Here is a 57671-nt window from a genome sequence, read left to right as displayed (position 1 = left end):
ATCCCAGCGTGAAAGGCAGATATTTTTACGTCCCTACATCGAGCAGTAAAACATCCGATGCCAATGGTTGCAGATGTGTGAAAGATCCGTTATATGTGGTGAATGGCTATGATTTTCCTACGCAATATTTAAATGCCAATGTAGAATATACAGAAGGTTTAAGTAATCCAAACACGTATCAGGTCGTAAAAAGCACTGCTTTGTCAACAGTGGAAATTCCGGTTTCTAAGGCATTTTCTGCTCAGAGTCAATTATTAAATAATCCTGCGATTCTTAATCCTGCAAGTTTTAATGATTTAAAAGCAAATGTTTTATGGACAACCAATACAGGTTTAATTAATACGGTTACAGTGAGTAATCCTTCGCCTAGCTCAACTTCAGGCTTGGTTAATTCTAAAATTTTAGTCACACTAAATCCTAATCAGAGCGGTAATGCAGTAGTTACTTTGCACAACGGAAGCATTGCTAATCCTGTTTATTGGTCTTGGCATGTCTGGGTTACAGATACGGCAATTGGTTCTTACAATTACACCACAGAAACACCTAATGCTGCAGCAACTAATTATGTAAATTATGTTCCGAAAGGAGATGTTTTAAAAACCGAATTTATGGATAGGAACCTTGGGGCAACTGATGCGTTCCCGATTGTGGCTAATCCTTTAACTCCTACAGCTGCTGAGTATGCAAAAATAAGAGCTTCTACAGGTTTACAGTATCAGTGGGGAAGAAAAGATCCTATTCCGTCATTTCAACATGCGGATACTAGAGCTTCTTACAATGTATTTTTAGGAAACGTCAATGCAAACGGTGGTGTTGCTTATACTACGCTTACTTTGGGAGCTTATAACAGTCTTCCCGGTAATTATATTGTTCCTTACGACACCTACACGAATACTTCAAATGCAAATATTTTAGCAACTGATAAAACTTCAGATAAAATAGCAAAAGTGCTGTCTTATTCAGTTAAAAATCCTTTGGTGTACATGATTCCGAGTGCATTTGCTCCCTACAACAGTGCTGTTCCAAATTATACAAACGGAACCGACTGGCTTTTGAATGAACCCAACGTTGCTGCAGACCGATGGGGAAGAGGCGGTGAAAAATCTCCATTTGACCCTTGTCCGGAAGGCTGGAGAATTCCTGATCTTACGGGTGTAGCAATCTTGGCAAACCGTGATTACGGAATTTCACCTTGGTATAAAATAGATAAAAAAGTAGCGACGGCATACAGTGTAATTAATGATTATGCAGGGGTAAGAGTGAGAAATACGACCACAACCACAATCGGTTATATGTTCAATAATGCAAGTTATTCGGTGGGGAATTATCCCAATTCAGGATCGCGTGGTTTCAGAAGTGTGACGGCTAATCAGTCTGCAGCAGGAACTTTTACGGTAAATAATTTCCAATATCCGGGAGTATGGACGGCTGCTTTGAATTCAAATTACATCGGAAGACCAATCAACATACTTTTCGATGCAGCTTCATCAGCCAACCGTTTGATTGCTTTTCATGACAATAACGATCCTTATTTCGGAATGAATTGCCGCTGTGTGAAAGTCAATTATGATCAAAACGGAAACGAAGCTGGACCTATTCCTGCAATTCCGGTTACTGCTGGAGCTTCAGTGAAAGCTTCCAATGTTTTCAGTAAAAATGAAATTGCCGAAATCACCAGAGAAAACAAAATCACATTATTCCCGAATCCTGTGAAAGATGTTTTGTATATCAAGGCAACAGACAACAAAGATTATCACTATCAGATTTACAACGCTTCCGGTCAAATGGTAAAGTCCGGCAAGTTTGAAAACACCAAGACCGATGTTTCTTCGCTTGTGCAGGGAGTTTATCTGGTGAGAATCAATAATTCTGAAACTGTAGTAAAGATTGTGAAAAAATAAAAGGTTAAAAGAATTTTTCTTTAAATTTTATAGTAAAGAGAAACAAAATAGTGCTTAGCTATTTGTAAATCCCTATTTTTGATTTTACAAAATTAACGGATTTATATAATAATTTAAGAGCTGTTTTGCTTCTCTTTTTTGTTGAAATAAATCTGAGAAACTTATGATGATACGCAAGAAAATTTTATCTTTTTTTAATATTAAGATCTTTATTTATGTTCTTATTGCCGCAACAGCCTTGTTTGCGATTACATTTACCTATCTCCATAATGTAAAATCAGACGGATATATTTTAGGAGATTGGCTGATCAATTATCAGGATGGTGGTTTCAAAAGAAGAGGGCTTTCCGGAAGTTTCTTTTTTCTGCTGCAGGACATTTCAGGTTTAAAATTAAATTTATTAGTCTACTTTTTTCAGGTAATGATCATTTCAGGCTTTTTTTATTTTTATTTTAAATTGATTCAATACAAAGAAGCAACCTTTCTTTATCTCTCACTTTTGCTTTCATCCATCGGGTTTGTAGGACTTTTTAACTGTGTAGATTATGTTGGTAAAAAAGAATTTATTGTGTTCTTTTTGTTTGCGTATTTCGTTTATCATTTAAATAAGAATTCACTCACAAAATCAAAAGAATATTGCATTTGTGGCGGACTTTTTATTGCGATGTTTTTCCACGAAATAACCTTGTTTTTTATTCCTTATTTTCTGATCGCATTATATTTGAAAACTGGAAAAGTTGAATTAAAAAGATATTTAAAATACATCTTCGCAGTTTTTGTTCCGGCAGTTTTCATCGCTCTTTTAGGGAAAAATATCAATGAAGGACAATCCTTACAAATCCTTCAGCAACGAGGAGTGATCCTTACAAAAGGTATTTTCTTTTGGGATATCAATGAGAGAGAGTACATCATCGAACATATTAAAGAATACCGATTATACGTCATAAGTTTTTTAATATCAGTTTTTCACATTGGATTTTATTTAAAATATCAAACTCATCGAAAGGCGACATCTATTTTATTAATAGGTGCATTTCTTTTCTCATTACCGCTGTTTTACTTGGCTATTGATTGGGGAAGATGGATGTACATTCACATGATATTTCTGATTGTGCTTTTCGCCATGCAGTTGAAGGATAGCACTGGTTCTATAGGTTCTGAAGTTTTAAAATTAAATCTGAAATTCTACGTTACCTTATTCATTATTATTTTATCGTTGACGTATCGTGTAGAAATGTCCGGAAGAGGCTTTACTTTTGAAGGTTTTTTCTACAGAATCTTCATTGCGCCGATAGAATTATTGCATAAAATGGTCTGACGGAAAATCTATATAATAAAAAAGCTTTACTTTTGCAAAAATTTAGAGGATGTCGAAAAATTTAGTAATCGTCGAGTCTCCGGCAAAAGCAAAAACTATTCAGAAATATTTAGGGAAGGATTTCGAAGTCAAATCGAGCTTCGGGCACATCCGTGACCTTCCAAAAAAAGGAATGGGAATTGACCTTGCCACCTTCAGTCCGGATTACGAAGTTTCCGCCGATAAAAAGAAATTGGTCACAGAATTAAAGTCTGCCGTAAAGAAAGCCGAAATGGTTTGGCTCGCTTCCGATGAGGATCGCGAGGGTGAAGCGATCGCCTGGCATTTGGCAGATGAATTAAAACTAAAACCGGAAAACAGAAAAAGAATCGTCTTTCACGAGATTACCAAAAATGCAATATTAAAAGCAATTGAGAATCCGAGAGATATTGATCAGAACTTAGTCAACGCTCAACAGGCGAGAAGAGTTCTAGACAGAATCGTAGGTTTCGAAATGTCTCCCGTACTTTGGAAAAAAGTAAAACCGGGATTGTCTGCAGGAAGAGTGCAGTCGGTAGCTGTAAGATTGGTGGTAGAAAGAGAAAAAGAAATTCGTCAGTTTACTCCAAAAGCAAGTTTCAAGCTTGATGGAGTTTTCTTAAATAAAGCAGAACAGGAAATCGCTGCAAAACTTAAAAAAGATTTCGATAAAGAAGAAGACGCAGAGAAATTCTTAGAATTAGCAAGAACGACAGAATTCAAAGTTCTGAATGTGGAAACCAAACCTGGAACACGTTCTGCTTCTGCACCCTTTACGACTTCTACGCTTCAGCAGGAAGCTTCTTCAAGATTAGGTTATAATGTAACCAACACCATGCGTCTGGCTCAGAGATTATATGAAGAAGGATTCATTACTTATATGAGAACCGACTCCGTAAACCTTTCTCAGGAAGCCATTGAAGGTGCAAAAAATCAAATTACTTCAGAATATGGAGCAGAGTATTCTGCACCAAGAAAATATACCACCAAATCTGCTTCAGCGCAGGAAGCTCACGAGGCAATCCGGCCTACAGATTTTTCTGTAAAATCGATCGGTGATGTTCAGTTGAGCAAATTATACCAATTAATTTACAGAAGAACATTGGCTTCTCAGATGGCAAATGCCAAAATTGAGAAAACTGTGATCGAAATTGGTAATGCAAAACTTCCGCAGCATTTTGAAGCGCAGGGTGAGGTCATCATTTTCGACGGTTTCCTAAAGGTTTACGGAATCGTAAAAACTGAAGACGAAGACGAAGAAAACAACGAAAAACTATTGCCAAAAGTTACCCTAGGTGAAGTTTTAGATTATAAAAAAATTACCGCTACAGAAAAATTCACAAGACCGGCAGCAAGATTTACCGAAGCTATGTTGGTGAAAAAACTGGAAGAATTGGGAATTGGCCGTCCGTCAACGTATGCGCCAACCATTCAGACTATTCAAAACCGTGAATATGTAGACAAAAGAGAATTGGAACCGCAGACTCGTGAAGTGGTGAAAATATCTTTGGCAAAAGATAAAATCAAAAAAGAAGTTCTTGAAGATAAATTCGGGGGCGATAAGAATAAATTTATTCCTACCGATATTGGTGAGGTTGTAAATGATTTCCTAACGAACAATTTCGCTGAAATTCTTGATTACGGTTTTACAGCAAGAGTTGAAGAAAGCTTTGACGAAATTGCAAACGGCGAACAGAAGTGGAAAGAAATGATGACCGATTTCTACTCAAAATTCCATCCGAGAATTGAAGATGTAGAAGAAAATGCCGACCGTGCCAACGGAGAACGTCTTTTAGGAGTTGATCCAAAATCCGGAAAGAACATTTATGCAAGAATCGGAAGATTCGGACCGATGATTCAGATTGGGGAACAGGACGATGAAGAAAAACCAATTTTCGCATCATTGATGGCCGGACAAAATATTGCAACCATCGCTTTAGAAGATGCTTTGGAGTTGTTTAAATTACCATTTGAATTAAATGATTTCGAAGATCAGTCGGTAACGATCGGTGTAGGAAGGTTTGGGCCTTATGTGAAATGGGGCGAAACATATATCAGTATTCCGAAAGGTGAAGATCCACTTTCTATAGATCAAAACCGTGCAGAAGAAATTATTGCTGAAAAGAAATTAGCCGATGCGCCTATCGCCAACTTCAAAGGTGAACCTATCACAAAAGGGACGGGAAGATTCGGGCCTTTCATCAAATATCAGAGCATTTTTATCAATGTGCCGAAACGATATGATTTTGATAACCTTTCTCAAAGTGACATCAACGAATTGGTAGAAGCTAAATTAGAGAAAGAAGCCAACCGATACATCCAACAGTGGGAAAAAGAAAAAATCTCTCTTGAAAACGGAAGATGGGGACCTTTCATTAAATTTGGAAAAGCCATGTTCAAAATTCCAAAGAAAAAAGATGACACCAAGTATGAAGCTGATGACTTGAAAGAAGTTTCTCTTGATGAGGTTAAAAAGTGGATTACCGCACAGGATCCTAAAGCTTTTGCAGAAAAGAAAAAACCTGCAGCGAAAAAGCCAGCTGCAAAAAAGGCAACAACAGCTAAAAAAGCTCCGGCTAAGAAACCAGCCGCTAGAAATAATAAGTTTTAAATTTAATAAAATCCCCCTTTTGAATCATCACAAGAGGGCTTTCAGCTTCTTATAAAGAAATTAAAACCAATTGACCACCGAAATTGAAACTTCTGGTATTTACTGGGGGGCTCAGTTAGATGATAAGTCACCAGAAATTCATTATAGCTTTTGTTAAAGATCAGAACGAATAGAGCAAAAAACGCCCTATGTTAAAGGACGTTTTTATTACTGCTTCGTAAAAACCATCTCCAATGAAAAATTATGACCTCAATATAAAGGTTATAGCAAATAAATATTTTTTTTCTTTAGAAAACAAATGCCTTAGTTACAATTGCATATTTTTCTTTTTTCCTGTAATATGGCGTTACTAAATTGGGTTTAGAATAATGTTTTATATTATAAAATGTGTCGTCTGTTATAATTTTAACTCTTTCTGATCTTCTTAATTTCTCAGGAAATAATTTCTCATAATTAATAAAAGGGTAAGTATCTTTATAAGGCAAAATCCATCGATGGTTTTCTGTTGGATATACTTTCTCTGCAAAAGACTGAAACCATTTGCCACCTAACCAATATATGCCAATTAATGCATATTTACTTTTATTTGCTTGCTGGCTTTCAAAAATAGGAAGTTCCTCATGATACTTTATACTTATATACTCAACAGTATCTTTATCGTATTTGCCCTTGAGTAATTTTATGATTTTATAAGTAGTGTACGATTCTGTTCCAATCCTAAAATTATTACTTTTGGTGACGTCAGGATAACAATTGTCATCTTTATCAATTTCGCAATCTTTGCGGCTTGATTGATAAAGCTTATAGCTTCTTTTTATTTCTAAGTGTCTAGTTTTAATCCTTTCACCTATAAAAAAAATCTGATCATATTTCTCATACTTTTGTGAGTACAAATATGTATATTGAAAAATAAAAATAAAAACAAATGATTTCATATTCATTACTGCTTTGTAAAAGTCATCTCTAACGGAAAACTATACCCACCATGAATAATTTTCGGTATTTTGCTTGGCATAATGCTGTACTGCCCCATCTTACCATTAAACTTTATCTGAGTAGGTGATAATTTTTCAAGCTTTACTTCGTAATCTTTGTTCTTAGGTATATCCGTAAAAAAAACAGTATGTACATTATCAGAATTATTACAGTATATCTGAAAATTGACTGTAATTCCAAAATCTTTTTGTAAGTTATCATTAGACGTATCTATTAGTGTCACCCCATTTTCTTTGTATATGTAATAACCAACCAACCTATCCTCATAATAATTATCATTACCTGTATCATTGTAATTGTGCTTAGTCTGCTTTATCAAAACCAAAGTCATTTCCCGATTACCTTCAGTCCATTTCCAGGTACCTATAAAGGGTTGGTACACATTGCTTATGTCTTTTAGATATACACTTCCGTTTGTATAATTATGATTGTTGTCATTACATTCATTAACAATATCGATGATGGTTGATTGTGCTTTGCAACTTAAAGCTGATATGAAAATGATGAGTATAAGTATGTTTTTCATTTTTGTTAAAATTTTAATTAAAAGTACAATTTTCTTTATTGATGATGCCATCAGCATCGCAGGATAGTTTTCCCCAATTATTGCCGTCTTTCCTGTAAATATGTATGCCGTTGCCACCGCCCATCTCTGGGCTATTAAGTACGTCAATCAGCAATTCTTCTGCCCTAATTTGAGTATAGGGATTCTCATCTTCTCCATACCTTTTAAATAATTTTTTCATTTTTTCTTTTGCCACTTTTTCCTGTTCAGTATTATCCAAATCAAGCCCTGCAAAAAGTGTATTCAAAAACGATGGATCATTGAATTTTATAGCATACGTGGTACCATTTTCACTGGTCACATAAGAAACATATATTGGTTTCCTTGATGCAACAAGATACTGATAACCTTGATAATAAGCTACAATATCGCCAAAAGAAAACATGGGCAGATAATCTTTCACGTGATTGTGCATTTGTGCAATATCATAAGGTGAAAGATCAAGTTTCACAGACATTGTACCGCTAAAACCTATATCTACCGGTGTTGCACTTACTTTATAGCTTATGTTTTTGGTTTTCTTTACAGTGATGCTTGTTTCGTGTTTATCGTTATATGTCGTTACTCTGTTTTTAAGACTATCCAATTTTCCTTGAAATACAGGATCTGCAGAATTATCTCTTAATACCTCGCATGGTGTTCTATTATCCTGATTAGGATCATTCGGCTGTGTTGGCGCTCCCGGGCTACACCCATTAGAATCGATGATGCCAACCTGGCCGGGGCCACTGGCAACACTCGTACAAGGATCGTGGCCATTGCCTCCTGCACCTCCTCCGGGTCCCGAGCCTCCATCTACTGGTGCTATATGCTCAGGTAATTCCCCCATATTGCAACCTCCTGTTATTACGGTGTATACACTTGGCTTTACATCGGCCTTACATAGATACCATTCACTCACATTAGATTGATTGTGCATTGATACACCATTGACTACATGACTACAACCCTGCCAAATGGTTTCCTCAGTCCAATTGCAGGTCATCTTTGCCAACTGTCCGCCACTATTGAAACTTCCTTTTGCAAGCTCCGTAATAGTTGTTTTTCCTTCCGTATTCACAGGCTCTCCGTTTCTTACTTTCTCTCTTTCCTGCAACGTAAGGTTGTAAGTCACCAAAAACTCTTTGTAGCTTCCGTCGGTTTCAGGTATCAGCAAAAGGTTTTCCAGCGGTGCGGTTTCGGGAGCGTTTGCTCTTTTAATATTAAAGGTGTACGTGTGAAAATTGGCTCCGTTTTCTATGTAGATCACATTATCGGTGTCTATGGAAACTCCGTTGGCATAATTCACAATTTTGCCTTGTGCATTGTTTTTGGCAAAAGCTTTAAACTTAGCTTCAGCGTTCTCAATTTCAGGGAAAAGCTGTGCTTTGTGTTTAGATTCGTTAAGGGAAACTCTTTTAGAAGTGAGCTGAAATGCGCTACTGTTGTTGTACGTTTCCTTTTCCGGAAGAAGATCCTGTCGGCAGGAGTTGAAAGACAGTACGACGACTATTAGGCAGAGCCTGAGAAATAATTTGTTTTTCATAAAGTGTGTTAATTTTTAGTTGTTAAATATATAAATAATTCACCATACAAAAGTGAAAATTATTTTTTGTGAGGCAAAACCTGTTTTTGCATAAAGCTACCCGATATTCGGGTAAACCATTGTAAGAGAATTTATTTTTATATTTGTTTGAAAATAAAATGACATGACCAACAACGTTGCAGAAAAAATAAAAAGACTGAGAAAATCTAAAGGCTTTTCTCAGGAAGATATGGCAGATAAACTACATATTTCCCAATCTGCTTATGCAAGAATAGAAACAGGGGAGAGTCATTCTTGGGCAGCTCATATTGAAAAGCTCAGCGAAATTTTTGAAGTAAAGCCCGAAGATTTTTTAATTGATGAAACAAATAACTTTAGCAGTTTAGATCAATTAGGTGGTTTTGCTTTTCAAAATGTTGGAACTATAACTACGATAAATTCATTCTTATCTGAAAAACTTGTAGAACAGTACGAAGAGCGCATCAAAGAATTAAAAGAACAGGTAGAGTACTGGAAAAACAAGTCTGAGGGTAACAACTAGCTTTCCCTGTTTCCGGAAAGCTTCTCACACCCTCGCAACATACTTTCCGGAAGCAGGGAAAGATTATTGCACCCCTGCAACAAGCTTTCCGGTAATCGGGAAACCCTGTTGCAACCCTGCGATAAAGTTTCCGGTAAATGATACGAAACAAAACATTTTAAAAATATGAACGCAATTGAATTAAAATTACTTCGTAATGCAGAATATTTGCAATACGTAAAAGACTACTTAGGAATAATCAATCTGAATACTCCGGAACAGTTAGGGATTGAAGCAAAACTTGCAGTTCTGACAACTAAAACAACAGAGCTGGAAGCGCTCTACAAAAAAGCATTGGCTAGTGAAAAAACACAGGAACTTCTAACATTGGATGAAAGAAGAGATAATGCCATCAACGGGATTTATTATTTCCTTCTTGGCTATAGCTACCATTACGATGCAGATCTGCAACAGAAGGCACAGTCACTTCTTGCCAATATGGCACTCTATGGTAGCGGTATTGCCCGCCTCAATTATCAGGCAGAAACCGCCACGCTCAACAACCTTCTCCGTGATTGGGAAAACAAACCAGAGCTTATAGATGCCATCAGCTCATTCAATATTTTTGCATGGGTCAATGAAATGAAGGTTGCCAATGAAGAATTTAATAACAAATATCTTTCTCGTACTCAGGAATATGGTGACGCCAATCCGGAAACCATTAAAACAAAAAGAGAAGAAACCAATACTGCCTATTATGCGTTGCGAGACAGGATTGATGCGCTTCACTTATTGATAGAAACTCCGCCATCACCTTACGCTACGGTAATCAATCAGCTGAATGCATTGACCGATCAGTACAACAATCTGCTTATCAACAGAACTGATAATTCCTCGTTGGAAACTCCTGAAACTCCTGATAAATCCTAAACAGTTGAAGCCACCGGATATGGTGGTTTTTTTATGCTAAATATCCCGCTTTTTGAGATGCTATATTTGCTGTTATTACTTTTTTGCTATCATTATTTTTATATTTTTCATCCATCTTATAGCTTCATTCATAGGCTCTTCGGATTTTGAGAACGCCGTATTATGCCCTAATTCCGGAAATAATCTATACTCATAGCGTTTGCCTTTGGACTTTAAGGTGTTGAGGTGTTCAATGGATAGATTCACGGGTACTTGAATATCTTTTCCTCCAAAAATCCATAGTCCAGGAATTGATAATTTGGAAAGAACATCTTGAGGATCAGTATCTGTAAATTCGTATTTGTCCGGGTCGGTCATGGTGTGTTTGCGGGCATCTTCTTCTGTATGCGTATCCCAAAATTTTGAGTTTCCGTTGGTGTAAAACTGAAACCTAAGTTGCTCTTTCACCGTTATCAATGCACCACTGAAAATCGCCATAAATTTGACTTTCTTATTCTTCTCTGCAGTCAACGGAATGATCCATCCAGCCTGGCTTGCACCGGTTAAGCCTATTGGGATTTGCTTGTTTGATAAATAGTTGGAGAAGACCTCCACTGCAGCACTCGCATCCATAGATAGAAGATTAAGATTGGCGGCGTCCACATTATTGGTTCCTACTTCCGGTCCGGCATAGATACCGCCAGATTCTCCGACACCACGTTTGTCGTAAGTTAAAACAGCAATCCCATTTTTAGCCAGTAGTGTTGCAAACTTTGTCATCCTTTTTTCTTGTCCGGATCCGTGAATAAGTACAACAGCTGCAGAAATATGATCAGGCTTATAAATAGTTCCTGCAAGCGAGTCTCCTTCGCTTAGAAATTTTATATTTTTGGTGGTAAAGTCTGGCGGAACTGCCATCACGTGAGTAGCAGTGACCAAAAGAAATAATACCAAAAGAAGATTTCTGCAAAATTGTTTTCTACTTACGATCTTTTTACAAACAGTCGGTTTATTTATAGTTTTCATTTTCATTTTTGGTTTAGTCGGTCTCTATTAGTAATGAAGTCTTGGGGTGGTGTTAGCTGTTTTTTTCTATTATTAATCAGTCAAATATAACGATTTTCCCACTCCAAAAATCTTTACTAGTCAATCTTCTTACCTCAATTTCTATCCTTTTAGACTGAATAGTTTAGATTTAAAAAATTGAATAATTTAAAAACATTTAAAACAATATTATTTAAAAACGTAAACCCGAAACCGCAGGACACTATTTGAATAGCTTTCTTCTACATTAGCTGAAAATCAAATACAATGAGCCAGTCAAAATACACCCGCAGAGATTTTTTGCAAACTTCAGCTTTAGGAATTGCAGCAGTATTCTTCAGTTCATCATTTAGCCGTGCATTTGATTTTTCAGACAAGCCTTATTTTAATTTAAAACCCATCGGAAGATCATTAGAACTGGATGGCTACTATATCTGGTGTTCATCTCCGATTTGGGGCGAAGACGGTAAAGTGCATCTTTTCTACTCCCGCTGGAAAAAAGAAAAAGGAATGGGCGGCTGGCTCAACGGTTCTGAGATCTGCCGTGCAGAAGCCAACTCGCCTTTTGAAGAATTTCAGCACAAGCAGATTGTTCTTGCTCCTAGAGGCGGCGAGTTTTGGGATGCAACAACGTGTCACAATCCATTAATTAAAAAAGTAGATGATCAGTATTATCTGTTCTTTATGGGGACTTCCAACGGAAAGACGAATACTAAAAGGATAGGATTAGCAACTTCAAAAAGTTTGGATGGAGATTGGACAAGACCTGAACGACCATTGCTTCTTCCCGGAGAAAAAGGTGCGTGGGACGATCATTGTACCACCAATCCAGCATTTGTAAAAGGAAACGACGGAAAATACTGGCTCTTCTACAAATCCTGGAACACCGAAGAATATGAAACTCAAAAAGGAGCTGTGCGAGGAAACCGAAAATATGGATTGGCAAAAGCAGATTATCCAGCCGGACCTTACACAAAAGTCTCTGAAAATCCGGTGATTGATTTTTCTTCTTTGCCCAACAATGCTCAGTTAGAAGATGCGTTTATCTGGAAACAAAATGGAAAATTTCACATGGTTGCCCGGGATATGGGATTTTTCAACCATGAATACGGTTTGCATTTAACAACAAAAGACGGCGTCAAATGGAAAAAACCCGAAATTGCCTATCTCAATATGCAGCATTACATCAAAGAAACAGCTCCGCCGAAACATCTAAAAAGATTTGGGAGGTTGGAAAGACCGATGATTTTGATGAGTAAAGACGGGAAAAGACCTCAGTTTTTATTCGGAGCCACGCAGGGCGGGAAGTTTGAGACCTCTACAACGTTTGTGTTTGAGATTTTGAAGGGCTAAAATTAATTAGGTGCGTTAAAACCTTGTCAAAGTTCAAAACTTTGACAAGGTTGGTTTCACAGCAAATTCTCATTAAAGTAAATTCTGAATCTTTTCCTGCTAGCGAACATCGTTGAGTGGAAAGCTCTTGTCAATCGAATAATATTTTCAATTAATTAACAAGCTTTTTCGAGCATAGCGTTTGAAAACGGTTTAAAAGAAACGATCTTGATGACAAAGAATGACTTCCACATCTAAAAATCTGATTTCTAAACTCTGCTTCCTCATTTAATTTTAATATTTTTGAGCTTTAATAAGTATTTAAGCACATGGATTTTGAAGATTTTATCATTTCACCCAGAAATTTCAGGACAGAAAACTGGCAAATCGGAAATAAAATTACCAAGGATATAAAAGAAGACAGCATTGTTTTGCTTTTTGTTTCTGATTACAGAGGTGCAAATGGCGATGCAGAAGTGCAGGATTTTACAGCGGTTAGAAAAGAATTTTATAAGCTTTCACAGCTTGATTTTGAAATTCCGATTGTGGATCTGGGAGATTTAGTTTCAGGGAAATCGGTGCAGGATTCTCATTACATTTTGCAGGAAGTTTTGTCGGCTTGCCATTCTAAAAGAGCCATTCCGGTGATTATTGGCGGCTCAAATGACTTTGCTTTTTCTTTGTTTTCAGGATTAAATTACCATCAGCAAAATATTAATTATACTCAAATCAGCAATATTATTTCGCTAAAACAAGGTGAAACGATTGATGAGCATACTTTTTTAAGCAAAATTTTAGGTTCAAAAAATTTCTCAATTAAAAATTATCATCATTTAGGCTATCAAAAACATCTGAACGAGCAGGATTCTGTGAAGCTCATCAAAGAAGTTGAGTTCGACATTATTCGCCTTGCTGAAATGATGAATTCTACGGAAAAAACCGAACCGTTTTTCAGAAAAGCAGATTTGGTAACGGTAAATTGTGATGCGATTGAAAGTTTCAGTGATGCTTTTTCGATGAATCCACAAGTAAATGGTTTAAATAGAAGAGAAATTTGTGCCTATATGAAAGAAATCGGACTTAGTGAAAATCTAAAGTCTGTAGGAATATTTAACTATAATATTTATTCTGAAAATCAATTGAATCATCAGCTTTTGGCGCAAATGATCTGGTATCTGATTGAAGGAATCAATATCCAGCAGTCGCACCCGAAAGAAAGACAATACGAAATGTTTTATGTTTTGATCGAGGACAGACAATATGCTTTCAAGCGCGATACGTTCAGTAATCTTTGGTATTTCGGAGATGATGAAAATATTGAAAACTGTATTCCGTGTTCGAGGAAAGATTTCGATGAAGCAAAAAAAGGCTGGCTGAGCGCAAGATTTACAAAAAGCTAAACGATGACAAACGTTCCCTCTTTAATTTCTATCATCGTTCCGGTTTATAATGTCGAAAATTATTTGGCTAAATGTCTTGATTCTTTGATGAATCAAACCTATCAGAATATTGAAGTTTTGGTAGTAAATGACGGAAGTAAAGATTCTTCTGAAAGAATAATCCAAGATTACGCTCAAAGATTTCCCGAAAAAATTAAGGCTTTTAATAAAGAAAACGGAGGTTTAAGTGACGCCAGAAATTTTGGGATAGATCATGCAACCGGAGATTATATGGGATTTGTTGACAGTGATGATTACGTGACGGAAACGATGTTTGAAGAAATGCTGAATTTAGCATTAAAACATCAGGCTGAAATGGTAATTTGCAACATTCAAAAAGTGGATGAGCATGGAAATGTGACTCAAAAGCTGACGCAGGTTCCCAATATGCCGGAGAAGATTGATTTGGAAAGTAACTTTTCTGTCTTTTCTGATCTAAGCTATTTTGCCTGTAATAAATTGTTTAAAAAAGAACTTTTTAAAAATAAAAGGTTTAAAAAAGGAGTTCACTATGAAGATATTCAGTTGATTCCGCAGCTTTTATTGGCGTGTACAACATTGGCGCAAACACAGAATTTTCATTATCAATATCTGGAACGTACCGATTCCATATCAAAAACGCATACAGAAAAAGGTTTGGATATTTTGAAGGCAGTAAAAGATGTGGAAGTTTTTTTTCAAAAATCTCAGTATTGTACCAAAGTAAAAGAGCTGAAGGATTTCCAGATTTTGGAAGGCGTTTACACCTTTTTGGCGTATTTGGCATTTGTGAAAGATGAAGATGTTTTCTATAAAATGTCGCATCAATTAGAGGTTTTCATACAAGAACGGAATATTAATTTTAAAGATATATTGAATTACAGTCGTTTTGATACGAATTATCTTTTATCTTTGCCCCTGAAAAAAAAGATATTTTATCTGCTTTTTTTTGCAGGACAAAAAAAACTGATAAGAAAATTAATGTAAACACAAGTGATAAGAAATTTGTCAGAATAACAAATGACTGACAAATATTTCACTAAGACTTTTCGGTCAACTAAGCCCGAAAGGTACTTAATAGAAAAAAAATGAAGAATTTTGAATTGCTCTTATATAGCTCTGGAATTTCTATTTTTTATGTAAAAATAGGTCTGGGCTTTCTATTCTCTTTTTTAATCACATTTTTCTCAATTCCCACCATCATTAAAATTTCCAGAAGAAAAAATCTGATGGATGAACCAGGCGTGAGAAGCTCACACCTTAGAAAAATCCCCAATCTTGGCGGAATTGCCATGTTTTATTCAATCGGTATCTGTACTTCGGTTTTTGCTTATGAGCTTTTTGATTTATATAAATTTCTCTTTGCCTCGCTCGTTGTTCTGCTTTATGTAGGCGTGATGGATGATATTGTGGTGATGAGAGCATACAAAAAGTTAGTAGCTCAGATTGTTGTTTCTGCATTTATCGTCATAGGTTCTGATATAAGAATCAGAAATCTTTTCGGGATCTGCGGAATTTATCAAATTAATTACCTGATAAGTGTAATTGTTACCATTGTTACTTTTGTTATATTGATCAATGCTTTCAACTTAATTGATGGAATTGACGGTTTGGCTGGCGGTTACTCAGTAATATGCTGTGCTCTTTTTGGCATTAGCTATTATCGTTTAGGGGAATATAACTATCCTTTAGTTGTACTTTCTGTGGTTATTATTGGCTCGGTGCTGGCGTTTCTATATTACAATTTGTCAAATTACCGGGCAACCAAAATATTCATGGGAGACACGGGATCTATGCTTTTAGGATTTTTACTGGCATTTACCTGTATTTGTTTTATTGATATTTTTATAGATAAAAAACTTCCGAATATCCCGCGGTATCATCTAAAATCAGCTCCGGTAATTGCTGTTGCCATCTTGATTTTACCCATTGTTGATACCCTTAACGTTATTTTAGTCAGGCTTTGGAATAAAAAATCTCCTTTCGAGGCAGACAAAAATCATATTCACCATAAACTATTAAAGCTTGATTTAACGCACAGAAGATCCAGCTTTTATATTATAACGTATTATCTTTTTATTGTTGCAGTAGCTTATTTTATGAGACACAGTAATGTGAATCTTCTGCTGATTTTAGTTTTAGCATTGGGTTTCCTGGGAGCTTATCTTCCGGATGTCTTTTATTTGATGAGAAATAACAATAATTTAAAAAAATAATAATTAAATTTCTATTTTTGCAAACTACATTTAATTATGATGAAAATCTTTAAGTATATTTTATTTTTAATTCTACCGTTCCTTTTATCATCTTGCATCACTTCAAAAGATGTGAAATATTTGCAGCCAAGCGAAAGTCTGGTGATTAATGAAGAAGGTCTGATTCCTTACAACATTCCCGTGTATAGAATTACTAAAAATGATATGTTGACTCTTGATATTGTTACGACTCCTAAGGGAGATGCCGCTCAGTTTTATTCAACGTTAAATGCCTCAGGGTCTAATGGAGGAGTTAATGTAGGAGTAGCTGGTGGAACTGGAACTGGTGGTAATGCTTTGATTTACATGAAAGGTTTGCGGGTTGATTCAAAAGGTGATATTAATGTTTTTGGAATAGGCTACATTAAAGCAGAAGGCAGAACAATAGAAGAAATAAGTCAGGAGATTCAGGAGAAGGTCAATGAAAATTTTCAAGATGGAAAATCTGAAGTAAGACTTAATACGGATGGTATTACCTATTATGTTTTAGGAGATATTGAAACGACAGGGATTACCGGAGAAAAAAAGGTTTATAAAAATACGTTGACTTTATCAGAGGCAATATCTATCAATGGTGGCTTAAACAGAACAATAGATCGTAAGAATATTGTAGTTTACAGAAAGCTGCCGGAAGGTATCAAAAAAGCAAAAATTGATCTTACTAGAGAAGATGTAATGAATTCTCCATATTATTATGTGCAAAATGGTGACGAAATATTCCTTACCACCCAGAGAAGAGCACTTAATGGTTTCGGAAAAGATCCTATACAAACTATTATTAGTGGAGTTTCTGTGATTACTACTGCATTATCAATTTATCTACTTCTTAAAAACCTTTAATTATGATTCCAGGAAAAGATGCTACTGTAGATAAAAATACAGCTCAGAAAGAAAAATTTGGATCATTTATGCTTTTTGATGTTGAACATTTTTTAAGAAGACTTCTGAAAAATTGGTATTGGTTTGTTTTTATGCTTTTGTTAGGCTATGGCTTTTCATGGTTTTATGGGAAGTATTATGCACAAAGTATTTATGCATCAAACTTATCTCTGAGTATATCAAGCAATACTGCAAGTTATTTTACACCCAGCCAATCAATTAATTTTATTTGGGGACAAAATGGAAATCAGGATGGAGTATATCTTAAAAAGATGCTTTTATCAAGATCTCACAACGAGTTTTTGGTGAAGGAACTCAATTACTTTGTCAATTATCAGACAAAAGGCCTCATTAAGTCAACTTATTTGGATAAAGATGATTCACCAGTATTTCTAGAGGTTGACAGAAAACACCTTCAGCAAGTTAATTATCCGATTACGTTCATTCCGAAAGGTAATGGTTCCTATGAAGTAGTTTTGCCTGAGGAAGGTGAATCTACCAATCTATATTCTTATGATTTTGAAGGGTTTCAGAGTATTAATGCTTTTGAAAGACCTGCCAATAAGACAATAAAGGTCAACGAGTGGTACACTTCTCCAAACTTAAGATTTAGATTATTGCCAAATCCTGTGGCTCCTAAAATCAAATTAGAAAATGTTATTGTTAATTTAACTACGGTAAATGATGCTGTAAACGGGATTATTGGTACTATAGGGGTTGATTTTGATAAAGAGATTAATACCATTATGATTATCACCAAAACAGGTTTTAATCTTAATAGTACCGTTAATTTCTTGAATAAATCTGTTTTAGAGCTGCAGAAGAAAAGATTTAATGATAAAATAAAAGTAGATAAAAATACAGAACTTTATCTTAAAGAAAGTTTAGGCAGCATACGAAAGAAGTTAGATTCCAGTGGTGCTGTTCTCAATTACTTGAAAGTTACAGAAAAACTATACGATATTTCGAATCGTGACGAAAAGTCGCTTACGAGAATCAAAGAGCTTGAAGCAAAAAAAGCTGAAATTCTTAGCAAAATGTCTTCTTTGAGTAATATCAGAAATTCTGTAGAAACTCAAAATTTTGATAAAATGATCAGCTCTTCAGCCGCAGGCTTTGATGACGGATTGTTTACTGCCTCTGTATCTGAGTTGAAAGCTTTATATCTTAAGAAAAGAGAATTATCTACTATTTATACTCCGAATTCTGAACCCATTAAAGAAGTTAACAGGCTTATAAGTGAAGCAAAACAGAATTCTTCAGGTTCATTAAGAAATGTTTATAATGTATACACCGAACAACTAAGCAAGATAGATCAGCAAGTTGGTGAAGCAAATTCTGACCTGTCAACTTATCCTGAAAAGCAAAGAAAATATTTGGATGCTGAAAGGGGGTACAACATGATTGAAGCTACCTATAACAGCTTGTTGAGCAGACAAAACGAGAGCCAGATGAGATTGGCAACCAATCAATCTGATATTACGGTTATTGACCCGGCAAAGAATCTGGGACAAGGCCCAATCGGACCGAATGTGAAAGGTACTAAAATGGCAATCATCGGAGGCTTATTAGCTTTGCCGTTTGTACTAATTCTGATAGGCGGACTCTTAGACAGCAAAATAAGAAACATCAAAGAATTACTAAGCGCAACAAAAATCCCACTACTGGGTGTTATTGGGAATAATAACAGTGAAAATATGTTGACCGTTTTAGAATCTCCAAAATCATCTGTTTCTGAGGCTTTTAGAGGTATTAGAGCAAATATGAGATTCTTATCCAATGAAGATGGTAAAAGTAAAGTTATCTTGATAACTTCTTCTGTAGGAGGTGAAGGAAAAACCTATGTTTCTATCAACTTAGCTTCTGTGTTAGGATTAAGTGATAAAAAAACGATCTTATTAGGGATGGATCTAAGAAAGCCTAAAATTTTCGGAGATTTTAATATCGATAATAAAAATGGTATTTCAAATTACCTTACAGGTGAAGTCACGATTGAGCAAATCATTAATAAAACCAAAATTCCTAATTTAGATGTTGCTACATCGGGGCCTATTCCGCCAAACCCATCGGAGCTTTTGATGAGTGCAAAAAACCTTCAGCTTATTGAGGAGCTTAAAACAAGATATGATTTTATCATTATCGACTCTCCACCAGTAGGATTGGTTGCAGACTCTTATGATTTGATGAAGCATTCTGATGCCAATTTATACGTAGTGCGTCATGAGTATACAGAAAAGTATATGTTGAAAATGATTACAGAAAAATATCACAATGATGAGATTAAGAATCTAGGATTCGTGTATAATGATTACGTGGTGAAACAGGGTTATGGTTACGGCTATGGTTACGGTTATGGCTACGGTTACGGTTATGGCTATTTTGATGAAGACAAAAATTACAAAGAGCCGATGCTTATAAAAATACGAAACATAGTTAAAGCAATTTTTACTAAAAATAAATAATATCAAGCCCTCAATAAATGGGGGTTTGCTGTTATCTGAGAAAACAGGATCTGTTAAAAAAAGAATAATTTTGCTTGTTTGTCGTTTACTTTATAACAAATTATGTTTTTTTGTTTATTTTTAACGAAACATTAAGGTTATCATTAATATAAAAATGTTTTATATTTGCAAAAATTAATTTTTAAAATAACCATAAATCCATATTCTTCTATGAATAAAAAATTATTGTTTAGCTTCCTTACCCTCTTAGGCACAATGGTAAGTATAAAGGCACAAAGAAATGAATTGGGAATTCGTCTTGGGATGAGTAATTTAGTAGGTGATATAGGAAAAACCAATTATATTCTGCAACAACCATTGGATTTGGACAGGGTTTCAGACTGGGGAGTTCCTTTTTATGGTGGTTTGTTATATAGATTTAATTTTAACCCTCACCAGACTGTGAGAGTAGATTTAGGTTACAATCAGGTACAGTTTAGCGATAAAGCTGCTAAAGAAGAGTATAGAAGAAATAGAAATTCATTTGGTAAGAACAATGTGTATGAAGCAAGCGTTGTATTCGAATACAATTTCTTCCCGGTGAACAATGAGCAGTTAAGCATGTTGAGTCCTTATATTTTTGCCGGTGTTGGAGGTTTGATGTTTGACGCTCCAAAAGCAACATTAAATCATGACTATAGAAGAAATGCTGATGGGGTAGCACAGGCGCCGGTTGATGAACTAGATTTCGTTACAACTACAGAATATACAATGGGAAGAAAAACTGTTGCTCATATCCCTTTCGGAGTTGGTTTAAAATATAAATTCAATCATGGCTGGGCAGTATTTGCAGAAGCTACATTCAGATATACTTTGACAGATCAGTTAGATCACAGCAGAATATTATCTAAAGATTTGATTTCAAATTATAATGCTGATATCATAAACCCTTCTACTGGCGGATCGCTTTTGCAGACAGGGGATTATTTTGCAGTTTCAAAAGAGAGAGAAGCTGCTTTCTTAAATAAAAGAACGGTGGGTGATCCTGAGTCAAAAGACTGGATGAATACCTTTAGTTTAGGATTGACCTATTCTTTCGGAAGACCACCATGTTATTGTGATTAATTAATTATGTCGTTGATTAAAGATAAAATAGATTCCGAGAATTTACCGCAGCACGTAGCCATCATTATGGATGGCAATGGAAGATGGGCAAAATCTCGAGGTGAAGAAAGAACGTTTGGTCACAAAAATGCCATTAATGCAGTAAGAAATGCTATTAATGCATGTAATGAAATCAACATACCCTATCTCACACTCTACACATTTTCCTCAGAAAACTGGAAGCGTCCTACTGATGAAGTAAATACGCTGATGTCTCTGCTTACAGAAACCTTGCTTTTGGAAGCCGAAGAAATCTTCAGTAAAGGTTTGCGTATGCACGTAATCGGGAATCTGGAAAAATTACCGACTTTGGTAAAAGAACAGCTTTTAAAAGTTGTTGATTTAACTAAAGAAAACACGAAAGGCAATTTGGTTTTGGCGATAAGCTACGGCTCGCAAAACGAAATCCTTAATGCCGTTAAAAACATCAGCTCCGACGTAAAAGAAGGTAAAGTTGATATTGAAAATATTGATGAAAAATTATTTGAAAACTATCTTTATACCAAAGATTTTCCACCTGTAGATTTGTTGATCAGAACCAGTGGCGAAATAAGGATAAGCAACTTTCTACTTTGGCAGATTGCCTACGCAGAATTGCAGTTTCTAAATGTTTTGTGGCCGGATTTCACAAAAGATATCTTTTTCCAATGTATTGTAGATTATCAAAACAAGGAAAGACGATATGGCCTTACGGGCGAACAAATACAAATCCAGTAAATTAAGAAAAGAAAGATTACGATAAAATGAAGTTTAGACTATTACCCATCATTATGTTTGCTGCTTCTGCACATTTTTATGGACAGGTGACGCCACAAGACAGCACAAAGGTAAACACTACCTCTGTTCTTGCGGAAAATCAAACAGGAACTTACACTCTGAAAGACATTGTTGTTGATGGGGTAAAAAAATATACACCTGCACAAATCTTGAGATTTACAGGTCTTACCAAAGGTGAAGAAGTTGATATTCCGGGGCAGAAAATCAGCAACGGTATCAAGAAGCTTTGGGATTCTCAATCTTTCTCTGAGGTAGAAGTTTATATAGAGAGTATTGAAGGAAAAACTGTCGTTTTGAAGTTCTATCTTCAGGATTTAAAAGACCTGGGTGAAGTGAAATTCACTGGGAAAGGAATTGGTAAATCTAAAAACGAAAAATTAGCCAAAGATAATAATCTGAAGCCAGGTACAAAGATTACTCAGAATCTTATCTCCAGCCTTAAAACAAATATCCCCAAGGATTATGTGAAAAAAGGTTTTGCAGATGCTAAAATCAGCATCGAAGATAAGGTAAATGCTGGTGATCCTAATTTGGTTGACTGGACGATTAATGTAGATAAGGGCAGAAGAGTGAAAATCAGCCATATCGAGTTTGAAGGTAACGAAAGCGTTACTGATGCTAAATTAAGAAAGAAAGCATTCAAAGAAACTAAACAAAAAAGATTTGGTATTGGTGGTATTTTAAAATCTTCAAAATTTATCGAAGAAAAATATCAGGAAGACAAGCAGAGTTTAATCAATTATTATAACTCTTTAGGATACAGAGATGCACAAATTGTTTCTGATTCTGTTTGGAGAAATAAGAAAAATAACTACGAAATCAACGTCAAACTGAGCGAAGGTAAAAAATATTACATCGGTGATATTACTTTTACCGGAAATACAGTTTACGCAACAGAATATCTTCAGAGAATCTTAGGATATAAAAAAGGAGATATCTATGATGCAGTAGGATTCAACAAAAAAGTTGGGGAAGACGGAGGTAAAGAAGACGATTCTGATATCAAATCGATATACATGAATAACGGTTACCTTTTCTCGAATGTTACACCGGTAGAAAAATCTGTTTCAGGAGATAATATCAACCTCGAAATCAGAATCAATGAAGGAGAGCAGGCAACTTGGAACAGAGTAACTTGGGAAGGAAATACAACAACCCATGATCATGTTATTTTGAGAGCTTTAAGAACGAAGCCAGGAGAATTGTTCAAGAAAACTGAGATCAAAAGAACTTATTTTGATTTAGCGGGAATGTCTTTCTTCGATCCACAGCAGATTGGGCAGGAGATTAATCCTAACCAACAAGATAATACCGTTGATATCAATTGGAAATTAGTTGAAAAAGGTTCTTCTCAGGTTCAGTTGCAGGCAGGTTACGGTGGTAACAGCTTTATCGGAACTTTAGGATTGACGTTCAACAACTTCTCTCTTAGAAACTTTTTGAAATTTAAAGACTTCAGACCGGTTCCTCAGGGTGACGGACAGACTTTATCTATTCAGGCGCAAGCTGGTCAGTACTTCCAGAACTACGGTATTTCATTTGTTGAACCATGGTTATTTGGAACAAAACCAACTGCACTTTCTGTAAGTTTAAACAACTCAAGAGTAAATTACAGTCAGGTAAGCGGTCCGGATCAGAGATTAAATATTTTCTCGGCAACGGTAGGTTTAAACAGATTATTGAAATGGCCGGATGATTATTTCTCATTATACACTGGTATTCAGTTTCAAAAATATAACTTCAGCAACTATCCATTTGAGTTTGGGGATACTACAGAATTGTACGGTAATGCCAATAACTTAAGTTTAAATATTGGTTTAAGCAGGAACTCTGCCGGTATCGATCCTATTTTCCCGACAACAGGTTCTAATATCGAATTGTCAGGTAAGTTTACTCCGCCATATTCATTGTTTAGCAACAAAGATTACTCTACAATGTCTCCTACAGACAAATATAAGTGGATGGAATTCTATAAAATCAAATTCAAGGCAGATGTTTACAACGAAGTTGCAGGTAAATTGGTTTTAAGATCTTCTGCTGAAATGGGATTCATGGATGGGTATAACAAGCAATTGGGAGCTCCGCCATTTGAAAGATTCTATGTCGGTGGTACAGGACTTTTCGGAGGTAGATTTGACGGTAGAGAATTAATTCCTTTGAGAGGTTATGAGAATGCTTCTACTTACGGAGGAACCGTTGATGATATTACTCAGAAAGGTGGAGGTACTATTTACAACAGATTTACGTTAGAATTAAGATATCCGATTTCAATGAGCCAGACAGCCAAAATTTATGCATTGACATTTGCGGAAGGTGGTAACGTTTGGAACTCTTGGAGCAATTATAATCCTTTCCAGCTAAAAAGATCTGTTGGGGTAGGGGTAAGAGTTTACATGGGAGCATTTGGATTGATCGGATTTGACTTCGCTTACGGTTTTGATAAAACTATTTTAGGTACAGAACCTTCAGGAACGAAGACCCACTTCCTAATGAACCAATCTTTATAATAAAAATGAAGAATTTTAAAATACTTTTCACATCTTTAGCGCTTTTGCTTTTCGGCTTCAGCAATGCTCAGAAAGTTGGAGTTGTTGACACCAATTATATTTTGAATATGATGCCGCAATACAAAGAGGCAGAAGCAAGATTAAATTCACAAATTGATACTTGGGAGCAAGAACTTCAAAGTATGCAGGCTGAGTACGACAAGAAAAAATCAGCCTTTGAAAACGAAAAAGTTTTATTGATAGGTGATCAGTTGAAGCTTAGAGAAAAGGAAGTAGCAGATTTAGATAAAAACATCAAAACGACTACAAGTTTAAGATTCGGAAAGACAGGAGAGATTCATCAGTTAAGAGCAAATTTAGTAGAACCATTCCAGGATCAAATCTTTACAGCCATCAGAACGATGGTACAAAAGAATGGTTTGGGCATAGTTCTTGATAAAAGTAACGACATTAATGTGATTTCTCTTGAAAAAAGATATGACTATACAGACAAAGTATTAGATATTTTATTAAAAGGAACAACAGATAAAGAAAAAAAATCAAGTAAAAAAAAGTAAAATTAGTTCCTCAGAATTAACTTTTGCTTAAATTTAAAATCTAAAAACAAAATTAATTATTTATTACCCCGTTATGAAAAAATTAAGTGTATTATTTGCAGCAGCGATGATGGTTGTATCTGTAGGTATGGCAAAAGCCCAAAAATTGGCTACGTTAGATGTCGCAGGTATTCTTAATGCTATGCCAGAAAAGAAAAAAGCTGATGCAGATTTAACAGCTTTTGTAAATGCTAAACAAGCTGAAATAAAGAAAAAAGGAGAAGCGGCACAAACTAAGTATGCCCTTTACACTAAAGAAGCTCCTACTAAAACTGAAGCTGAAAATAAAGCAAGAGGTGAGGAAATGCAAAAGCTTCAGGAAGAGATGGCTCAGATGGAAGATAAGATGAGAAAAGATGCTACTGCTAAGCAGGATGCCCTTTTCGAGCCTATCGAGAAAAAATTGATGGAAGTTGTAAACAAAGTTGCTAAAGCAAACGGTTACGATTATATCATGGATGCAAACTCTACTGGTCTTGTTTACAAGAATGGTCCTGATGCAACTGCAGCTGTTAAAAAAGAATTAGGTCAGCCTTAATAGAGATATTAACAAAGATTTATAAAAACTACCACTTCTATTAGAGGTGGTTTTTTTATTTTTGCGCTATGGAAAAAGAAGTATCAACTACGGTAAAAATAAGATTCAGCGATTGTGATCCTATCGGGCATCTGAATAATGTGAAATATTTAGATTATATGTTCAACGCCAGAGAAGATCATGTAGAAGAATTTTATGGTTTCACTTATGAAGAATACACAAAAAAAACAGGTTGTACCTGGATTGCTATTCAAAACGAAATTGCATATTTACGGGAAGTGAGATACAATACCCAAGTTGTCATCAGCAGCAAAACCATAGAAATACAAGACAGAACGGCAAAGGTGGAGATTTTAATGAAAAGTCTCGATGAAAAAACCGTTCATGCGGTTCTTTGGGTCACTGTTATTTATTTTAATATCAAAACAAGAAAATCAGAAGTTCACCCTGAAGACATAAAAGATATTTTCCATAAATTCTTTGTAAATTTAGAACAGAAAGATTTCCAGCCAAGAGTTAAATTTTTAAGATCGCAAAACGCAAAAAATTCATAATAATGAAAAAAATAGTAGTGATAGGCAGCAATGGGCAATTAGGAAATTGTATCAGGAAAATTGCTCCCAATTTTGAATTAGATTATGAATTCGTTTTTACAGATTCAAAAACTTTAGATATAACTAATGAAGAACAAATCAATGATTTCTTTTCAGCACAAAAACCTGAATTCTGCATTAATGCTTCAGCATATACCGCAGTAGATCTTGCCGAGCAGGAAAAAGAAAAAGCATTTGCAGTGAATGCTTATGGAGTAGAAAATTTGGCAAAAGCTTGTTCTGAGCATCAAACTGTTTTTATTCATGTTTCTACAGACTATGTTTTTGATGGCGAAACCAACTTAGATTATTCAGAAGATGATTTTACAAATCCTATCGGAGTATATGGTGAGTCTAAAAGAGTTGGTGAAGAACTCGCTTTAGAAGCAAATCCTCAAACCATTATTTTAAGAACGTCTTGGTTGTACTCAGAGTTTAACAAGAATTTTGTCAAAACAATGCTGAATTTATTCTCACAAAAAGACGAATTAGGAATCGTGGGTGATCAGTTTGGGCAACCTACCAACGCAAACGATTTGGCAGAAGCAATCTTTGAAATCATAGAAAACCCGAAAAAAACTTTTGGAATTTTTCATTTCTCAAATTATCCTGAAACCACATGGTTTGAATTTGCTAAAAAAATCGCAGACTTTTCAAAATCATCTGTGAAATTAAATTCTTTAACCACTGAGCAATACCCAACTCCGGCAAAAAGACCAAAGAGAAGTACGATGTGCTTAGATAAAATTGAAGAAATTTATAAAATAGAACCCAAGCATTGGGAAAATAGCCTGGAAGATTGCGTAGAAATTCTTTCTAAATAATTTTAATATTAAATCGTCATATGTTGTTTTATTTTGAAACCAATATGAATATGGGCGATAGTATGTTCTTTAAAAACAATAGATATCTCATATGAAAAATCTTATCATTGCTTTATTGGTTTTCTTTGTTCAAATAATCAATGCGCAAAACGTGTTCTTGACTAAAGTCGAAAAAACGAATGAGAATCAGGATAAATTTCTATACCATACTATAGAAACCAGCAACGCAGAATATTTGGGTGAAATCGAAGTTCAGGGATTCTCAAATGACGATGCTGCTGTATTTTCTCAGATCTATAAGAAAGCAAAAGAAGTTGGAGCCAACTCTTACACTGTAAAACCATTCGAAAATGTCGATGGTAATTTCCAGAAATTTAATGCTTCAAATTATAGATTTAAGCTCTATTATATTTCTTCCGAAAAATTGCCACAGGAACAAGGTGATCTATATCTGTTTGCATCCTCATCAAAAGATCAAAAGATAAGCATCAATAGAAAAGACTACAATATTTCTCCACGTACTTATTTAAAGATTCCCCTAGTTTCTGGTGAAGTATACACCATTTCAACAAAGAAACTTTTGGGTTCTACAATAAAAATTCAGAAAGGTGCAAAAAGTGCAGATCAATATTATCAGATTTCTTCAGCACGATTAGCAAACAGTTCCCAAAACGACGGAACTCTTCATCTAAAATCTGGTGACATCGTTGGATTGGAAAAATCCTTCGCAGAATTTCTTACGGTCATTTATCAGGAAGTAAAGTAATACTAATTTAAAAAATCTTAAAATATTGCCTCAGAGAATTTCTGGGGCTTTTCTTTTACATGAAACTGTTTTCATTTTTAACACTTCCCTTATATTGCATTTTATTAGCGGCTTTTTCCCGCTCTCCACTCGTGCTCCTCGCTCCAATGTTTTTCCTGGCGCTTGCTGCGGGGTAACCTTTTCTATGGGGGCTAGGGTGGAGGTCATTATATTAATATTTGTCAGAGTAAATAACCTGCATTTAAAAAATGAATGCCTGAGTTCGCTCAGTAGCGCCACATTCATAGCCTGACTCGTTGACATGAAAGATTTAACTCCGAGGAGCCACTGTTTATACTATATATAGATAGTCTAAAGTTTGAGATCCTTTAGGAGCGGTCTATTTGTAGATATTATTACCAAGATTAAAATTTTGAGCTCCTGCGGAGCTCACTGTTCATAGATAGTCGGATAGTATAAATTTTGAGCTCCATGGGAGCGTCCTGTTTGTAGTGTAATTTACAGTAAAGAAGATGAGCTCCGTAGGAGCGGCACATCATATTGCTAATTCTTCACCCGCTCCCTGCCACTCTGTGCTTCTCCAATCCTCCTTTTTGAATGCTCCTCGTTCTAGTCTTTCCTAACATTCACGCTCACAGTCATTCATGCCACCTTTCAAAACCTTTCAAAAGCTCCAACAAACAAACTCTCTAACTTCTCCCGACACAAACCCCCGTCCTCCATCCTCCAACCTCCAGTTTCATAAAAATTTTTCTCTCATGTTTTCAGCTATTTAGCATCAAATATGAATAAAATATGAATTTTATGTTAAATAGATTTGGAAGTAGGGGTATAAACGTACTACTTTTGCCCCACTGAAAACGAGAGTATATCAGTAGCGCAGGAGCGCCTCCGGGCGGATAATTTAAGTTACTTTAATAGGATGTAGATCAAGAAACATTCATTAAAATTTTTAGCGATAAAAATTTGTGAGTTTAGAAAAGATTTGTATCTTTGCAATCCCAATACGGGGAGCGCAGGAGTAGCGGATTAAGGGTTTGAGAAAAGAGTTTAGGGTTACTTAAAAAACTTTAAAATTTCTTCAAAAAACATTTGGTCAATTAGAAATAAGTTATTACTTTTGCACACGCAAATACGGCAACGCCCAACGACAGAAAAGGGTAGCTGAGGAAGCGGAAGAAGAGAGATCATTGAAAAATAGATATAACAACCAAGTAAGGAAAAACTAAAGCGTCAAAACTTTGAGTGAGTCAGACAAACATACAATGGAGAGTTTGATCCTGGCTCAGGATGAACGCTAGCGGGAGGCCTAACACATGCAAGCCGAGCGGTAGAAGATCTTCGGATCTTTGAGAGCGGCGCACGGGTGCGGAACACGTGTGCAACCTACCTTTATCAGGGGGATAGCCTTTCGAAAGGAAGATTAATACCCCATAATATAAGAAACGGCATCGTTTTTTATTGAAAACTCCGGTGGATAGAGATGGGCACGCGCAAGATTAGATAGTTGGTGAGGTAACGGCTCACCAAGTCAATGATCTTTAGGGGGCCTGAGAGGGTGATCCCCCACACTGGTACTGAGACACGGACCAGACTCCTACGGGAGGCAGCAGTGAGGAATATTGGACAATGGGTGAGAGCCTGATCCAGCCATCCCGCGTGAAGGACGACGGCCCTATGGGTTGTAAACTTCTTTTATACTGGGATAAACCTACTTACGTGTAAGTAGCTGAAGGTACAGTATGAATAAGCACCGGCTAACTCCGTGCCAGCAGCCGCGGTAATACGGAGGGTGCAAGCGTTATCCGGATTTATTGGGTTTAAAGGGTCCGTAGGCGGACTCGTAAGTCAGTGGTGAAATCTCATAGCTTAACTATGAAACTGCCATTGATACTGCGGGTCTTGAGTAAGGTAGAGGTAGCTGGAATAAGTAGTGTAGCGGTGAAATGCATAGATATTACTTAGAACACCAATTGCGAAGGCAGGTTACCATGTCTTAACTGACGCTGATGGACGAAAGCGTGGGGAGCGAACAGGATTAGATACCCTGGTAGTCCACGCCGTAAACGATGCTAACTCGTTTTTGGGTCTTCGGATTCAGAGACTAAGCGAAAGTGATAAGTTAGCCACCTGGGGAGTACGAACGCAAGTTTGAAACTCAAAGGAATTGACGGGGGCCCGCACAAGCGGTGGATTATGTGGTTTAATTCGATGATACGCGAGGAACCTTACCAAGGCTTAAATGGGAATTGATCGGTTTAGAAATAGACCTTCCTTCGGGCAATTTTCAAGGTGCTGCATGGTTGTCGTCAGCTCGTGCCGTGAGGTGTTAGGTTAAGTCCTGCAACGAGCGCAACCCCTGTCACTAGTTGCTAACATTCAGTTGAGGACTCTAGTGAGACTGCCTACGCAAGTAGAGAGGAAGGTGGGGATGACGTCAAATCATCACGGCCCTTACGCCTTGGGCCACACACGTAATACAATGGCCGGTACAGAGGGCAGCTACACAGCGATGTGATGCAAATCTCGAAAGCCGGTCTCAGTTCGGATTGGAGTCTGCAACTCGACTCTATGAAGCTGGAATCGCTAGTAATCGCGCATCAGCCATGGCGCGGTGAATACGTTCCCGGGCCTTGTACACACCGCCCGTCAAGCCATGGAAGTCTGGGGTACCTGAAGTCGGTGACCGTAACAGGAGCTGCCTAGGGTAAAACAGGTAACTAGGGCTAAGTCGTAACAAGGTAGCCGTACCGGAAGGTGCGGCTGGAACATCTCATTTTAGAGCGTCTTTCGACGTTAAACAAATAAAGGTACTTTACTGTACCATGTACTTGCTTAAAAGAAAACGTTTTAGTTTTTTACTCGGTTGCTTATATTATAAAAATACAAAACCCACTAGAAATTAGTATCAGGGAAAGAGAGATTTTAGTTACAGAAGTTAGAGGTTAGATCATTAGAAGTTAGTATTAAAGCTAACAACTAAAAACCGACAACCGACAACTAAAAACATGAAGTCTCGTAGCTCAGCTGGTTAGAGCGCTACACTGATAATGTAGAGGTCGGCAGTTCGAGCCTGCCCGAGACTACTAATTTTGAGTACAGGAGTTTGAGAGTATAAGAGATAATGAGTTAACGCTCAAACCCTCCAACACAATCACTCGCCAACTCAACTAGAGGGGAATTAGCTCAGCTGGCTAGAGCGCCTGCCTTGCACGCAGGAGGTCAAGGGTTCGACTCCCTTATTCTCCACAATTACTGAAAAGTAATGAAAAGATTACAGAGATGTAACAAGAATAGAAGTTATTTAAAAAAGAAAACAAAGGATTTTAGCCGATAGGGGCTAGAGCATCCCGATTCATCGGGAAGGTCAAGGGTTCGACTCCCTTATTCTCCACAGTTTTGCGAGTTTGATTTAAAAGTAAGATGAATAGAGCCAAAACAAATATTCATTTATCAGACAAGCAGAAAGACATAAGATCATTGACATTAACGGTAAAAATATCACAAAGAGAAAACCGAGCGCAATTAAGCGTTTGAGTTTACAAAATAGTTTAACAGCGATGTTAGACAAAAAATACTGAACTAATTAATAATTAGGAAAGAAATCGTTAAGGGCGTATGGCGGATGCCTAGGCTTTCAGAGGCGAAGAAGGACGCGGTAAGCTGCGAAAAGCTGCGGGGATCGGCACACACGAATTGATCCGCAGATGTCCGAATGGGGCAACCCGGCATGTTGAAGACATGTCACCTCGTAAGAGGAGCAAACCAGGAGAACTGAAACATCTAAGTACCCTGAGGAAAAGAAATCGAAGAGATTCCGTAAGTAGTGGCGAGCGAACGCGGATTAGCCCAAAAGTCTTTATATATTTAATAGAATGTTCTGGAAAGAACAGCCATAGAGGGTGATAGCCCCGTACATGAAAGGTATATTTAGATGATAAATGAGTAGGGCGGGACACGTGAAATCCTGTCTGAATATGGGGGGACCATCCTCCAAGGCTAAATACTCCTGAAAGACCGATAGTGAACAAGTACTGTGAAGGAAAGGTGAAAAGCACTTCGAATAGAAGGGTGAAATAGAACCTGAAACCGTACGCCTACAAGCGGTCGGAGCCCACAAGTTGGGTGACGGCGTGCCTTTTGCATAATGAGCCTACGAGTTAATGTTACTAGCGAGGTTAAGTACTTCAGGTACGGAGCCGGAGCGAAAGCGAGTCTGAATAGGGCGCTTAGTTAGTAGTATTAGACGCGAAACCTTGTGATCTACCCATGGGCAGGTTGAAGCTTTGGTAACACAAAGTGGAGGACCGAACCGGTTGACGTTGAAAAGTCTTCGGATGACCTGTGGGTAGGGGTGAAAGGCCAATCAAACTGGGAGATAGCTCGTACTCCCCGAAATGCATTTAGGTGCAGCGTCGTGTATAAGTTTATTAGAGGTAGAGCTACTGATTGGATGCGGGGGAGTCAAATCCTACCAATTCCTGACAAACTCCGAATGCTAATAAATGTTCCACGGCAGTGAGGGCGCGGGTGCTAAGGTCCGTGTCCGAGAGGGAAAGAACCCAGACCAACAGCTAAGGTCCCCAAATCTCTATTAAGTTGAAGCAACGCGGTTGGACTGCATTGACAGCTAGGATGTTGGCTTGGAAGCAGCCATTCATTTAAAGAGTGCGTAACAGCTCACTAGTCGAGCGGTCCGGCATGGATAATAATCGGGCATAAATAGAGTACCGAAGCTATGGATTTACAACTTAGGGTTGTATCTGGTAGGGGAGCATTCTGTTTGCACAGAAGCTGAGTCGTGAGGCTTGGTGGAGCGTACAGAAAAGAAAATGTAGGCATAAGTAACGATAAAGCGGGCGAGAAACCCGCTCACCGAAAGACTAAGGTTTCCTCAGCCATGCTAATCAGCTGAGGGTTAGTCGGGACCTAACGCGAACCCGAAAGGGGTAGTGGATGGACAATGGGTTAATATTCCCATACTTGCTCACACTAAAAAGGGGACGGAGTGCCGTACTTACTGGAGACTGACGGAATAGTCAAGACCTAGCCTTCGGGCGAAGTTGCTGTAAGGAAAGTGCTTCCAAGAAAAGCCGAAGTGAAGCAACCCGTACCAAAACCGACACAGGTAGTCGAGGAGAGAATCCTAAGGTGCTAGAGTGAATCATGGTTAAGGAACTAGGCAAAATAGTCTCGTAACTTCGGAAGAAGAGACGCCAGCAGCAATGCTGGCCGCAGTGAAGAGGCCCAGGCGACTGTTTATCAAAAACACAGGACTCTGCTAAATCGAAAGATGCTGTATAGGGTCTGACACCTGCCCGGTGCTGGAAGGTTAAGGAAGGGCGTTAGCAGCAATGCGAAGCGTTTGACTGAAGCCCCAGTAAACGGCGGCCGTAACTATAACGGTCCTAAGGTAGCGAAATTCCTTGTCGGGTAAGTTCCGACCTGCACGAATGGTGTAACGATCTGGGCACTGTCTCAACCATGAGCTCTGTGAAATTGTAGTAACGGTGAAGATGCCGTTTACCCGCAATGGGACGAAAAGACCCTGTGAACCTTTACTATAACTTCGTATTGACTTTGAGTAAGTAATGTGTAGGATAGGTGGGAGACTTTGAAGCAGGCACGCTAGTGTTTGTGGAGTCAACGTTGAAATACCACCCTTTACTTACTTGGAGCCTAACTTGATTTATCAAGGACACTGCGTGGTGGGTAGTTTGACTGGGGTGGTCGCCTCCAAAAGAGTAACGGAGGCTTTCAAAGGTACCCTCAGCACGCTTGGTAACCGTGCGTAGAGTGTAATGGCATAAGGGTGCTTGACTGTGAGACCTACAAGTCGATCAGGTGCGAAAGCAGGACATAGTGATCCGGTGGTTCCGTATGGAAGGGCCATCGCTCATAGGATAAAAGGTACTCCGGGGATAACAGGCTAGTCTCCCCCAAGAGCTCACATCGACGGGGAGGTTCGGCACCTCGATGTCGGCTCGTCACATCCTGGGGCTGGAGAAGGTCCCAAGGGTTGGGCTGTTCGCCCATTAAAGTGGCACGCGAGCTGGGTTCAGAACGTCGTGAGACAGTTCGGTCTCTATCTATTGCGGGCGTTAGATGTTTGAGAGGGCTTGATTCTAGTACGAGAGGACCGAATTGAACAAACCTCTGGTGTATCAGTTGTACCGCCAGGTGCACCGCTGAGTAGCTACGTTTGGAAGAGATAAGCACTGAAAGCATATAAGTGCGAAACTCGCCTCAAGATGAGACATCTTTTAAGGGTCGTTGGAGATGACGACGTTGATAGGCTACAGGTGTAAAGTTGGTAACAGCATAGCCGAGTAGTACTAATTACCCGTAGATTTATTGCCTAATTGGCAAGCCTTAATTGCGCAATCAAGGTTCTCTCTTTGTGAACATTTTTATCGATAAAACAGTTGACAGTAGGGAGTTGACAGTTGATAGTATCATACCATCAACAATCAACCAAAAACTGACAACCATATACAACCTTTAGGGTGGTTTTAGCGGTGGGGCTCACCTGTTCCCATTCCGAACACAGAAGTTAAGCCCACCAGCGCCGATGGTACTGCGAAAGCGGGAGAGTAGGTCGCCGCCAGTTTTTATTTAAAAGTCTCATACATTCAGTTGTATGAGACTTTTTTTTGTTCTAAATCTACCTAAAAGTAAACGAATCCGCCATCTGTAAATCAAATTTTAACCTCCAATATTCAAGGTTTGAGATCCGGTTTGGGGAAAGAAGTTGATGAAAGTTCAAGTTGAATGTAATCTATCGAAAGCAAGAATCTAAACAGTTGCTCCTTAAAAGCAATATCTATGTAGAAAAAAGCTGACGCGTTCCTATGGAAGGCTATCTATTCCACCATTTATATTTTTTTAACGACATTACAAGTTGCTCCGTAGGAAGGATATTTGTGTAGGAAAAGTTAATGCGGGGAAAAGTGCATTCCGTCGGATCGATATCTGTTTATCATCTAAGAAGTGATTTGTCTCAGGGGTTGAAATAATGTACAGGTCGCTCCTAAGGAGCTTCTCCATCCGTGAGCTGTATTCTTTTTCTATTAACAGTCCGCCGCTCTGCGGCTTTTCAAGCAGTTGTACTTATTGCAGAACTATTTGTAGTACGTATTTTGAATCGTTTAAGATGATTGCAAAAACCTTGATTATAATGAAATAGTAAGAAATCATTACCTTTTAAAATATATCCAGAAAATGTAATTTTGCCTAAAGCCTAAAGCCTAAAGCCTAAAGCCTAAAGCCTAAAGCCTAAAGCCTAAAGCCTAAAGCCTAAAGCCTAAAGCCTAAAGCCTAAAGCCTAAAGCCTAAAGCCCAAAGCAAGATTTGAGAACGAAAAAAATGATTGTTTTGACAGATAATCAAAAGAATGCAGTCACCCCTAGCCCAGATCGCAACGGCATCCTTTTTTGTTGCAAGGACAAAGCACAGGCACAAAAAGATACAGTGGAGAGCTGGATAAAGCTTCTGATAAAGGAGAGAAGTTTAAAGCCCACTAATTGTAAAAACTATTCTGCTGTTGTAACTGGCAACTGGAGTAGTTACTGAAACTCCACTCAATTGCATTTGAATTGGAATATTGGTGTATGAAGCTAATGCTAAAACTGCTTGAATTCTGAATAATTCAACATCAGTTTGGGTAAACGGCAAATAGGTCGTTCCACCTGTTATGGTACAAAGTACGCAGAGCGTTGTACCATTTCCTGTTCTCTTAGCTGCTAAGAGCAATGAATTATGCCAAGTCGGGTTGGGTTCATAATGCACAGATACTTTTGCAGTTCCTAAAAGTAGGGGAACGGAAGCCGCCAAAAGAATTTGGTTGGCAGCACTTTCGTAAGTTCCGGAATAATTATTTCCTGCTTCTGTAATAGGAACTATAGGTACAGTCCAGTTTGTTCCACCTACAGTTAAGGTCTGAGATTTCATACTTGCTGCAAAAACTAATAAAATGATAATATAATAATATTTTAACAATCTTGTTTTAATCTTCATAATCTTCGGTTATTCAGTGATGGTATAGGTGATTACAATCGGTGTATTTGTTCTCGCAGATAAATTAGCATATGTGTTGGCAGATAATGTGATGGTTATTTGATGTCCATTATTTGCGCCATTGCCGGTATGTGCTCCACCAATTCCGCTGATAATTGTTTGTGCAGTTGTAGATAAAGTTACTGTTGCACTTGGAGTTCCGAAAACGCCGGCTCCGCCTGATGCTGTTGCAGCTTGGAGTCTGACATTAACTCCCGGTATCACCTGATTTACTGAGGCAGTAATTCTCCTTGTAGTTCCACCTGATACGATTGCAGATGTGTAGTTGATCCACTTCGAGGTGTTGGGAGCGGGCGCAATCAATTGTCCTCCGGCATCAGTAGGTGCCGTAAAATTCATTGTAATATTTCCTGCGGGTTCAATATCCATCAACGTTACAACAGGTAATGTGATGCCGACCGTTCTGTTTCCCGTTGTTTGTGAAAATAGATTACAGGAAAATAAGCAAACTGCTAAAATTGATATTTTAAAATAATTCATTTTTGTTTTTTATTTTCGATGTAACTCACTTTTATACTCTCTTGCTGATATTTTATTTCAGATTGCTGTTTTATAACATTGATGATGATGTTTTTTGATTCTGATGGTTTTAGATTTATATCAAACTGATCGATAGGGATTTTATATTTTTTATCTAAACCATTTCTGTACACCTTAATTTTCCAATCTCCGGGACGCAAATAAGTAAAATCAAAATTTTGCCCGATTACCGCTAGCTTTCTAAAGGTCTGTTCTCCGTTTGAAGCTTCAATAATTAAATTTTCTTTTTTCTTTCTATTTTTTTTAAGTGGAAGTTGTGCAAAACTTAATTTACTTTCTGGCTCAGAGTACTCAATTTTCCCCTGAATACTCGCTGCACTTGTTAACCCGAAATTAAAAACATTTTTTTTTTGATTTAAAACTAAAGAAATCGGTAAACTGACATCAGGAATATCATTGATTTCTGTTGTTGATCGGTCGATTTCCAAAACGTATTCTCCGGGATTTATATTTTTGAATATATAATTTCCGTTTTTGTCTGTTACCGAAAGATGATTTCCTAAAATCAAACGGATGCCGTCAACATTTTTTACTGCAAGATTGTTGATCGTTCCGGAAAGTGTTGTGTATTCTGCAGTTTTTTGCGTCGGAACATTCATTCTTAAGGTGTAGCGAAGTGAGAAAATAAAATCTTTATTTCCCATTTCTCCTCTTTGCAAATTGTATCGTGCAGACAAATCAAAGTCATGACCTCGTACAAGTTGTTGATGAAAAAGAAGTTCAAAAAGATTTCGGTCGGTATAATAATCTTCAGGCATATAATTATTCTGATAAAATAAACTGAAGCTGGTTTTATCAGAAAATCGGCTCATCATTCTCGCACCGTAATAAAACTGTTTCTGGTTTTGCAGCTGATAGCGTGAAGTGACCGCATAACTTCCATATAGATTAAATGAAGTTTTAAACTTTTCGAAACCTACATTCGCTGTGTAAATACTTGAATTGCCCGAAAATCCAGACAAGAAGTTATTAGTATTACCAAATTGTCCTTCAAAATTCAATTGAAAAATTCCGATTTGCTGATCAATGCTTATTTTGAAAAATTGTTCTTTATAATCAAATTCTTTCGGTATCAATCGATCTTCATATCTTTGAAACCCGTTATAAAACATGACTGAACTGCTGGGTAAATATTTATACTGAATTCCGTACTGCAGATATTTTCGATATGGTGCTGCAAGAAATAAAGTGTCTCTCTGAAAATTTCTTGCATCCTGTGTATAGGTCGAAATTAAATTTATTTTTTTTGAAATCCTGAACTGTAGATTGCCATTAAACGTATTGGTATTATTAAAATATCCTGCATATTCTGGGCTTGATCTCATATACATAAGATTTCCGCTAACCTGTTTTAAATTTGCATGAGTTTGCAACATGTAAGCCATTCCTTCTGTTTTATCTGTTTTGCTGTAAGATGTTTCTCCAGCAATTTCAAAGTTATTGTTGAGCTTAAATTTTGCAGTGATGTATGGTAAATGTGCATTAGAATCTAATCTAAAATTACTAAAACTAAAGTTTACGTTTTCCTTTCTCGGGATTTTATACAGATATCCAGCTGTAATTTCTGATTCTTTGGAGATATTAAATTTTGTATAAAAATTAAATTCATCTTTTATATCCCTGAAAAATCTTGGGTGATTATAAAAACCACCAAAACTTATTTTTTTTAAATCAAATCTGGCCTCGGCGCCACGCCCATATCTTGCATACTCCGTTAAAAATGATGAAGAGAAATTTTTATCTCCGAGATGAATATATAAATTGTCTCGTTTGTAATTCACAAAATATTCTTCATATTGGGTGAAAGAATTGAATTCCACAGGATTTTTTGTAATTGCACGGAATTCCATAAGATTTTTATTTTCATGATCTAAACTTCCTTTTCCATAAATTTCTCCTTGAAATCCGTCATTATATTCGCCACGGTTTTGCATTCCGACAAAAGACATTGATGCAGAGATAGGAATTCTATGAAAAATATCATCTTCAATAGGCTGTGTTGAAATTATTTTAATGCTGGTGTAGATCGTTTGATTCTCTTTGGGGTTTCCTACCGGATAAACGGTAAGATTTAGATTTATAAATTCATTTTTTCCTAATTCTGGGTTGGTGATTTTTGTGATGGTAATTAATTTTTCTTCTCCTGCAGGTAAGTTTAGACTAATATCTTCATCAACGACTGCATTTTTACTTTCTAAAATTAAATTTTCAGAAACATTGCCGTTGTTTTTTACAAGGAAAGTTGATCTGATAGTTTCTCCGGCTTTTACAAATTCAGGTGAATTAATCGTGGTCAATGTAAGTTTTCTGTTTCCGGAAACGATAAAATCTGTAGTTTGGATAAATTCTTCTCCTGTATTTTTTTCGATTCCTTTTATTGTAATTTTATGTTGACCTTGTGGAGTTTCTGTAGCGATTTTTAACGGAACAATGTGAATTGTACTCTCGTTAGACGAAATTTTTATCTGATCATTCTTTAAAATCGGAATGATTGATTGGTGAGACGTTTCAATTGCAATGTCAAATATTTTATTCTCTGAAGTTTTGTTTTCTATGGTAAATGAAATAGAAGATGAAGTTCCCGGCTTTAAACTATCTTTTTTTTGAGAAAAAAGAAGTGCTGGGAATAGAATGGTAGTATATAGTAACCACGCTTTAATCATTCTTTATTTCTAGTTCAACATTAAGTGCGAATGCATTTTCGTCCTTATCAGTGGCAATGAGAACCGCATTGTATTTTTCAGGAGGCATTTTACTGATATCGATATAAAACGATTTTGAAGTCTGTGGTAGCAGCCCCATTGGCAGACTTGAAAAAGTTGCGATTTTGTCTCCGTTTTTTTTGTTATATATCTCAATAGTAATACTCGGCTTACAATAAAGATTTCCTTCGTTGGCGACTGCAATTTTTAAAATTTGTAGTTTATCTTCTTTTTCAATTTTTACTCCTTCAAATTTCAGATTGGGCGTTGCTTTTTCAGAATCTATATCAGTGATGATTTGAATAGCGTATCGAACAATGGATGTTATATTTACGCCTTGTTTTTCGTTGCTTGGCTTAATGTTGTCTACTGGTTCTACAATGATTACACTCCAATAGCTTCCTACATCAGTAACTTGTTTTGGAACTGTGATTTCGTATAAGATTTCTGTCTTTTCCTTTGATTTTACGTTGATTAAATTTGTATTCATCTTAATCCATTCAGCATTGCTTTTAGGATTGGTATTGGGAGTAGTATACTGTATAGATCCGTCTGATTGATAACTAAAATCCTGCAGAAATATTTTTATGTTCTGCGGTTGATTGCTCGTGTTTTCCAAGCTTATTTTTCCTTTATAAACTTGTCCGTTTTCAACTTTATAGTTGTGTGAAAGCCCGTTCAGAATGACAATGTTAGCTTTCACAAGGAAAGATGAAAACATCAGGATAATGAAAAAGATGATTCGCTTTAGCATATGAATGTAAAGTTTGAGTTTAACATAAAGACAAGAAAAACTAGGAGAAACTTAAATTTTAAATTTCTCCGGGTTTAAAAGATGTTTTTCAGAATTTAGTTATCCGAAATAGTATAAGTCACGGTCGCAACAGCAGTTGTAGTTGCTTCAAGATCTGCATAAGCAGCGATGGTACCAGATCCACTTCCTGCCGCTAAAGCATAAGTAAGATTGTGACCATTATTTGCGCCATCTCCAGTGTAAGCACTTCCAATTCCGGAAATGATTGTTTGATCTGCGGCAGTTAGCGTCAACTGTGCAGATGGAGTTCCCAGAGTTCCTCCTCCTGAACCGGTTGCTGCAGCAGCAGTTACTCTGATGTCGATACCGGGAATTATTGCATCAACTGTTACCGAAACATTGCGGGTGGGGTTATCTGTCGATTTAATCGATGAATAATTCAGCCAAAGTGCGTTGTTTGTACCACTTGGAACTATAGGAAGACCAGCTTCGTCAGGAGCTGTAAATCCTAAAGTTATGTTTTTGTTGGCAGCAGGCTCAATGTCTACGAGTGCAACTTCAGGAACGGTAATCCCGATAGTGTGATTGTCTGTGTTGCTGTCTTGCGCTTTTAGATTTGCTGAAAAAGCAAAAGCTGCTAAAGACATAGCAAAAGTTAATGTTGTTTTTCTCATGGGTTATTTTTAGAATTTAAAGTTAATAAAAATTCATTACAATATGAAATATTTAATTATAATATTTTATTGTTACTTATTCGTTTACAATATTTTACTATGGTTAATAAATAGTATTTTGAATATATATAAAAAATAGATTAGTGAATTATGACTAAAACTAACAGCAAAAAAAAAATCTTACCCATTGTTTTGTGTAAGATTTTATCTAAGTTTTAAATTATTTTAAGACCAATGAGGATCCGTCACTGTAGGTTTTCCTGATTCTATTCTTCCCGCAAAATGCCAGTTGTTATTTTCAGTTTTTATTTTGAGATCGTACCAACCTTTTGTTTTATCAAGATTGAAAATAATTTTTTCTCCTGATGATTTGAGAGAGATTTCTTGTTTTTCTCTGTCATACAGATTTTCTAAAATAATATCTGTTTTGTGAGCAGAAGTCTTTTTCAGTTTTATTTCTACTTCATTTTTCGAAATGTTATTTGATAAAGTTACTTCTACCTCTTCTTTTTTATTTCCTTTAAATTTTCTTACAAAACCGTTAGGTCCTAATATTTCATAATTATATGCGGCCTCATTCACTTCGTGAGAGATCTCATTGTTTGAATAGAGCGCATAAGAAAAATAATAATCTGCTGTATCAAATTTATTTTTATCATAAATAATTAAAGGTACCGCAGTATCTTTAAGGTTGGTCATTACAATCTTATTATTTTTAAGATTGACCTCATAGTCGTATGGTAATGGGTTGGATGGTTTTATGCCTCTTTCCTGAATTTGTAATAATTGATGATTGATTTCTTTTTCAGAATACCATTTGAGATCGGGTGTAGGTTTATTTTTTGCTGAATTAATGATCTTCGCATACTCTTTTTGATCCAAATAATTCATTGTAGGAATTTTGCTTTCAGCTTTGTTGAAAGCTGACGTCAAGTCACCACAGATTGCTCTACGCCAATCGCTGATGTTGTCTATCGCTACATCTTTATTATATTTTTTCTTTATAAATTTTTCAAGAAATTGTAAAACCGAAGTATGATCAGAAACCTGAGAGTTGACAAAACCACCTTTCGTCCAAGGTGAAGCTATAATCATCGGAACACGAAATCCTAAACCGACCGTTCCCTCTATTCTTTCGTTATCACGAAGATCAGCACTTGACATATATTCCTGATTCTTATTCACATATTCTACACCTTCTTTTCCGTTAATATCAACGGGTTGATTAGGATTGACGGGCGGAGCAAAAGGGATAATATGATCAAAATAACCATCATTTTCATCATAATTTATAATGAAAATTGTTTTTTTCCAGGTTTCAGGATCTTGTGTAAGAATATTCAGAACTTCAGAAATATACCATGCTCCGTACCAAGGCGAACCCGGATGATCAGAAAACCTCTCAGGCGCAACCAACCAGGAAACTGTTGGAAGTTTTTTGTCTTGTACATCTTTTTTGAACTGATGTAAGACATCACCTTTCGGCACAACCAGCCTTTCACCGTTTTCATCTTTTCCCACTTCTAAATTCCAGTAATCAGGATCATACGAATTGATGGTGAATGCTTTTTTGTGAAGATTTTTTTCTTTTTGTGAAAGCTTTGCAAAATTGTCAGGATGGTATTTTATTAAATCTTCTTCAAGCTCTTTAATTAAATTTTCAAAACGTTCTTTGTTTTTCGGATTTCTCTCAATTTCAGTTTTTAAATGATTCATGAGATTGGGAATATTTTGATGGTAACCTGTAGAAAATTTGACATTAAAATTAGAAAACCATTCAATGGGATTATCGGTAAAATTGCTCAGCCAAGATTCTTCTTCACCCGGCATTCCTTTCGGAAGACTGATTTCGTTTTGATAAATTCTCCACGAGACATCTTTTTCTTCTAATATTTCAGGAAAACTTTTCCATCTTGCCTGTCTGTTTTTATCATAATCAATGTTATCATTGTAAACATTGGCTTTTACTTTGCCATTTTGCTGTTCACGAATCGTTCCAGACCAAAAAAATAATCTGTTGGGTGTAGTTCCCGTTAATGACGAACAGAAATACTGATCAAAAATAGTAAATGAATCTGCCAACTGATAGTAAAAAGGTAAATCTTCACGATTGTAATAACCTAAAGTCAACGGCATTTCCTTATAATTTTTATTTCCTGAAGCTTTTGCCTGAAGCCATTTATCATACTTCATTCCATTCAGAGCGTGTTGCTGATCAGACCAAGAATGGGGGAGTGAGCTCATCCACGTAGATTTGGTATTTTTTAAATCTAATCTTCCCGGAGCAGCATATTTTCCATCATTATTTTTCTGAAAAAATACCGAGTGACCATCTTCTTTTACAAATGCAGTTTGATCTAAAAATCCCCGAACTCCTTTCAAAGATCCGAAAGCGTGATCAAAAGAACGGTTTTCCTGCATCAAAATCACAACGTGTTCTGCATCATAAAATGTAGATCCTGTCGCAGCTTCTATGGTTAAAGCTTTTAAAATTGCAGGATGCAACATACTTGAAGTTCCCAAACCGGCCATTAAAATGCCTGATTTTTCTAAAAATTCTCTCCTGTTCATATCAAAAATAATAAGTAAGAAAGAAACCGCAAGTATCATCATCTGCTTACGGTTTCTTGACTTGAAATTACAAAATTGTTAGCTTTCTATTACTGCAACCACCAAGGTTTTGATGTAATATTATCCTGACCGTTGTACTGTGCAGCCAATGCAGCTTGAAGGTTAGTATTGTTATAATTGTATTCTACCTGTGGATATCTGAATCTTGAAGGCGCAGTAACTCCTGTTTGCAAAGGCAGATTTGGGTAACCAGTTCTCAAGTAATCCTGATAAGATGTCCATTGCCCTTGATGGAACATGGTCATATATTTTTGGGTAATAATTTTTTCAAGCTGAGTCTGAAGCGGCGCAGAATTATTATAAACCACTAAAGAACCTGCCAAATAATTATCAACATTAAATCCTGCAAAATACTGATTCGAATTTTTTACATATGTCTGGTAAAACTGAAAACTAGCTTTGATGGCATTGTCATAATGCGTTTTGGCAGATCCTGAAATCCAGCCTCTTGCTATGGCTTCGGCCAAAATAAATTCAAGCTCAGCATAAGAAAGAATGGAAGAAGGCTCGTTGGTTGCATCTTTATAAAATCTTTCGTTGACCTTTGAAATATTTTTAGCGATAATCAATGCGGCATTATCAGCATAAGGTGAATTAGGATTTCCTCCGTTGTAACCGTTAAAGTTGGTAATTGCCAAACCATTTTCTTTAGCCGAGGTCGTCTGTTCTGCAAACGTAAAAATTCTCGGATCTTGTCTGTTTTTAAATAAATTGATAAAATAATTCGCCATATACAAACTAGAACCATAACCACTGCTGTTGAAAGTTGTGTATCGGCTGTCTGCAGCATCTGCAAATTTCAGTTCACCATTATCCTGAATGGAAGTCATTAAAGTCTGACTTCCTGCAATGGATGCAAATTCCGTGGCAATATTGATTCCGCCAATGGTTGTTTTTTTAGATAAAGTCATCAAGACTTTTAGACGGAACGAGTTGATGAGTTTTTTCCATTTTGTAGCGTCACCGTTGAAAATGATGTCCCCAGCAATCGCATCTGAAGAATTGATTAAATCGTTGGCTTCTTTCAGTTCATTTAAAACTCCTGCCATTACCGTTTCCTGACTGTCGTATTTTGGTTGTGTAATGCCCGATTCTCCTTTTATCGCTTCAGAATAAGGAATGCTTCCGAATTTTAAACTTAAATTATAGAAATGAAAAGCTCTGTAAAACTTACCAATTGCCTGATAATTTTTATTGTTAATTCTTTCGGCTTCCTGCATCATTTTCATCGTGTTCAGCAAATCTGTGCTGTACGTACCAAATGAAGCGTCATTCCATTTCATGTATTGGTAAATATTTTCACCATCGGTACCAATCAGCATTCTGGAAGCGTACATCGGATCTCCCTGAACTGCAAATGCAGATTTTGAAACGTATGTTAAAAGATATTTCGGGTCGATATTAGCCTGGTCATTCGGGTTTTCGTTGATTTTATCCAAATCGGTTTCGCAAGCTGAAAGAGTAAATAATCCAACGGCTAAAACTGCTATTTTTAAGATATTATTTTTCATTTGTTTTAATTAAAATTTAAGATTAAATCCTACTCCGAACCATCTGCTCGAAGGATCCTGAATATCATTTCCTGAACCTGACGTCTGACTTCCTATCTGGAAATCGGGATCTGAGTAAAGATTTTTAGATTTTTTCCACATGGCTAAATTGTACCCTGAAATATTAGCCGTAAAGCTTTTCACAAAACCATTCGGGTTTAATAAGTGAGAGAAATCATATTCTAAAACTACTGATCGCAGTTTTACAAAAGTTCTGTCGAAAACATTCGCAAACAATTCGCTTTCATCTTCAGTAACTCTAGCCTGATAAGGATAATTCTGCGCCCAGCTTTGGAAACTGATAGCTGTTGTATGAGGTGTGTAAGTTCCTGTAGAAGCATTGTAATTTACACCGTCCGGAACAAAATAATACGTTCCCGGATTTGCATATTCAACATCTCTGTAAGCAGTAGAGTTCGGATGTTTACCACCCCACCACATTTTTTCTACCACCTGAGATCTCATCACACCGCCGATTCTACCGTCGATTCCGATGTTTAAGCTTAATTTTTTGTATTTAAAGGTGTTGTTAAAACCAAAAGTCCAGTCCGGGTTGAAATGCCCGAGATTAGTTGGTGTGGTTGCTCTTGTCGGCATTCCGGTTGTAGCGTTTAAAATCACTTTTCCATCCGGAGATTTTTGCCATGTTACGTCATAGTAGGTATCCATCCTTTCGCCCAACTTGATGTTGTTGTAGTTTGGCATTCCGGCGTAGATTTCCGTTAAGGTTTTCTCATAGGTACTCCAGTTGATTAATGATCTCCAGGTGAAATTGGTGGTTTTAACGGGAACTAAACCTAAAGAGATTTCAAGACCTTTGGTTGTATATTCGTTTCCGTTCACGTTCTGGGAAGTAAATCCTGAAGAAGGTGTACTTGGGAACTGAAGGATATTGTCATAATCTAAAGTTCGGAAATAAGTTGCGTCTAAAGTCACTCTGTTGTTAAACAAACCAGCCGTTAAACCGATTTCGTAAGATTTGGTCTGTTCAGGTTTTAGTGAATTTTCATAATTCAAAGTCGTCGGATAATAGAACGTAGGATTTCCGTTAAAACTAACTCCGTTGTTATTTAAATAATAATTTCTAATCGCATAAGGCTGAAAATCGTAAGCTACTTTTGCCCATGAAGCGGAAACTTTCAATAAATTAATCGCTTCAGGCATTGTAACCAAATTAGAAACAATTGTACTTAATGAGGCAGAAGGATAGAAATAAGATCTGTTGGCTTTCGGTAACGTTGATGACCAGTCATTTCTTCCGGAAACGTTGATGAAAAATGCATTGTACAAACCAATATCAATTGTTCCGTAAGTAGAGTAAATGAGTTTTTCTTTCAGGTAATTGTAATATTTTACCGCACCTGTAGAATTATCTAATGAATATACTTCCGGAATCTTTAATCCGTCTGTTGAAGCATTACCAATATCATTTTTATAGTAAAAAGTTGATGCTCCCGCATTCACACTGAAATCAAAATTATCAGAAATCTTTTTCTTGTATGTTGCCAAGATATCAGAGTTCATATTCCAGGTTTTGGTGTCATTTAAAATATAACCTCCATTTCTAGGTGCACTGTAATTAAAATAAGAATACGGACTTGAAATCTCCTGTTTGTTGTGGTTTTCAACAATTGAAGCTCTTCCTTTGATAGAAATATCTTCTGTTGCTTTATACTCTAAACTCGTTTGAGCATTGATGATATTCGTGCGGTTTTGATTTTTATATTTTTCAGCACCAAACCAAGGGTTGTTGTACCAAGCGTAGTTCCAGTTGGCCTGTGTTTTTCCTTCCTGCCCCGGAACCCAAAGATGATTTTTTAAAGCATTTCCGTCTACATCGCCTCCCATCCAAATCAAAATCGTGTACATGTGACCGCTGGGGTTGTAGTCATAATTGGGAACGTTGGGTGTGAAAGTCTGGTTAAAATTAAATTTAGTATCAAAAATAAATTTCTCCCCGAAATAATTTTGAGACGCAAAGTTGATTCCGTAACGCTGCAGATACGCCTCAGGAATTCTATCATCATAATTCATAAAGTTCCCTGAAAGCCTGTATGAATCTTTATTGTGTTTATAACTGATCGAGAAATTGTTGTTGTTGATGACCGCTGGCTTCATGAAAGTTTTTAAGTTATCATGATATTTCCAGTCGATAGGCACTCTTTCATATCTTGACTTATCATCATAAGGACTTCCGGCAACGGTTCCATACCATTCAATGACCTGCCCAGTTTGCTTGTCTCTGATTGGACTGTTCCATTGAGCAATTTTTAAACCTGGAACGAATTTTGGTCCCCAAATCATATCTCCGTCATTTACTCCACCGTCGGCTCCGTCCCAAAATTCATATTTTCCCTGAGAACCATTCCCATATTCAGTCTGAGTTTCCGGGAGATTGGTGAATCCTGCAGTAACCATTGTGTTTTGAGAAAACTCAACAGAAAACCCTTGCTTCTTAGCGTTTTTTGTAGTGATTAAAACCGCTCCATATCTACCTCTTGATCCGTACAAAGCAGAAGCAGTTGCTCCTTTCAGCACGTTAATATTCGAAATATTGTTTGGATCTAAATTCTGAAAAACTTCAGGTTCTACAATGACACCGTCGATAACATACACCAAGTTGGTGTTTCCTCTTAAAGAAAAAACTGGCTTCTGCTGCATTCCTGTTGGGTTCGAAACGTTTAAACCGGCAACCTGTCCTGAGAATAAGTTTCCTAAACTCGGTGTGGTGATTGTTTCAAATTGTTTGGTGTTAACTTCCTGTGTAGAATATCCTAATTTTTCTTTCTTTTTTTCAATTCCTAAAGCGGTGATTACAACACCTTCAATCTGTTTTTCATTTACTTTTTTCAGCACGATGGTGTAATTTCTTCTCGAAGAAACTTCTACAGTGTAAAGTGAATAATGATCAGAGTAAAACTCTAAAATATCTTTCGGATTGGCAGAAATCGTGAAATTTCCATTTTCATCTGATGTAACTGTTGTTCCCGTGTTTTTGTCGGTAATATTTACTCCAGAAACTGCAGTTCCCTCTTCTGATTTTACAGTTCCGGTAATGTTGGTTTCCTGTGCACTCAGATAGAGTGGAAGCAACAATACCGTAAACGTGGCTAAAGTTTTTTTCATTTTCTAAATTTGACTGCAAATTTAGAGGGGTACTGTTACTTAGGTTTTAACACTTTGTTACGAAAAAAATATTATTTCAATAAGAGACAATGATAAAAATTAATGTAATGATAAAGGTGAAATTTGTGGTATGTAAAAGAATTTTTGTTTTTTTATAAATATATATAACATCGGAAAACATTGAGTTTTCTGTTTAGAATCTGCTCAAAATTCCCCAGTGAATTTTTATGTCGTTAAACTTGAACGGATTTCCAAATTCGTTACCATTCGACAACTGGAAACTCATCAAGCCAATAGGAATAAAGAAATTAAAACCAAGCCCAACACTGTACAATTTAGGCTTTACGTTAATTGATTTGTTATTGAGCTGTCCGTATTGCCCGAAGACGTCAAAAAATGCCTGATTTCCGATGAGATAGCGGTATTCTAAACTTCCGTAATAATAAAAATCGGCGGCGAGAGAGTTTTCATTAAAACCGCGCAGGGAATTCCAGCCTCCAAAACGGTAAAGTTCATTGGCAGAAAAATCGACTTTAGAATCCATCATGGCACCTTCAGCTTTGATGTTGAGGAAGTGATTGCCGTTGATATTGTAATTGTGTTCCCCGAAAAAGTAAAACTGATTTTGCGGAGCCGTAATATTATCTTTGGTATAAATCGTCGTCAGATAATCATATCCGGCATTGATTTTTGTTTTATAAAGAAACAAATCAATGTCAGTAGGTTCAACCATTTCAAACCAGATCCCGATTCCTTTTTTGTTATAATCTTTCCCTTGAATGTAGAGAGAGTCGATGATTGTAGAGTTTTCAAAAGTTCCTCTCAAACCGATTTTATTTCGGCTGTTCATGTGATAATACAGAGCGGGAAGGGCTTTTACATTAGCAAAAGTAGAATCTTGTCTGAAAATATTCACTTTCATATTCAAACCCACATTTGATTTAAATAAATAAGGAATATCTGCCTGAAGATCAAAATTCTGACCTTTGTCCGGGTTCCGCTGCCAATATAAATTCACGGTTTCAAATCCGTTAAACATATTTCTGAAATTGACATTCAGCGTTCCGTTTAAGGTAAATTTCTCTGTTTTATCATTTCCGAAACCGATGACCCCATCAAAACTGTTGGTCTTTTTCTTTTCCAAAAAGAGGTAAATCTGCGTAGAATCTTTGGTGAAAAGGGTTTGCGGCGGCCTTTCGAGGCTTACAAATGCGTGACTTTGGAAGTTTTTGTTAATCGAAATCAGATTTTTATCGTCGTAGGTTTTCCCTTTAAATTCTTTTTCAAGATTTTTCATAAACCTTTTGGGAACTCTGGAATAGCCTTTCACTACAAAACCATCAATCGTTCGTTTATCATTTTTATTGATGTCGAGCTCTACAATCGGATAACCGTTTTTCTGACCTTTATATTTTGATTTTATTCTGCTGAATGCAAAACCGTCATCAATATATTTTTTGTTGATGACTTTTTTGGTTGAATCTAAATTTTTTGTGAAAAAATCCCTTTCGATTTTATGTTTTTTGATAATAGAATCAGAAAGCGTGACGAAAGTTTCGTTGAAGTTTTTTCCTTTATCGTAAATGATTTCTGTGCTGTCACCTTTTATTTTTACATCCTTTAATTCTGTGAAAAAATAATTGCTTTGCGCCAAAGAATCAAGAAATTTGACTGCAGAGACAGAATCTTTTACCTTTTTCCTCACTTTCGTTTCAGAATCAATCAGAAAATAATGCTTCTTCTGCGCTTGTACAAAAACGCAAAACAGGATAAAAAATATGTTTAGAAATAACTTCAACTTTTTTAAATTTAAACCATTAAGATTGAATTAAGGAGTTAAGAATTTTAAGTTAAGCTTCGCTTTTAGAATAATGCTGATCAAAAATCTATTGATTTTCTTAATAAAACTTAATCCCTTAAATCTTCTTAATGGTTCAAAAAATATTTAATTGTATTTAAAATTTGTTTTAATAACTGAATCTAAGCCAGTTTATTATACTTCTTCATCAAATTCTCATAAGTTCCCTGTGGTAAAATCCATTTCAAAGGAACTCCGATTTTCTGCCCGAATTTACCGAAATAATAATGAGCTTTCCACTTCTTTTTAGTTAAAAGTTGATCTATATATTCTGCAACCACCAAAGGTTCGGTTCCGTCGCCAACGTGAGAATTCATCAAAGCATACACTTTATCAAAAACGTTTTTGTAAGGCTCGGAAACTTTCGTTTTGACTCTGTTTTCAGCAATATTGGTTTTAATATCACCTAAATGAAGCGAACAAACATCAATATTCCAAGGATAAACTTCATATCTCATGGCCTCAGTCACTTTGTCTAAAGCAGATTTTGAAGCCGAATAAAATCCACGGAAAGGCAATCCCATCTCACTTCCGATGCTCGAAACATTAATGATTTTCCCGAATTTATTCTCTCTCATTTTAGGTAAAACAGCACTCATCATTTGAACAGCACCCACCAAATTCAGATTAAATAATTGTAGAATGTCTTCTTTCGTAGAATCTTCTACAGAACCCACCATTCCCATTCCGGCGTTGTTGATTAGAATGTCAATTCTTGTTTCTGTTTTTAAAACTTCAGCAATGGCATTTTGAACGGCGTCATTATCGGTAATATCTGTCGGGATCGACTTGAAATACGGACTCTCGGTAAATTTTCGGCTCAGACCGTAGACTTTATGACCTTTCTTCCCGAAATATTCTGCCAATACGAAACCTATTCCTGAAGAAGTTCCTGTGATGATTATAGTTTTATTCAATTTTTTCTAATTTAAAATGTTAAGCCAATATCTTCTCTTTCAATCATTCCTGTATCTTGCAGATTACAAATACATCCCTCCACAGTTTTATAATTTCCTTTAATACGTGTTTCTTTTGCTTTTTTATTTTTAATAATAATTCCAGCGGTGTAAACTTCACCTTCCGCATGATAGGTTCTGAATAATAAATATTCATATCCATTATTCTTAAATGAAAGATTGTCGATTTCCATTCCGGCATTGTCTTTTCCGCCACCTCGCATATAGGAGTTATAATGAAATTTTTTCCAGCTTTCTTTGGTTCTTTCGGAAGGGAATTCCATTTCAACCTTATTTTTAGTTCCGAAACGGTACTGAATGTATTGATTCTTTTTATCTTTTACCAAAGACATTTTCTTACCATTCTTGGTTTCAAATGAATAAACAACTTCTTCATTTGGCAGAAGATGTTGCGACCAAAATGTAGCCGGAACTAAAAACGTTAAGATGAAGATGTATTTTTTCATGTTAATCTAATTGGTCAAAATTATGTTCAAATCTTCCCAAAACATCGGATAAGATTTTTCCACCACATTTTCCTCTTCAATATTTAATTCTTTAATCAGACAAAACGGTGCAAAACTCATTGCCATTCTGTGATCCTGATACGTTTTAATGGAAATATTTTCTTCTGCTTCATTAAAAGCTAAAGATTTAATAGTTAAATCTGTAATTTCCGTTTCCGTTCCTAATTTTTTCAACTCGTTGTGTAAAGCTAAAAGTCGATCAGTTTCTTTTACTTTTAAAGTTCCCAATCCAGAAATTTCAAACGGGATTTTCAAAGCTGCTGCCGTAACACAAAGGGTTTGTGCGATATCAGGACAATTATTCATATCCAAAACCATCTTTTCAGGGAATTGGAAATTCTCAATAGGTTGAAGGGTCAATTTGTGTTCGTCTTCTGTGAAGCTAGTTTTAATCCCAAAAAACCGTTCATAAATATCAGCAATCGCAGAATCTCCCTGCGTAGATTCTTTGTAAAAACTTTTCAGATGGATTGTTTCTTTTCCAATTGCTGCGAATGAATAGAAGTAAGACGCCGAGCTCCAATCGCTTTCTACTTCGTAATTTATAATTGAAGAATGATTATTGATAAATGATTCAATCTTGATCGTGTTCCTTTCAAAAGTGTTTTTAATTCCGAATTTGGTCAGAATATCCAAAGTCATTTCGATATAAGACCTTGAAGTAACTTCACCAACCAAATTAATTTCCAGACCGTTTTCCAATCTTCCAGCAATCAGTAGGAGAGAAGTAATAAACTGACTTGAAATATTCGCGGGAACATCAACTTTTTTCTCAGTGATTTTTCTTCCCGTAATTTTCAAAGGCGGAAAACCTTGATTTTTTAAATACTCAATTTCAACTCCGAGATTTTGTAAAGCTGTGACCAAATTTTTAATAGGTCGTTCTTTCATTCTTCCCGAACCTGTAAGAATGGTGGTTTTCCCTTCCTGAATTGAATAATATGATGTCAAAAAACGCATTGCGGTTCCAGCGTGGTGAATGTCAACAACTTCTGTGTCTTCCGATAATGCCTTTTTAAGTAATTGTGTATCCTGAGAATTTGATAAATTCCCGATTTTTATGTTTGAAAATAAACTTTCCAAAATCAACAAACGATTCGAAATACTTTTCGAACCGCTGATTTGTATGGCTTTATTTCCGATTAATTTTGATTTTTCTAACTTCATATTCTTAAATGGAAGCTGGAAGTAGGAAGCTGGAAGTTCAAATTTTGTTTTAAACTTCCAGCTTCTGTCATCCTTCTTCCTACATTATTTTAATTTCTCATTATTCTGATGACGATCTTTATCGCGATCAGTTTTCACTTTCATTTTTTTGTCGAAAGCTTCCTGCAGATTGGTTCCGGTTTGGTTGGCAAGACATAAGGTTACAAATAATACATCAGCCAATTCTTCACCCAAATCTTTGGTTTTGTCACTTTCTTTTTCGCTTTGTTCGCCGTATCTTCTTGCAATGATTCTTGCAACTTCTCCTACTTCTTCGGTCAGCATTGCCATATTGGTCAGTTCATTAAAGTAACGAACGCCAATGGTTTTGATCCATTCATCGACTTGCTGCTGCAGATTCGTAATTTCCATTTTAAAAGTTTAAAGAACCAATTTAATTTCAGTAATCAATTATTGATACGCTCCTAAAGTTGGGCTTGTAGTTCTTGTAGCGCCTACAATATCTGTAGGAACGGTTGCTGCAATTGAAAGAGCTCCTTTATTTCTGGCCGGAGAATCTGCTTTTACACGAAGATTCATTTGCGCTGCGAAATAATTCACAAATTTTGGATCTTCATTTTTAAAACTTTGAATAACATTCATCGGATTGTTATCAAATGTAAATCCTGCGCCTGAAGCTCCGGAATATTTTATCGATGAATTTTGAATCAAGTACTGGAATTGCTGCCCTGGTGTCTGCTCAAAATTCACTGAATCATCTCTGTCAGAATAAACGATGCTGTTGAGGATATTTAAATTCTGCAAAGCTCCCTGTTCGGTTTGTCCGTTCTCGTTTTTCCATTCATTGGTGGCGAAAATTCCCATACGGTTAAGAGAACCCATCGTTGCCGAATAATTTGCAATGGTTGCGTGGGTGTACGTGTGGTTTCCACCTTTGAAAATACCGATTGCTGATTCTCCGCAATTATTCATCACCAAATTACTCGCATTTACCGTAGAGGCTACAGCATAAATTCCAAATTCTTGGAAAGTGTGGATGAAAGAATTTTTTATGGTAGCATTTGCCTGTTTCATATCTAAACCTTTCGTTCCTCCAAAAAGTCTAGTGTGATTCATATTCAGAATAGAAGCGGGTTCCATTTTGATAGAATTCCAGTTTCTTGGGATGGTGTCGTAATAAGAATCGTTTCTGTCGCCACGGACGATAATTTGATCGGCTTGAGTTCCGTTCATATTTAATGTTGCACCACCAGAGACTTTCATTCCGCTGTTTTTATGGAAGTAAACTTTGGTTCCTGCCTGAATATCTAAAGTCACATTTTGGTCAACCGTAAGATCGCCATAGATAATTTTAGCTTTATTATTCGTCCAGGTTGTGTGATTAGTCAGGACGTTAGGATTCGAAGGGGTTTGAATGTAGAACTCAGCATCCTGCACCACAGAGAATAAAGTCACGTGCTGCTGCCCAGCCGGACTAGTGAAAAGTACACGATCTTCAGCAATTGCTTCCGGACCTGTTGCCTGAGGAGCAATTTCAACAAAAATAAACAGACTGTCTTTTTTTCTTAAAGGTACATTGGTAAAGTCATGACCTGATTTTCCGTCTACATTGATTTTATATAGAGAAGCAGCACCTTTTTCAAGGTTGATTCTTGGGATCATAACATCTTTATCTTCATTATTGTATATTTTCACAGCATAAGTTTCTGAACGTACCTGATGATAAACGGTATCGCAAAATACAGTGTCTTTTGAAAAACTCAATTCCTGAGACGGTGCGTCAAAAGAAATTTCGTCTTTATTACAAGAAATTGCGAATAGAAGCGTCCAGAAAGAGCAAAACAGTAGTAATTTGAATTTCATTGATAATGAAGTTTTATATAGATTCCAAATTTAACGAAAATACTTTAATTTTCATATGTTGCTATTTATTGTTTTTCTGCCATATGGTATCGCCATGTTTAATATAACAGTTTTTCAACGAATTTATATTGGGCGATTTCTTATCTCTAAAAAATTATTGTACAACTATTTGTATATTATAAAAAATATTGTATTTTTGCAACCTAAAATTTAGCAGAGAAATACCATTACTATTTCGAAAGCAAAACTTTAATTTTTTTAAAAAATTGTATTATGAAAAAAGGAATTCACCCAGAAAATTATAGACTTGTTGTTTTCAAAGATATGAGTAACGACGAGGTATTTGTAGGAAAATCTACTGCTGAAACAAAAGACACTATCGAGCACGAAGGTGTAGAGTACCCATTGATCAAAATGGAAATCTCTTCTAGCTCTCACCCTTTCTACACAGGAAAGACTAAATTAGTTGATACTGCAGGTAGAGTAGACAAGTTCATGAATAAATACAAGAAATTCTCTAAATAATTTTTTGTTTTAAAAATATTTTAAAGTCTTCCAAAATTTTTGGAAGACTTTTTTTGTGATGAATTTATCTGAATCAAAAATTCGGATAGCAAAATTGTTTCAGGATTCGTATTTTTGTACAAAGCAGATGTTAGAATAAAACAGAGTGACTGTAAACTTACAGCTTCCTTCATCCAGCTTCCAACCTATAAAAACCTATTCGAATGCAACTCGTATTTTCAGATGCACAATATTGGGAAGATTTCCTTCCGCTTACTTTTACCCGCCCCGTTGCAGAAATGCGATGCGGAATTTTAACATTCTCCGAAAGGTGGCAGAATATTTTAGATAATACTGATGTTTCCTTTTTTACCGAAAATTATCTTCAGGGAAAATTTAAAAATCCGGAAGATGTTGAAAGTCTTTTTTTGGTAACCAATTTTTTACCAACAGAAACAATCATTCAACAAATAAAAGATTTGAAATTAGGCGAAGCTTTGGTTTATGAAGATGAATTGATCGCTGCAAGAATCAATATGAAAGGTTTTTCTCTAAATCAAATCGAGAAAATGACCGATATCAAAGAAGAATTGATTTTCTTTAAAAAGCCGACTGATCTTTTTACTTATAATGATAAAGCCATCGATTTTGATTTTGAATTATTAACTAAAGGGAAAACTTCTCAGGAATTATCTTCCACTAATGGATTTTTAGGCGATATAAAAGATTTGTTCATCGAAGAAGGAGCGCAAGTTGAATTTTCGACCATCAATACCAAAACCGGAAAAATATATATTGGAAAAAATGCTGAAGTGATGGAAGGTTGCAATCTTCGTGGCCCGATTGCATTGTGTGAAGAATCTAAATTTAATTTAGGAGCAAAAATTTACGGTGCAACTACGATCGGTCCACATTCTAAAGTAGGTGGCGAAGTGAATAACATCATTATTTTCGGATATTCTAATAAAGGTCACGATGGTTTTGTTGGAAATTCCGTGATTGGCGAATGGTGTAATCTGGGTGCAGATACCAATTCTTCTAATCTTAAAAACAATTACGCAAGTGTAAAACTTTGGAACTACAGAACCAAACATTTTGAAGATACAGGTTTGCAGTTTGCAGGCTTAATTATGGGAGATCATTCTAAGACTGCCATCAATACCCAATTAAATACAGGAACGGTTATCGGTGTCGCTGCCAATATTTTCAGATCAGGCTTTGCTCCAAATCTGATTGAAAGTTTTTCCTGGGGTGGATTTAAAGATGATGAAAGATTTAAATTAGACAAAGCCTACGAAGTTGCCGAGAAAGTAATGGCAAGAAGAAAACTGCCTTTAACAGACGATGACAAGGCAATTTTAAAATATATTTTTGACGAATACTAAAACATATAATAATGAAACTTCAAACTTTTTTGAAGTTTTTTTGTTTTACATGTAATATATTTCAGTTTTTAGATGTCTTATTGATAGAAACAAACTTATGACCCAGGAAATTTTCAAGAATACGGTTTTCATTCTCAAAGATGAGATGTATCGTTTTGCGAAAAGATTTGTCATGAGCAGTGATGAGGCAGAAGATGTGGTACAAGATTTAATGATCAAGTTTTGGCAGAAAAAAGAAGAACTTGAAAAATTTGGAAATTTAAAATCCTACGCATTAAAATCTGTAAAAAACGAATGCCTCAATCGATTGAAACACCACGATGTGAAGTTGGGCTTTGCAGATCTGCAGCTTCACCGGTCTGAACTCTACAGTATGGATGTGAATAATCTGAAGGAGCACATTATTGGTTTTATCAATCAGCTTCCTGAAAAACAGAAAATGGTTATCCATTTGAAAGATGTAGAAGAGTATGATGTGTCTGAAATTTCCGAAATGCTGGAAATGGAAGAAAATGCAGTAAGAGTCAATCTTATGCGGGCAAGACAAAAAGTAAAAGAACAAATCTCACAACTGATGAGCTATGAGCAACGATCAATATCAGGATAAATATAAAGAAGTCTTCAATGACTTAAAAGAAGAAAAAATGAACTGGGATTTTGAAGATTTTCTTCAAAAGGCAGAAGGTAATGTCAATGATGAAGCTGAAATTATTCCTATCGGTAAAGGTAAACCGTCATTCCCAAAATGGTTTTGGATGGCAGCAAGCATAGTTTTGCTTTTCAGTGTCGGATTGATTTTTAATGATAATCAAAATGCAGACGTAGAAAATCAGGCACAATTGGTTGAAAACGAAATTCAAAAGCAAAAATCTGATTTTATTAAAGAAAACCATGAGCATCAGACTCAGGTTGCGGTGTTAAGCAACGACTCGATTTCGGGAGAGAAGAAAGATTCTATCTTTCAGGAAGTTTCTTTGGCTGAAGTGGATGTTCTAGATAAAATTCTTTCTAAAAAAAGCAGAATTAAAAAGGAAACAAAGCCGAGATATGTGAACAATTCCGGAGTTAAAAATATAAAAGATTCCACAGGATACAGAGATTCTTATGTTATCGTGAACGGTAAAAGAATCGATAATATGGAAGAAGCTATCAATGTTACAAAATATTCGTTTCAGGTGGTTGCCAACAATATGAATCAGGCTTTGACACAGCCAAAAGTAATGGATAACGTAGAATACTAATAGAACAATCAATATAGATTACGCAACTGATCAGGCGGCTTGTAGTCAACTAAATTTAAATTAAAGTCATGAAAAAAATATTCATCATACTCGCACTCGCTTTTTCACATTTTTTCAATGTGTACGGGCAGAGAGAAAAACTAGACCAGCTTTTCGACAAATATCAGGAAGTGGAAGGGGTAACTTCTATCAAAATTGCAAAACCCATGTTTGGGATGCTAAGCAATCTGAACATTGCAGATTCAGAATTGGATCAGATAAAACCTTTGCTTGCAAAAATCAACGGATTGAAAGTTTTGATTACCGAAAGTTCTGAAGGTGGAAGGTCTCAGAATAATTTGAATCAATTGAATAAAGAAATCTCTTCTTACCTTAAAAACATGAATTACAGCGAAATGATGTCTGTGAAAAATGGAGATAGTAAGATTAAATTTCTGTCATCAGAAGCTAAAAATGGACTTCTTGAAGATATTTTGCTAAGAATAGACAGCGGAAACGGCGAGAATATTCTGGTCATGCTTGATGGGAAACTTTCAATGGATGATGTGAATAAAATTATCAATTCAAGCGAGACAAAAACAAGTTCTACGAGCACCACGACTGTAAAAAACAGTTTTAAT

42 protein-coding genes, 3 tRNA genes and 3 rRNA genes (2 of these 48 running past the window's edge) are annotated in these 57671 nt (G+C 36.3%); 30 read left to right on the top strand and 18 right to left on the bottom strand.

Annotation, left to right across the window (positions count from 1 at the left end; genetic code table 11):
• The 3 genes from LNP04_RS09455 to topA all read left to right on the top strand — a co-directional run.
• Positions 1-1901: the 3' portion of a T9SS type A sorting domain-containing protein gene (locus LNP04_RS09455; RefSeq protein WP_229986233.1), read on the top strand. The gene continues 1561 nt to the left of window position 1, outside the view; 1901 of the gene's 3462 nt are visible here — the last part of the coding sequence; its start codon lies beyond the left edge, outside the window; the stop codon is at positions 1899-1901.
• 163 nt (positions 1902-2064) lie between these two features.
• Positions 2065-3219, top strand: a complete 1155-nt coding sequence (locus LNP04_RS09450) for a hypothetical protein (protein ID WP_229986232.1) — start codon at positions 2065-2067, stop codon at positions 3217-3219.
• Positions 3220-3268: 49 nt separating this feature from the next.
• A complete protein-coding gene (topA, locus tag LNP04_RS09445) occupies positions 3269-5848 on the top strand; it encodes a type I DNA topoisomerase (RefSeq protein WP_229986231.1) in 2580 nt (859 codons plus the stop codon).
• Between the two features lie 287 nt (positions 5849-6135).
• Here topA and LNP04_RS09440 read toward each other — a convergent pair whose 3' ends face one another.
• The 3 genes from LNP04_RS09440 to LNP04_RS09430 are packed head-to-tail and all read right to left on the bottom strand — an operon-like array spanning position 6136 to position 8934.
• Positions 6136-6783 (bottom strand): hypothetical protein, encoded by a 648-nt coding sequence (locus tag LNP04_RS09440; protein WP_229986230.1) that lies wholly within the window; start codon positions 6781-6783, stop codon positions 6136-6138.
• 5 nt (positions 6784-6788) lie between these two features.
• Complete coding sequence (locus tag LNP04_RS09435) at positions 6789-7370, bottom strand: DUF6705 family protein (protein WP_229986229.1); 582 nt, start codon at positions 7368-7370, stop codon at positions 6789-6791.
• 13 nt (positions 7371-7383) lie between these two features.
• The gene (locus tag LNP04_RS09430) at positions 7384-8934 is read right to left on the bottom strand and encodes a hypothetical protein (protein ID WP_229986228.1); all 1551 of its coding nucleotides are present in this window, start codon (positions 8932-8934) and stop codon (positions 7384-7386) included.
• Between the two features lie 163 nt (positions 8935-9097).
• Here LNP04_RS09430 and LNP04_RS09425 point away from each other — a divergent pair, with 163 nt between their 5' ends.
• Both LNP04_RS09425 and LNP04_RS09420 read left to right on the top strand, forming a co-directional pair.
• Positions 9098-9475 (top strand): helix-turn-helix domain-containing protein, encoded by a 378-nt coding sequence (locus tag LNP04_RS09425; RefSeq protein WP_229986227.1) that lies wholly within the window; start codon positions 9098-9100, stop codon positions 9473-9475.
• 165 nt (positions 9476-9640) lie between these two features.
• Entirely contained in the window at positions 9641-10384 is a 744-nt protein-coding gene (locus tag LNP04_RS09420) for a DUF6261 family protein (RefSeq protein ID WP_229986226.1), read from the top strand.
• Positions 10385-10459: 75 nt separating this feature from the next.
• Here the strand turns inward: LNP04_RS09420 and LNP04_RS09415 are convergent, their stop codons facing one another.
• Positions 10460-11395: a S9 family peptidase gene (locus tag LNP04_RS09415; protein WP_229986225.1), complete on the bottom strand. Its 936-nt coding sequence runs from the start codon at positions 11393-11395 to the stop codon at positions 10460-10462.
• A 279-nt stretch (positions 11396-11674) separates the two neighbouring features.
• Between LNP04_RS09415 and LNP04_RS09410 the strand changes: the two genes are divergently transcribed.
• The 20 genes from LNP04_RS09410 (at position 11675) to rrf (ending at position 34107) form a co-directional block, all read left to right on the top strand.
• Entirely contained in the window at positions 11675-12760 is a 1086-nt protein-coding gene (locus tag LNP04_RS09410) for a glycoside hydrolase family protein (protein ID WP_229986224.1), read from the top strand.
• A gap of 308 nt (positions 12761-13068) precedes the next feature.
• The gene (locus LNP04_RS09405) at positions 13069-14139 is read left to right on the top strand and encodes a formimidoylglutamase (protein WP_229986223.1); all 1071 of its coding nucleotides are present in this window, start codon (positions 13069-13071) and stop codon (positions 14137-14139) included.
• 3 nt (positions 14140-14142) lie between these two features.
• Entirely contained in the window at positions 14143-15144 is a 1002-nt protein-coding gene (locus LNP04_RS09400; RefSeq protein ID WP_229986222.1) for a glycosyltransferase family 2 protein, read from the top strand.
• Between the two features lie 101 nt (positions 15145-15245).
• Complete coding sequence (locus tag LNP04_RS09395; protein WP_229986221.1) at positions 15246-16373, top strand: glycosyltransferase family 4 protein; 1128 nt, start codon at positions 15246-15248, stop codon at positions 16371-16373.
• 36 nt (positions 16374-16409) lie between these two features.
• Positions 16410-17252, top strand: a complete 843-nt coding sequence (locus tag LNP04_RS09390) for a polysaccharide biosynthesis/export family protein (protein ID WP_229986220.1) — start codon at positions 16410-16412, stop codon at positions 17250-17252.
• Between the two features lie 2 nt (positions 17253-17254).
• Entirely contained in the window at positions 17255-19753 is a 2499-nt protein-coding gene (locus tag LNP04_RS09385; protein WP_229986219.1) for an exopolysaccharide transport family protein, read from the top strand.
• A gap of 210 nt (positions 19754-19963) precedes the next feature.
• Positions 19964-20857: a DUF6089 family protein gene (locus LNP04_RS09380; protein ID WP_229986218.1), complete on the top strand. Its 894-nt coding sequence runs from the start codon at positions 19964-19966 to the stop codon at positions 20855-20857.
• Between the two features lie 6 nt (positions 20858-20863).
• Positions 20864-21613 carry an isoprenyl transferase gene (locus tag LNP04_RS09375; RefSeq protein ID WP_229986217.1) on the top strand — a complete coding sequence of 250 codons (750 nt, stop codon included), beginning with the start codon at positions 20864-20866 and terminating at the stop codon, positions 21611-21613.
• A 26-nt stretch (positions 21614-21639) separates the two neighbouring features.
• A complete protein-coding gene (gene bamA, locus LNP04_RS09370; RefSeq protein ID WP_229986216.1) occupies positions 21640-24180 on the top strand; it encodes an outer membrane protein assembly factor BamA in 2541 nt (846 codons plus the stop codon).
• Positions 24181-24185: 5 nt separating this feature from the next.
• Positions 24186-24737 (top strand): OmpH family outer membrane protein, encoded by a 552-nt coding sequence (locus LNP04_RS09365; RefSeq protein ID WP_229986215.1) that lies wholly within the window; start codon positions 24186-24188, stop codon positions 24735-24737.
• Positions 24738-24810: 73 nt separating this feature from the next.
• Positions 24811-25314, top strand: coding sequence for an OmpH family outer membrane protein (locus tag LNP04_RS09360; RefSeq protein WP_229986214.1), 504 nt, complete (start codon positions 24811-24813; stop codon positions 25312-25314).
• A gap of 68 nt (positions 25315-25382) precedes the next feature.
• Positions 25383-25868, top strand: a complete 486-nt coding sequence (locus tag LNP04_RS09355) for a thioesterase family protein (RefSeq protein ID WP_229986213.1) — start codon at positions 25383-25385, stop codon at positions 25866-25868.
• A gap of 2 nt (positions 25869-25870) precedes the next feature.
• Positions 25871-26731, top strand: a complete 861-nt coding sequence (gene rfbD, locus LNP04_RS09350) for a dTDP-4-dehydrorhamnose reductase (protein WP_229986212.1) — start codon at positions 25871-25873, stop codon at positions 26729-26731.
• A gap of 91 nt (positions 26732-26822) precedes the next feature.
• Positions 26823-27497: a hypothetical protein gene (locus LNP04_RS09345; protein WP_229986211.1), complete on the top strand. Its 675-nt coding sequence runs from the start codon at positions 26823-26825 to the stop codon at positions 27495-27497.
• A 1262-nt stretch (positions 27498-28759) separates the two neighbouring features.
• Positions 28760-30276 (top strand): 16S ribosomal RNA (locus LNP04_RS09340).
• Positions 30277-30509: 233 nt separating this feature from the next.
• A tRNA-Ile gene (locus LNP04_RS09335) sits at positions 30510-30583 on the top strand.
• An 89-nt stretch (positions 30584-30672) separates the two neighbouring features.
• A tRNA-Ala gene (locus tag LNP04_RS09330) sits at positions 30673-30746 on the top strand.
• A gap of 72 nt (positions 30747-30818) precedes the next feature.
• Positions 30819-30891 (top strand) — tRNA-OTHER (locus tag LNP04_RS09325).
• 204 nt (positions 30892-31095) lie between these two features.
• Positions 31096-33856: ribosomal RNA gene (locus LNP04_RS09320) — 23S ribosomal RNA — on the top strand.
• A 143-nt stretch (positions 33857-33999) separates the two neighbouring features.
• A 5S ribosomal RNA gene (gene rrf, locus LNP04_RS09315) occupies positions 34000-34107 on the top strand.
• The 16S, 23S and 5S rRNA genes sit together here with 3 tRNA genes alongside, the layout of an rRNA operon.
• 899 nt (positions 34108-35006) lie before the next feature.
• Here rrf and LNP04_RS09310 read toward each other — a convergent pair.
• The 14 genes from LNP04_RS09310 to LNP04_RS09245 all read right to left on the bottom strand — a co-directional run bounded on the left by LNP04_RS09310 (position 35007) and on the right by LNP04_RS09245 (position 53921).
• Complete coding sequence (locus LNP04_RS09310) at positions 35007-35513, bottom strand: hypothetical protein (protein WP_229986210.1); 507 nt, start codon at positions 35511-35513, stop codon at positions 35007-35009.
• Positions 35514-35522: 9 nt separating this feature from the next.
• The gene (locus tag LNP04_RS09305; RefSeq protein ID WP_229986209.1) at positions 35523-36053 is read right to left on the bottom strand and encodes a hypothetical protein; all 531 of its coding nucleotides are present in this window, start codon (positions 36051-36053) and stop codon (positions 35523-35525) included.
• On the bottom strand, positions 36050-38776 hold the full coding sequence (locus LNP04_RS09300; protein ID WP_229986208.1) for a hypothetical protein: 2727 nt from the start codon (positions 38774-38776) through the stop codon (positions 36050-36052). The genes LNP04_RS09305 and LNP04_RS09300 overlap by 4 nt, the downstream gene beginning before the upstream one ends.
• On the bottom strand, positions 38769-39569 hold the full coding sequence (locus tag LNP04_RS09295) for a WxL protein host-binding domain-containing protein (protein WP_229986207.1): 801 nt from the start codon (positions 39567-39569) through the stop codon (positions 38769-38771). The genes LNP04_RS09300 and LNP04_RS09295 overlap by 8 nt, the downstream gene beginning before the upstream one ends.
• 95 nt (positions 39570-39664) lie before the next feature.
• Entirely contained in the window at positions 39665-40243 is a 579-nt protein-coding gene (locus tag LNP04_RS09290) for a hypothetical protein (RefSeq protein ID WP_229986206.1), read from the bottom strand.
• A gap of 225 nt (positions 40244-40468) precedes the next feature.
• The gene (locus LNP04_RS09285) at positions 40469-42856 is read right to left on the bottom strand and encodes a phosphocholine-specific phospholipase C (RefSeq protein WP_229986205.1); all 2388 of its coding nucleotides are present in this window, start codon (positions 42854-42856) and stop codon (positions 40469-40471) included.
• 47 nt (positions 42857-42903) lie between these two features.
• Complete coding sequence (locus tag LNP04_RS09280; RefSeq protein ID WP_229986204.1) at positions 42904-44385, bottom strand: SusD/RagB family nutrient-binding outer membrane lipoprotein; 1482 nt, start codon at positions 44383-44385, stop codon at positions 42904-42906.
• Positions 44386-44394: 9 nt separating this feature from the next.
• Positions 44395-47550 (bottom strand): SusC/RagA family TonB-linked outer membrane protein, encoded by a 3156-nt coding sequence (locus LNP04_RS09275; RefSeq protein WP_229986203.1) that lies wholly within the window; start codon positions 47548-47550, stop codon positions 44395-44397.
• 193 nt (positions 47551-47743) lie between these two features.
• Positions 47744-49348 (bottom strand): hypothetical protein, encoded by a 1605-nt coding sequence (locus LNP04_RS09270; RefSeq protein ID WP_229986202.1) that lies wholly within the window; start codon positions 49346-49348, stop codon positions 47744-47746.
• A 182-nt stretch (positions 49349-49530) separates the two neighbouring features.
• A complete protein-coding gene (locus tag LNP04_RS09265; RefSeq protein WP_229986201.1) occupies positions 49531-50325 on the bottom strand; it encodes an SDR family oxidoreductase in 795 nt (264 codons plus the stop codon).
• Between the two features lie 11 nt (positions 50326-50336).
• Positions 50337-50831 (bottom strand): hypothetical protein, encoded by a 495-nt coding sequence (locus LNP04_RS09260; RefSeq protein ID WP_229986200.1) that lies wholly within the window; start codon positions 50829-50831, stop codon positions 50337-50339.
• A gap of 6 nt (positions 50832-50837) precedes the next feature.
• Positions 50838-52058 carry a 3-phosphoshikimate 1-carboxyvinyltransferase gene (locus LNP04_RS09255; RefSeq protein ID WP_229986199.1) on the bottom strand — a complete coding sequence of 407 codons (1221 nt, stop codon included), beginning with the start codon at positions 52056-52058 and terminating at the stop codon, positions 50838-50840.
• A gap of 84 nt (positions 52059-52142) precedes the next feature.
• The gene (locus LNP04_RS09250; protein WP_229986198.1) at positions 52143-52469 is read right to left on the bottom strand and encodes a nucleotide pyrophosphohydrolase; all 327 of its coding nucleotides are present in this window, start codon (positions 52467-52469) and stop codon (positions 52143-52145) included.
• 39 nt (positions 52470-52508) lie between these two features.
• Positions 52509-53921: a hypothetical protein gene (locus LNP04_RS09245; RefSeq protein ID WP_229986197.1), complete on the bottom strand. Its 1413-nt coding sequence runs from the start codon at positions 53919-53921 to the stop codon at positions 52509-52511.
• Positions 53922-54194: 273 nt separating this feature from the next.
• Here LNP04_RS09245 and LNP04_RS09240 point away from each other — a divergent pair, with 273 nt between their 5' ends.
• The 5 genes from LNP04_RS09240 to LNP04_RS09220 form a co-directional block, all read left to right on the top strand.
• The gene (locus LNP04_RS09240) at positions 54195-54446 is read left to right on the top strand and encodes a type B 50S ribosomal protein L31 (RefSeq protein ID WP_129535844.1); all 252 of its coding nucleotides are present in this window, start codon (positions 54195-54197) and stop codon (positions 54444-54446) included.
• A 203-nt stretch (positions 54447-54649) separates the two neighbouring features.
• Positions 54650-55810 (top strand): GlmU family protein, encoded by a 1161-nt coding sequence (locus LNP04_RS09235; RefSeq protein WP_229986196.1) that lies wholly within the window; start codon positions 54650-54652, stop codon positions 55808-55810.
• Positions 55811-55907: 97 nt separating this feature from the next.
• Positions 55908-56417: an RNA polymerase sigma factor gene (locus LNP04_RS09230; protein WP_229986195.1), complete on the top strand. Its 510-nt coding sequence runs from the start codon at positions 55908-55910 to the stop codon at positions 56415-56417.
• Positions 56392-57051, top strand: a complete 660-nt coding sequence (locus LNP04_RS09225) for a hypothetical protein (protein ID WP_229986194.1) — start codon at positions 56392-56394, stop codon at positions 57049-57051. The genes LNP04_RS09230 and LNP04_RS09225 overlap by 26 nt, the downstream gene beginning before the upstream one ends.
• Before the next feature lie 68 nt (positions 57052-57119).
• Positions 57120-57671: the 5' end (the start) of a DUF4252 domain-containing protein gene (locus LNP04_RS09220; RefSeq protein WP_229986193.1), read on the top strand. It continues 717 nt past the right edge of the window; only the first 552 of its 1269 coding nucleotides appear in the window; the start codon lies at positions 57120-57122; its stop codon lies off the right edge, out of view.

It is taken from the genome of Chryseobacterium sp. C-71 (assembly GCF_020911865.1).
In the GTDB taxonomy this organism is placed as follows: domain Bacteria; phylum Bacteroidota; class Bacteroidia; order Flavobacteriales; family Weeksellaceae; genus Chryseobacterium.
The sequence above is the reverse complement of the archived record's forward strand: the minus strand, read 5'-3'. Positions and strand labels throughout refer to the sequence as shown.

Bases quoted from the DNA above. Each gene is read 5' to 3' on its own strand.
- LNP04_RS09410 (WP_229986224.1), top strand. From the start codon at position 11,675: ATGAGCCAGTCAAAATACACCCGCAGAGATTTTTTGCAAACTTCAGCT.
- LNP04_RS09385 (WP_229986219.1), top strand. From the start codon at position 17,255: ATGATTCCAGGAAAAGATGCTACTGTAGATAAAAATACAGCTCAGAAA.
- LNP04_RS09365 (WP_229986215.1), top strand. From the start codon at position 24,186: ATGAAGAATTTTAAAATACTTTTCACATCTTTAGCGCTTTTGCTTTTC.
- LNP04_RS09305 (WP_229986209.1), bottom strand. From the start codon at position 36,053: ATGAATTATTTTAAAATATCAATTTTAGCAGTTTGCTTATTTTCCTGT.
- LNP04_RS09240 (WP_129535844.1), top strand. From the start codon at position 54,195: ATGAAAAAAGGAATTCACCCAGAAAATTATAGACTTGTTGTTTTCAAA.
- LNP04_RS09415 (WP_229986225.1), bottom strand. From the start codon at position 11,395: ATGAAAATGAAAACTATAAATAAACCGACTGTTTGTAAAAAGATCGTA.
- LNP04_RS09290 (WP_229986206.1), bottom strand. From the start codon at position 40,243: ATGAGAAAAACAACATTAACTTTTGCTATGTCTTTAGCAGCTTTTGCT.
- LNP04_RS09440 (WP_229986230.1), bottom strand. From the start codon at position 6,783: ATGAAATCATTTGTTTTTATTTTTATTTTTCAATATACATATTTGTAC.
- LNP04_RS09405 (WP_229986223.1), top strand. From the start codon at position 13,069: ATGGATTTTGAAGATTTTATCATTTCACCCAGAAATTTCAGGACAGAA.
- LNP04_RS09425 (WP_229986227.1), top strand. From the start codon at position 9,098: ATGACCAACAACGTTGCAGAAAAAATAAAAAGACTGAGAAAATCTAAA.
- LNP04_RS09260 (WP_229986200.1), bottom strand. From the start codon at position 50,831: ATGAAAAAATACATCTTCATCTTAACGTTTTTAGTTCCGGCTACATTT.
- LNP04_RS09450 (WP_229986232.1), top strand. From the start codon at position 2,065: ATGATGATACGCAAGAAAATTTTATCTTTTTTTAATATTAAGATCTTT.
- LNP04_RS09245 (WP_229986197.1), bottom strand. From the start codon at position 53,921: ATGAAATTCAAATTACTACTGTTTTGCTCTTTCTGGACGCTTCTATTC.
- LNP04_RS09280 (WP_229986204.1), bottom strand. From the start codon at position 44,385: ATGAAAAATAATATCTTAAAAATAGCAGTTTTAGCCGTTGGATTATTT.
- LNP04_RS09235 (WP_229986196.1), top strand. From the start codon at position 54,650: ATGCAACTCGTATTTTCAGATGCACAATATTGGGAAGATTTCCTTCCG.
- LNP04_RS09230 (WP_229986195.1), top strand. From the start codon at position 55,908: ATGACCCAGGAAATTTTCAAGAATACGGTTTTCATTCTCAAAGATGAG.
- LNP04_RS09435 (WP_229986229.1), bottom strand. From the start codon at position 7,370: ATGAAAAACATACTTATACTCATCATTTTCATATCAGCTTTAAGTTGC.
- bamA (WP_229986216.1), top strand. From the start codon at position 21,640: ATGAAGTTTAGACTATTACCCATCATTATGTTTGCTGCTTCTGCACAT.
- LNP04_RS09310 (WP_229986210.1), bottom strand. From the start codon at position 35,513: ATGAAGATTAAAACAAGATTGTTAAAATATTATTATATTATCATTTTA.
- LNP04_RS09380 (WP_229986218.1), top strand. From the start codon at position 19,964: ATGAATAAAAAATTATTGTTTAGCTTCCTTACCCTCTTAGGCACAATG.
- LNP04_RS09375 (WP_229986217.1), top strand. From the start codon at position 20,864: ATGTCGTTGATTAAAGATAAAATAGATTCCGAGAATTTACCGCAGCAC.
- LNP04_RS09400 (WP_229986222.1), top strand. From the start codon at position 14,143: ATGACAAACGTTCCCTCTTTAATTTCTATCATCGTTCCGGTTTATAAT.
- LNP04_RS09275 (WP_229986203.1), bottom strand. From the start codon at position 47,550: ATGAAAAAAACTTTAGCCACGTTTACGGTATTGTTGCTTCCACTCTAT.
- LNP04_RS09430 (WP_229986228.1), bottom strand. From the start codon at position 8,934: ATGAAAAACAAATTATTTCTCAGGCTCTGCCTAATAGTCGTCGTACTG.
- LNP04_RS09355 (WP_229986213.1), top strand. From the start codon at position 25,383: ATGGAAAAAGAAGTATCAACTACGGTAAAAATAAGATTCAGCGATTGT.
- LNP04_RS09285 (WP_229986205.1), bottom strand. From the start codon at position 42,856: ATGATGATACTTGCGGTTTCTTTCTTACTTATTATTTTTGATATGAAC.
- LNP04_RS09420 (WP_229986226.1), top strand. From the start codon at position 9,641: ATGAACGCAATTGAATTAAAATTACTTCGTAATGCAGAATATTTGCAA.
- LNP04_RS09360 (WP_229986214.1), top strand. From the start codon at position 24,811: ATGAAAAAATTAAGTGTATTATTTGCAGCAGCGATGATGGTTGTATCT.
- LNP04_RS09300 (WP_229986208.1), bottom strand. From the start codon at position 38,776: ATGATTAAAGCGTGGTTACTATATACTACCATTCTATTCCCAGCACTT.
- LNP04_RS09295 (WP_229986207.1), bottom strand. From the start codon at position 39,569: ATGCTAAAGCGAATCATCTTTTTCATTATCCTGATGTTTTCATCTTTC.
- LNP04_RS09225 (WP_229986194.1), top strand. From the start codon at position 56,392: ATGAGCAACGATCAATATCAGGATAAATATAAAGAAGTCTTCAATGAC.
- LNP04_RS09390 (WP_229986220.1), top strand. From the start codon at position 16,410: ATGATGAAAATCTTTAAGTATATTTTATTTTTAATTCTACCGTTCCTT.
- LNP04_RS09395 (WP_229986221.1), top strand. From the start codon at position 15,246: ATGAAGAATTTTGAATTGCTCTTATATAGCTCTGGAATTTCTATTTTT.
- LNP04_RS09255 (WP_229986199.1), bottom strand. From the start codon at position 52,058: ATGAAGTTAGAAAAATCAAAATTAATCGGAAATAAAGCCATACAAATC.
- rfbD (WP_229986212.1), top strand. From the start codon at position 25,871: ATGAAAAAAATAGTAGTGATAGGCAGCAATGGGCAATTAGGAAATTGT.
- LNP04_RS09250 (WP_229986198.1), bottom strand. From the start codon at position 52,469: ATGGAAATTACGAATCTGCAGCAGCAAGTCGATGAATGGATCAAAACC.
- topA (WP_229986231.1), top strand. From the start codon at position 3,269: ATGTCGAAAAATTTAGTAATCGTCGAGTCTCCGGCAAAAGCAAAAACT.
- LNP04_RS09345 (WP_229986211.1), top strand. From the start codon at position 26,823: ATGAAAAATCTTATCATTGCTTTATTGGTTTTCTTTGTTCAAATAATC.